At 40.1% G+C, this 43823-nt stretch carries 35 protein-coding genes and 2 riboswitches; of the genes, 32 read left to right on the top strand and 3 right to left on the bottom strand.

The features are described 5' to 3' along the window. Positions 1-471: 471 nt before the first annotated feature. Positions 472-1230, bottom strand: a complete 759-nt coding sequence (locus IJ535_RS09305) for a hypothetical protein (RefSeq protein ID WP_294301708.1) — start codon at positions 1228-1230, stop codon at positions 472-474. A gap of 231 nt (positions 1231-1461) precedes the next feature. Between IJ535_RS09305 and ispE the strand changes: the two genes are divergently transcribed. From ispE to IJ535_RS09290, 3 genes are read left to right on the top strand one after another with little or no spacing between them, the layout of a single operon-like run. After that, positions 1462-2337 (top strand): 4-(cytidine 5'-diphospho)-2-C-methyl-D-erythritol kinase, encoded by an 876-nt coding sequence (gene ispE / locus IJ535_RS09300; protein ID WP_294301705.1) that lies wholly within the window; start codon positions 1462-1464, stop codon positions 2335-2337. Between the two features lie 25 nt (positions 2338-2362). Next, a complete protein-coding gene (locus IJ535_RS09295; RefSeq protein WP_294301703.1) occupies positions 2363-3037 on the top strand; it encodes a GntR family transcriptional regulator in 675 nt (224 codons plus the stop codon). Between the two features lie 4 nt (positions 3038-3041). Further along, positions 3042-3449: a DUF1934 domain-containing protein gene (locus IJ535_RS09290; RefSeq protein WP_294301701.1), complete on the top strand. Its 408-nt coding sequence runs from the start codon at positions 3042-3044 to the stop codon at positions 3447-3449. Positions 3450-3569: 120 nt separating this feature from the next. On the opposite strand, the gene thiT is transcribed toward IJ535_RS09290, so the two are convergent. Then, entirely contained in the window at positions 3570-4136 is a 567-nt protein-coding gene (gene thiT, locus IJ535_RS09285; RefSeq protein WP_294301699.1) for an energy-coupled thiamine transporter ThiT, read from the bottom strand. A 27-nt stretch (positions 4137-4163) separates the two neighbouring features. Further along, positions 4164-4262, bottom strand: a riboswitch (TPP riboswitch). A 112-nt stretch (positions 4263-4374) separates the two neighbouring features. Between thiT and hflX the strand changes: the two genes are divergently transcribed. The 20 genes from hflX to IJ535_RS09185 all read left to right on the top strand — a co-directional run bounded on the left by hflX (position 4375) and on the right by IJ535_RS09185 (position 31248). Beyond that, the gene (hflX, locus tag IJ535_RS09280; protein WP_294301697.1) at positions 4375-5607 is read left to right on the top strand and encodes a GTPase HflX; all 1233 of its coding nucleotides are present in this window, start codon (positions 4375-4377) and stop codon (positions 5605-5607) included. A gap of 141 nt (positions 5608-5748) precedes the next feature. Next, positions 5749-7368: a Na/Pi cotransporter family protein gene (locus tag IJ535_RS09275; protein ID WP_294301695.1), complete on the top strand. Its 1620-nt coding sequence runs from the start codon at positions 5749-5751 to the stop codon at positions 7366-7368. A 109-nt stretch (positions 7369-7477) separates the two neighbouring features. Beyond that, on the top strand, positions 7478-7918 hold the full coding sequence (locus tag IJ535_RS09270; RefSeq protein WP_294301693.1) for a DUF4869 domain-containing protein: 441 nt from the start codon (positions 7478-7480) through the stop codon (positions 7916-7918). A gap of 5 nt (positions 7919-7923) precedes the next feature. Then, the gene (locus IJ535_RS09265; protein ID WP_294301691.1) at positions 7924-8655 is read left to right on the top strand and encodes a translation initiation factor 2; all 732 of its coding nucleotides are present in this window, start codon (positions 7924-7926) and stop codon (positions 8653-8655) included. Between the two features lie 216 nt (positions 8656-8871). Then, positions 8872-9001, top strand: a riboswitch (FMN riboswitch). Positions 9002-9113: 112 nt separating this feature from the next. Continuing rightward, the gene (locus IJ535_RS09260) at positions 9114-9743 is read left to right on the top strand and encodes an ECF transporter S component (protein WP_294301688.1); all 630 of its coding nucleotides are present in this window, start codon (positions 9114-9116) and stop codon (positions 9741-9743) included. 148 nt (positions 9744-9891) lie between these two features. After that, entirely contained in the window at positions 9892-10572 is a 681-nt protein-coding gene (locus tag IJ535_RS09255; RefSeq protein ID WP_294295132.1) for a GntR family transcriptional regulator, read from the top strand. Between the two features lie 138 nt (positions 10573-10710). After that, on the top strand, positions 10711-11667 hold the full coding sequence (locus IJ535_RS09250; protein WP_294301685.1) for an ABC transporter permease: 957 nt from the start codon (positions 10711-10713) through the stop codon (positions 11665-11667). Between the two features lie 10 nt (positions 11668-11677). Then, positions 11678-12646 (top strand): carbohydrate ABC transporter permease, encoded by a 969-nt coding sequence (locus IJ535_RS09245; RefSeq protein ID WP_294301683.1) that lies wholly within the window; start codon positions 11678-11680, stop codon positions 12644-12646. A 171-nt stretch (positions 12647-12817) separates the two neighbouring features. After that, entirely contained in the window at positions 12818-14488 is a 1671-nt protein-coding gene (locus tag IJ535_RS09240) for an extracellular solute-binding protein (RefSeq protein WP_294301682.1), read from the top strand. A 238-nt stretch (positions 14489-14726) separates the two neighbouring features. After that, on the top strand, positions 14727-15380 hold the full coding sequence (locus IJ535_RS09235) for a YesL family protein (protein ID WP_294301676.1): 654 nt from the start codon (positions 14727-14729) through the stop codon (positions 15378-15380). After that, the gene (locus IJ535_RS09230) at positions 15352-17493 is read left to right on the top strand and encodes a glycoside hydrolase family 3 C-terminal domain-containing protein (RefSeq protein WP_294301675.1); all 2142 of its coding nucleotides are present in this window, start codon (positions 15352-15354) and stop codon (positions 17491-17493) included. Before IJ535_RS09235 ends, IJ535_RS09230 begins: the two co-directional genes overlap by 29 nt. A gap of 46 nt (positions 17494-17539) precedes the next feature. Continuing rightward, a complete protein-coding gene (locus IJ535_RS09225) occupies positions 17540-19237 on the top strand; it encodes an SGNH/GDSL hydrolase family protein (protein ID WP_294301672.1) in 1698 nt (565 codons plus the stop codon). Positions 19238-19667: 430 nt separating this feature from the next. Next, on the top strand, positions 19668-21221 hold the full coding sequence (locus IJ535_RS09220; RefSeq protein ID WP_294301669.1) for a glycoside hydrolase family 43 protein: 1554 nt from the start codon (positions 19668-19670) through the stop codon (positions 21219-21221). 13 nt (positions 21222-21234) lie between these two features. Continuing rightward, on the top strand, positions 21235-22842 hold the full coding sequence (locus IJ535_RS09215) for a sensor histidine kinase (RefSeq protein ID WP_294301664.1): 1608 nt from the start codon (positions 21235-21237) through the stop codon (positions 22840-22842). Continuing rightward, entirely contained in the window at positions 22842-24428 is a 1587-nt protein-coding gene (locus IJ535_RS09210) for a response regulator transcription factor (protein WP_294301661.1), read from the top strand. Before IJ535_RS09215 ends, IJ535_RS09210 begins: the two co-directional genes overlap by 1 nt. 160 nt (positions 24429-24588) lie before the next feature. Then, positions 24589-26259: an extracellular solute-binding protein gene (locus IJ535_RS09205; protein WP_294301658.1), complete on the top strand. Its 1671-nt coding sequence runs from the start codon at positions 24589-24591 to the stop codon at positions 26257-26259. A gap of 73 nt (positions 26260-26332) precedes the next feature. After that, positions 26333-27250, top strand: a complete 918-nt coding sequence (locus tag IJ535_RS09200) for an ABC transporter permease subunit (protein WP_330619571.1) — start codon at positions 26333-26335, stop codon at positions 27248-27250. Between the two features lie 35 nt (positions 27251-27285). Next, entirely contained in the window at positions 27286-28224 is a 939-nt protein-coding gene (locus IJ535_RS09195) for a carbohydrate ABC transporter permease (RefSeq protein ID WP_294301712.1), read from the top strand. A gap of 192 nt (positions 28225-28416) precedes the next feature. Continuing rightward, the gene (locus IJ535_RS09190; RefSeq protein WP_294301653.1) at positions 28417-29535 is read left to right on the top strand and encodes a glycosyl hydrolase family 8; all 1119 of its coding nucleotides are present in this window, start codon (positions 28417-28419) and stop codon (positions 29533-29535) included. Between the two features lie 177 nt (positions 29536-29712). Further along, entirely contained in the window at positions 29713-31248 is a 1536-nt protein-coding gene (locus IJ535_RS09185) for a DHH family phosphoesterase (protein WP_294301651.1), read from the top strand. Here the strand turns inward: IJ535_RS09185 and IJ535_RS09180 are convergent, their stop codons facing one another. Next, a complete protein-coding gene (locus IJ535_RS09180) occupies positions 31249-31611 on the bottom strand; it encodes a hypothetical protein (protein WP_294301649.1) in 363 nt (120 codons plus the stop codon). 123 nt (positions 31612-31734) lie between these two features. On the opposite strand from IJ535_RS09180, the gene pepF reads away from it, so the two are divergent. The 9 genes from pepF (at position 31735) to IJ535_RS09135 (ending at position 43238) form a co-directional block, all read left to right on the top strand. Beyond that, a complete protein-coding gene (gene pepF, locus IJ535_RS09175) occupies positions 31735-33531 on the top strand; it encodes an oligoendopeptidase F (RefSeq protein ID WP_294301646.1) in 1797 nt (598 codons plus the stop codon). Positions 33532-33749: 218 nt separating this feature from the next. Then, entirely contained in the window at positions 33750-37262 is a 3513-nt protein-coding gene (locus IJ535_RS09170) for a DNA polymerase III subunit alpha (RefSeq protein WP_294301644.1), read from the top strand. A 157-nt stretch (positions 37263-37419) separates the two neighbouring features. Further along, positions 37420-38406: a 6-phosphofructokinase gene (pfkA, locus tag IJ535_RS09165; protein ID WP_294301641.1), complete on the top strand. Its 987-nt coding sequence runs from the start codon at positions 37420-37422 to the stop codon at positions 38404-38406. Next, a complete protein-coding gene (locus IJ535_RS09160; protein WP_294301635.1) occupies positions 38390-39196 on the top strand; it encodes a TrmH family RNA methyltransferase in 807 nt (268 codons plus the stop codon). The genes pfkA and IJ535_RS09160 overlap by 17 nt, the downstream gene beginning before the upstream one ends. A 143-nt stretch (positions 39197-39339) precedes the next feature. Further along, positions 39340-39810 (top strand): HAD family hydrolase, encoded by a 471-nt coding sequence (locus IJ535_RS09155; protein WP_294301632.1) that lies wholly within the window; start codon positions 39340-39342, stop codon positions 39808-39810. Positions 39811-39837: 27 nt separating this feature from the next. Continuing rightward, on the top strand, positions 39838-40101 hold the full coding sequence (locus IJ535_RS09150) for a hypothetical protein (RefSeq protein WP_294290001.1): 264 nt from the start codon (positions 39838-39840) through the stop codon (positions 40099-40101). Positions 40102-40129: 28 nt separating this feature from the next. Beyond that, positions 40130-41494 carry an MATE family efflux transporter gene (locus IJ535_RS09145; protein WP_294301629.1) on the top strand — a complete coding sequence of 455 codons (1365 nt, stop codon included), beginning with the start codon at positions 40130-40132 and terminating at the stop codon, positions 41492-41494. A gap of 147 nt (positions 41495-41641) precedes the next feature. After that, positions 41642-42322, top strand: coding sequence for a GTP pyrophosphokinase (locus tag IJ535_RS09140; protein WP_294290019.1), 681 nt, complete (start codon positions 41642-41644; stop codon positions 42320-42322). Between the two features lie 58 nt (positions 42323-42380). Then, positions 42381-43238: an undecaprenyl-diphosphate phosphatase gene (locus IJ535_RS09135; RefSeq protein ID WP_330619568.1), complete on the top strand. Its 858-nt coding sequence runs from the start codon at positions 42381-42383 to the stop codon at positions 43236-43238. The last annotated feature ends 585 nt before the right edge of the window (positions 43239-43823 follow it).

Below are 43823 nucleotides of genomic sequence, written 5' to 3'. Positions count from 1 at the left end.
TGCAGGAGTACTACGATAACCTCAATAAAATACAAAAGGAGCTCATAAAAATGAGAGTGGCCTGAGGAATACAATATTAACTGAAAGATGAATTTACACACAAATATGGACTTGACTGTGGATTACTACCTGAGAGCAAAAATTTGAAATAGATAGTAGAGAAAAAGACATGAACTACTACCTGAGAGAAAAAATCGAGGATAGGTAGTAGAGAAAAAGATATGAACTACTACCTAAGAGCAAAAATAGAGTATAGGTAGTAGAGAAAAAGATATGAACTACTACCTGAGAGAAAAAATCGAGGATAGGTAGTAGAGAAAAAGATATGAACTACTACCTGAGAGCAAAAATAGAACATAGATAGTAATAAAATGAAAAATGCCTACTATCTCAGAAGTAAAAAATGTACTAGATAGTAATAAAGCGGCTAGTCAGGATAATCTGGCTAGCCGCTAATTATTATATAGAGTTTTAGGTTTCAATTCTTGTAGAAGAACTTACTGTTGATATATTTTCCATGTATGTTAGATTAGTTCCGGCTGGGATACTGAAACCAACACCTGCATTAGTGCCAGCAGAGCTATTGTTGTTCTCAGGTTTGTAGGTTCCGTTCTTCCACTGACTAAATTTATCTTCTACAGCCTCATAGGTCTTCTTTGAAATGTCAGGTAAATCCTTACCCCAGGTGCCTGTGGCCTGTTCGTATCCTTTTTTGAAGGCGTCTAAAAGCATATCAGCCTTTGATGTATCACCACCAGAAAGAGCAATTGCAAAATCTACAATTCTATCAGATGTTTTGTTAACGCCCCAATAACCATCCTCAGAAATATCTTCCTTAGCCTTTGCAATAGTTTCTGGATCTGCCTCAAATTTGCCTTCAGCTAGGAACTTCCACATATCGTCCTGAGTTGCTATAGCAAATGTGCTTCCCTGCCCGCTAATTGTTTTCATAACAATATCAAGAAGATTGTTCATCATCTTCTCCTGGTCAGCCTTCAGCTGCTGGATTAAAGCAGTGCGGTCGCTCTTTTTGTAATTGTCTGTAGTAAGGGCTTTGTCATCTGATGATTTTTCGTAAACAGCTGCCTCATCAGAAAACTTTGATGCATTGATTTCTTGTTTAGAAGCGTTAAGTTCTAACGATTCTGTAACCGAACCATCGGCATTAGTTGTCTTGGTGTAGGTCGCAGCTATATTAGAAGATACGCTAGAGAGTGTGCTTAATTCCATAGTTTAACCTCCTTGTTAACGTGGCTTAATACAACAAACCAGACGGAAATCCTTTTCCTATTCTTTTTATCGGATGCTTATTGATAAATATTTACAATTAGATTGTATTTATTTTAATACAAAATCCTTGCCAATATGTGTGTTCTTTGTTAAAATTTATAAAGATTGAATACAAAGAACAAGCTTGTACAATGTGCAAGCCTGTACAATTTATTTTGGAGCAATTGTTTTATGGATAGTATTTCGCTTAAAGCCCTTGCTAAGATTAATATAGGGCTTGATGTTACAGGTATCAGGGATGATGGATATCATGAAGTAAGAATGATTATGCAGACAGTCAATCTGTTTGATAAGCTTACTATTAAGAAATCTTCAGATGATAAGATTACCATGTCTACCAATCTTAAGTTTCTTCCAGTAGATGGTGATAACCTTTGTATTAAGGCAGCCAGGCTGTTGATAGAAGAGTTTGGCATCAAGGAAGGTGTGCATATCGATTTGGAAAAGCACATTCCAGTGGCAGCTGGTATGGCAGGCGGTTCCACAGATGCAGCAGCAGTTTTATTTGGTGTTAACAAGCTTTTTAATCTAAAGTTAAGTCAAAAGGATTTAATGGAAAGAGGAGTTAAGATAGGTGCAGATGTTCCATATTGCATTATGCGAGGAACTGCACTTGCAGAGGGAATCGGAGAGGTGCTATCACCACTTCCACCTATGATTAAATGCCCGGTACTTATAGCAAAGCCAGGCATTGCTGTTTCTACTAAGCAGGTGTATACAGCACTTGATTCATGCTTTGATTCAGTTAAGCATCCTGATATAGATGCTCTTATATCTGATATCAAGGCAGGTGATTTAAAGGCACTTTGCGGACACATGGGAAATGTCCTTGAGGATGTAACTATTCCACTTCATCCTGTTATTGCTGATATTAAGGCTAACATGATGGAAAATGGCGCAGTGGGGGCTATGATGAGTGGTAGCGGGCCAACAGTATTTGGCTTTTTTGATGACAATAAAAAGGCAAGGGCAGCAAAGGATGCTCTTACTAAATCAGGCATGGTAAAGCAGCTTTACCTTACCACTATTTATAACAATAAGAATTAATTACGAGAAGGAGATAAATACTAAAATGACAGAAAACCTTACACTACAAATGGATGATTATTTACCACTTCGCGACGTGGTGTTTAACACCCTTCGTGAGGCTATCTTAAAGGGGGAACTTAAGCCAGGAGAGAGATTAATGGAAATGCACCTGGCAACAAAGCTTGGGGTAAGCCGTACACCTATTAGAGAGGCAATCAGAATGCTTGAGCATGAGGGGCTTGCAGTTACTATTCCACGTAAGGGCGCCCAGGTTGCCAAGATGACTGAAAAGGACTTGCAGGATGTACTAGAGGTGCGAGATGCACTTGATGCATTGGCTGTTGTATGTGCCTGCAAGCGCATGACAGATACACAGTTTGTGGAGTTAAAAGAAGCTATGAAGGCTTTTGAGGAAGCTACAAGTACAGATGACGTTAGAAGAATCGTTGAGACAGACGAAGCCTTCCATGATGTTATCTATGCAGCAGCTGCCAATCCAAAGCTTGAGAATATTATTAATTCTGCCAGAGAGCAGATGTATCGTTATCGCTACGAATACGTTAAGAATCCTACAGTTTATGCACAGCTTATTTCTGAGCATAAGCAGATTATTGATGGTTTCGACAAAAGAGACGTAGATTACCTAAAGGAAATAATGCACATCCATTTAGCAAATCAGATAAATGCTGTGCGAGAAGTAATTAGAGAGCAAAAGTAATATAATGACAGGAATTAAATGTGAAATAAAGGTTGTCTCTAGACAAAAGATGGGAAGTGAAACAGAAACTACCACAGAGGTATATGCAGGAACCTATCTTGATAGAGGCAACAAGAAATATATATCATACAAGCGCCATACAGAAGATGGAGACATTGATTGTCTCCTAAGCTATGGGGCGGGCAAGATGACCTTAAGCCAGCAGGGAGGATTAAAGTCCAAGCTTGAATTCATCCCTGGTAAGAAAACTGACAACCTGTATCAGACCCCTATGGGCAATATGACAGTGCCAGTCTACACCAGAGGTCTATCCATCCATGATAAAAAGGATACCATTGAAATCATGCTAGACTACGACATCGCCACAAGGGATGCCATCCGCACCCTAATGGAAATTACTGTAACAATCTAAAAAAGCCTTCTCCCTTGATAGGGGTGCTAGGCTCCAGTGGAGCCTGTTTAGCACCGACCGAGCCGGGAGGCGAGACAAGGTGCCACCGTAGATGACGGATGAGGGCAACCCCAATATTATTTATTCATTAGCCATATCTTTAAGCTTATTCATAACCTGCTTCACAGGTGGAAGTAGTAATATCACAATAGTTATAGCAGCTTCAGCGAAGATATAAATTGCATTGTAAGCAAGTGAGTATGCAAATGGATTCCAACCATCCCAAGCCCATTCGCCAAAGAAAATCCAACCAGAAATAACAGCAAATACATAACGACCTAAAACAGCTACAATGTAGCCCTTGATAAGACCATGCTTAGCATTCTTGAAAAATCCTGATAAGCCAAGTGCACCAAAAGCAAGGATGTAATCTACAATTACCTGAGCTGGGAAAAGGATATATGGATCAACGATAAGATTTAATAATCCATAAGCAACACCTGTGATGATACCTACAACTGGTCCAAACCAAAATCCTGGCAGGCAGGCTACAAGCATAGAAAGTAATGTAATTGAGCCACCTGTTGGGAACTTAAATACCTTGATGTTTGAAAGCACAAATGCAAGTGCCATAGACATTGCGCAAAATGCAAGCTTCTTGGCAGAAAAGCTTACCTTTGCATCTGAGTTTGAAATGTGATTAATCATAAAAAAATCTCCCTTCATACATAAGCTAGGAGATCAAAAAAGCTTCCTTACGCTGGTATTATCCAGTTCAAGTGATAAGGGTCGGTGTTATTCCACCTCTCAGCAAATGCGCCCCTAGCATCATTATTTATTTCTTATTTAAAATACCACTATAAAAAGCCCTCGTCAATATGTTATATTGTAGATGAATGTTGCATTTACTGCAAAGCATTTGAATAGTTAATATAAAGGAATATATATGGTAAATACAGATAAGATTATAGAAAAAGTAATTCTTGTATCAGTGAACGAAGGAGACGAGGCAGAAGCCAAGGATTCCCTTAAGGAGCTGGCAGATTTGTGCAAGACTGCCGGGGCAGAGGTAGTAGGTGAGGTGATGCAGAACTTAGAGCGTCGCAATCCTGGCACCTATGTAGGCACTGGCAAGGTAGATGAAATAGCAGATTTAATCTGGGAGAAGGAAGCAACAGGAATCGTATGTGATGACGAGCTTACCCCTGCTCAGATGCGTAATCTGGCAGATGCACTGGATACTAAAGTTATGGATAGAACACTTATTATCCTGGATATTTTTGCAGCAAGAGCAGGCACAGCGGAAGGTAAGATTCAGGTAGAGCTTGCTCAGCTTAGATATGAGATGACACGCCTTACTGGCTTTGGTAAGAACATGTCCCGTGTGGGTGGTACTGCAGCAGGTGGCGGTGGAGCCATTGGAACCCGTGGTCCTGGTGAAAAGAAGCTTGAGATGGATAAGCGTCTGATTGCAGGCCGCATTTCCCAGCTCAAAAAGGAATTAAACGATGTGGTAAATCATCGTGAGCTTACCCGTAGCCGCAGACAGAAGAATGGCGTGCCGGTAGCAGCTATTGTTGGCTACACCAATGCAGGTAAATCATCACTCCTTAATAAGCTTACAGATGCAGATATCCTGGAGTGGGATGCGCTATTTGCTACACTTGACCCTACCACCAGAGAGCTATTATTAGATAACGACCAAAAGATTCTTCTTACCGATACAGTAGGTTTTATCAGAAAGCTTCCTCATCATCTTGTTGACGCATTCAAGAGTACATTAGAGGAAGCAAAATATGCGGATTACATCATCCATGTGGTGGATGTAAGCAATCCACAGATGGATAGACAGATGGAAATTGTGTATGAAACCTTAGATAAGCTGGGCGTCAGTGGAAAACCTATCCTTACTATATTTAACAAGGTGGATAAGGTGGCAGATGAGCTGGACTATCACGATTTACGGGCTGATTACACAGTTCATACATCTATCAAAACAGGCAAAGGCTTAGATAAGGTTCGGGAAATCCTTGCTACTATGATGCGTGGCAACAAGGAATATATCGAAAAGCTAGTGCCATACACAGAAGCAGGAAGTATTGCAAAAATAAGAGAAAACGGAGAGCTTATTTCAGAAGAATACCGGGAAGATGGTATTTTTATAAAGGCATATATTTAGTTTTACCAAAAGTTTATCGTGATTATACAAAATACTTAGACAATGAGCGTTTAACATGGTATGATATCTAAGGACTAAAAGAGAAGGATTTAGGTTTTTACTTTTCGCGAAGGAAAAGTACGGTAGTAAAAGGAGAATGAAATGACAATTGCACAAATTCTATCGCTACTAGGTGGAGTGGGACTATTTCTATTTGGAATGTCAATCATGTCCACAGGTCTTAAGAATAGTTGCGGTGACAATCTACAGGTTATCTTAGAGAAGGCTACTACTAACAAGGCAGTAGCTGTATTCGTTGGACTTCTTATGACAGTCCTTGTTCAGAGCTCTTCAGCCACAGATGTTATGGTTATCGGTTTTGTAAACTCAGGCATGATGACATTAGCACAGGCTATCGGAGTTATCTTAGGTGCCAATATCGGTACTACTATCACAGCACAGATTACAGCTTTTAATATTGCTACATTCACACCATTTATTTTGTTTATTGGTGCTGTTATGTATCTTTTTATGAAAAAGGATATAGTGAAGCATTTGGGCTCATTCTTTATGGGCTTTGGTATGCTGTTCCAGGGTATCACTATTATGAAGGCAGCTATTGCACCACTTGCTCAGTCAGTGGTATTTAAGAATTTCTTGGCAGGCCTTACTAATCCATTTGTTGCACTTATCTTTGGTATTGCATTTACAGCATTATTACAGAGTTCATCATCATCAACAGTTATCTTCCAGGCGTTCGTTGCTCAGGGAATCTTAGATTATAATGTAGCAGTTTATTTGGTAATTGGTGCAGCCATAGGTTCTGTTACACCAAATCTTTTGGCTTCACTTACAGCTAACAGAAATGGTAAGCGCTCAGCTATACTTAACCTTTTGTTCAATGTTATCAGAGCAGCAGTTATTGTGGTGGTAATTAATATCACACCGCTTCTGTCATGGATTCAGTCTACATCAACTGATCCAGCCAGACAGATAGCTAACACACATACAATATTTGCTATTATTGCAGTGCTTATCATATTCCCATTTACAGATTATATTATCAAGCTTACATATATGTTTATTCCAGAACTTCCTGATGAGACAAGGGCAGCCGAGGACAGACAGCTTGTATTCATGACACAGGTTAACAATGTGCCACCTAACATGGCTATTCATCAGGCACAGCTTGAGGCAGCCAGAATGGGCGCCATTGCAGCAGAAAACTTTGAAAAGGCTATTGATTGCTTCTTTGATTACTCCCCAGAAAAGGTGGAGGATGTGGAGCAGCGTGAGGAGACAGTTAACATCCTCAATCATTCCATCCAGGATGCTATGGTTAAGCTACAGGCTCTTAACCTTACACCAGCAATGCTTAGACGTATATCTGCAATCACTATTGCTGTTACAGATATGGAGCGTATCTCAGACCATGCGGAAAACATCATTGAATACGCTACCCGTATGAAGAACAAAAAGACAAAGCTTTCAAAGAAGGCTGCCAAAGAGCTTAAGGAAATGGCGGACAATTCCATGGAAGAGGTTGAGCTTGCAATTGATATCTTTACTTCTGAGAATTATGAAAACCTGGATGTTATCGAAAAGCTTGAAAAGAAGGTAGATAAGCAGGAGAAGCAGCTTATCAATCATCACGTAGAGCGTCTTATGGAAAACAAATGCGAACCAATCGCAGGCGTTATCTTCTCAGATATGGTTACTGACTTAGAACGATGCGCCGACCACGCAATCAACATAGCGTATGCACTTAAGGAACACGCATAAATATAACTTACGAAACTCCGATGAAAGTCGGAGTTTTTTCTATATACATTGCTATATAGCGTATAAGAATGCTATACTTTAAGGTAATTAAAGGATTGAAGGGTGAAAGATGCTAAACATATATTTTGGAAACATGGATGAAGCAATATACAATCCACCTGTTTATTTTAAAAATAGTTATACTGATGAATGGATTTTGAATGCCAGGTCTAAGGAGATGATTAAGGACGTAGATAAATCCAATGTAATTGATGCCAGGGTAATTGATAGTCCTGTTTTGGGAGGAATTAGCCCTAGAGAATTATCGGGTGGAGTGAAGACTTTAATCGCAATAGATCAAACACCAGATAGGGTTTTCAATGCATCAGCTTGTGGCGATAATTGTGCTAAATGGTTGCTTCAAATGGGAAAAGAAAAAGATGTCACTGTAAACCTTAGGCATATAATGGATTTCGGTGATGGTATCTTTGAAATAAATATTTTAAACGAGAATCTTATAGTGCATTCAATGGCTGAACTGGTTCCAGTTGCAGGAAAGTACGTGAGGTAACTGCGATGAAGGGAACTTATAGGATTATTGTAAAGAATGCAACTGTTCGTTATGATTTTGAGATTAGAAGGAATATCACTGTTTTACAGGGAGATAGCGCTACTGGAAAGACTACTCTTTTGGAATTGATTAATGATTATTATGAGTTAGGATCAGATAGTGGTATTGAATTAACTTGTGATGTTGAGTGTGCTGTAGTAGGCGGACGAGATTGGAAAACATCTCTCATAGGAGTTGAGAATAGGATTATCTTTATTGATGAGGGAAATTCATTTGTGTTATCAGATGAGTTTGCTAGTTTGGTAAAGAATTCGACAAATTATTATGTTATTGTCTCTAGAGAAGGTTTGCCAAATCTTCCATACAGTGTAGAAGAAATATATGGAATTAGAACTTCAGGTAAATATGGATCAATAAAACAAGTATACAATGAGTTCTATCACATATATGGTGATTATGATGTGAGAAAATCGAAATCTCCGGCAACAATAGTTTGTGAGGATTCTAATTCAGGATATGAATTTTGGCATAATGTTTGTCCTAACAAGGAAGTGATTAGTGCCAATGGTAAATCTAAAATATTTGATATTGTTAGTGATATAGAAGATAGTTGTCTTATCATTGCTGATGGTGCGGCCTTTGGTACAGAGATTGGAAGATTGTCAAAATTATTACAGCATAAGAAAAATATAGTGAAAACTATTTTAGTTGGGAGAGATTTTTTACAGGTATATTAGTAGAGGCCACAAAAGGAACCCACAAAGCATATTCTAAAGCACATTTAAATTCTTATTATTTGAATAATATAGTACAAAATAGTGTAAAAGAAAAAATTATTGGCATCGAACTTTAGGAACAAATAGTGGGTTTGCAATTTTTTGAATGTACTATATGCTTTAAATATTCTGCTTGCATTAATAATATAAGTGTAGTATATTATACTCAATTAAATAGGAAATCTTCAGGGCAAGGTGCGAAAGCGAAGGCTTTCAATTCCTGACCGGCGGTATAGTCCGCGAGCCTTAGGGCCGAACCAGTGAGATTCTGGTACCGACAGTATAGTCTGGATGGAAGAAGATAAGCGCAATTTGTTTATTGATTTTTGAGCCCTGAGTTAATCTCAGGGCTTTTTGATTGCGTACAATCTAATGAAGATTCCTAACAAATAATATTTTATTTTTAGGAGGAAGAATTAATGGATTCAACACAGATGACAAACGGGAGAGCAGTAATGAAATCAAGGGTAAATGTAAGAAAGATGACAGTGACAGCAATGCTATCAGCTATCGCTTTTGTGCTTATGTTTTTAGACACAGCAGTGCCAATCATGCCATCATTTATCAAGCTTGATTTATCAGAGCTTCCAGCACTTGTGGCAACATTTGCACTTGGTCCAGTGTGTGGAGTAATAGTTTGTCTTATCAAGAATTTGCTACACCTTTTAATTACAACTACAGGTGGCGTAGGTGAGCTATCAAACTTTATTCTTGGAGCTGCTTTTGTTCTACCAGCAGGATTAATCTATCAGCACAAGAAGACAAAGAAGAATGCAATTATCGGAGCTATTGTTGGAGCACTTGCTATGGCAATTATTAGTTTCCCATCAAACTTATTTATCGTATATCCGGTATATTATAACTTCATGCCAAAGGATGTAATTATTGCAGCATACCAGGCATTAGTGCCATTTGCAAACATTGATTCAATAGCAAAATGCCTGCTACTTTTTAACGTACCATTTACTTTTGTAAAGGGATTAATTTCTGCAATTATTACAATACTAATTTATCAGCCACTGAGACCGCTTCTTAAGGGCAATAATTAAAAATTAATTTAAGGTAAGAGTAGTAAAAATCAGGTCTAAATAAGGCCTGATTTTTTTTGTAGGGAAAATTAATCTCTTGACTTGTATACAAGTTTGTATTAAATGTATTAAATAGGCATCAAGCGAATATAAAATCAGGAGATGATTCATGAGACCGATTGAAAGATATAATTCTGAAACAGCAAGAGAATACGCTATGCGGGCGATTACTGAAAATATTATATCCATAGATTTGGAACCAGGGCAGCTTATTAGTGAAAATGAAATTGCTAGCTTCCTAGGGGTTAGCCGTACACCAGTCAGGGAATCTATTCAGGAATTGAATAAGGCTGCGTTGATAGCAATATATCCACAGAGGGGAAGCTACGTATCACTTATAGATTCTAAGTATGTGGAGGAAGCAGTGTTCCTTCGCAAGGTTTTAGATATAGCCGTTATAGAAGAGGCATGCGACCTGGCAACACCTGAGGATATTGCTGCACTGGAGGAAAATGTAGCTTTACAGGAATTTTATTTAAAAAGCAATAATACAAAAAAGATTTTCGAGCTGGATAATGAGTTTCACAGGATGATTTACGTGGCAGCCAAGAAGGAGACCATCCACAATATGCGCCGCACCATTATGATTCATTTTGATAGAGTGCGAACATTATCAATGCTTGCGGTGAAGGATACAAAGATTGTGGCAGACCATGGAATCATGCTTAATGCTATCAAGGACAAGGATAAAACTAAGGCTAAAGAGATAGTTGAAAAGCATTTAGACCGATATAGAGTGGATCAGGAGGAGCTTTTAAAGACATATCCGCAATATTTCGAAACTAATTAGCAAGAATTAATAGGCAAAACAATAAATATGTGTAAAACAACCAAAATGCAAATGGCATTTTGGTTGTTTTTTTATAATGGACAAAAGCCATCTGGAAAACTAATATACTTGTATACTAGTTCGAAGGAGAGGATATGTATGAAAGTATTAGCAACAAAAAATGCTGCAGTATCTACAACCAGTTTTAACTGGAAAGCATATATCAAAAGATATTGGCAGCTGTACGCGCTACTTTTGTTACCGATGCTGTATTTGCTGATTTTCAAGTACATCCCAATGAAGTATGTACTGATAGCATTCAAAAAATACAGTATTGTGCAAAAGGTTGGAGAAATGCCATGGGCTGATAATCATGGCTTTCAGTATTTTATTCAGGCATTCCACAATAAGGATTTCTTGAATGCATTACGTAACACAGTATGTTTGAATTTGCTTGATTTAGTTATCGGATTTCCGATACCAATCATATTTGCATTAATTCTAAACGAGCTGAACATCAAGTGGTTTAAGAAGACAGTTCAGACAATTGCTTACATGCCACACTTCCTTTCATGGGTTATCATTTATGGTTTGGCAATACAGCTTTTTGCGCCAGGTAATGGTCTTGTAAACATGGTTATTACAAACCTAGGTGGAGATGCAGTTCCATTCCTAAACGACCCTGGCAAATGGGTAGGCACTTATATATTCCTTGGAATATGGCAAAGCTTTGGTTGGAACTCAATTATTTACTTAGCTGCAATCGCTGGCATTTCACCTGAATTGTATGAGGCAGCATCAGTAGATGGTGCTGGACGATTCAGAAAGATGTGGCACATTACATTGCCAGGAATTAAGAGCACAATCGTAGTACTTCTTATCATGGCACTTGGAAATATCTTAGGTTCAGCATTTGATAGACCATTCGCTTTACAGAACAACTTAGTAATGCAGAATGCCGAGGTTATTTCAACCTTCGTTTACAAAAACGGTATTAAGGGCTTGCAGTTCTCACTTACAACTGCAGTTGGCTTATTCCAATCAGTAGTTGGTGTATTCTTCTTACTCTTCGCAAACTGGCTTTCAAGAAAGCTAGGCGAAAGAGGAATATGGTAGGAGGTGCGACATGGCAAACGAGATGGCTTTAAAGAAAGGAAAATTTGGTTTGAAAAGTTTTGCACTTTCTAGAAAAAAAGAAAAAGATGACGAGATGGAAACAAGCCGTATGGTTAAATCTGATGGCACAAAGGTAGGAGATATCGTATTCGTAGTCATTTGTGTACTCATTAGTTTAATCTGCCTGGTTCCAATGATTAACCTTTTAGCACGTTCTCTTTCTGGAACAGATTTCCTTGTAAGAAGAGAGGTTTATTTACTTCCAAAGGGACTAAATATTGACGCTTACTCAACAGTTTTAGGGGACCCTAAATATGTAAAGTCATTCTTTTGGACAGTATTTTTAACAGTGATTTGCACATTCATTTCCTTAACAATGACAGTGCTTTGTGCATATCCACTTATATTTAACAAGCTTAAGGGAAGATCTTTTTTCAATATCGTAATTACGATAACAATGTTCTTCAATGCAGGAACAATTCCTAACTACTTACTTATGAAGGAATTAAATCTTCTTGATAATCCACTGGTACTTATCATCCCAGGATGTATGAGTGTTTACAATATGATTATCATGCGAAGCTTCTTCTATGGAATTCCAGATTCCCTAAGAGAATCGGCAGAGATTGATGGCGCATCATTCTTCCGTATCCTTTGGTCTATCTACCTACCGCTGTCAAAACCAGTAATAGCAACACTTGCCCTCTTTTATGCGGTAGGTAGATGGAACGGTTACTCAGATGCGTTGATGTATATGAAGAATAAGGATTTCTATCCTCTTCAGCTTTTACTTTATAACATTTTGAACAATATGAATTCAGTAGAGGTTGCCACACAGGAAGGATTCTCAACACCTGGTTTATCAGAATCCTTAAAGGCTGCAATCGTAATGTTCTCTACGATTCCAATCCTCTGCATCTATCCATTCTTACAGAAGTACTTCATCCATGGAGTAACCTTGGGTGCTGTGAAAGAATAGAAATGAGTTTTTATCAAAAAAACTCATTTCGTAAATGGCATCAATTTTGAATGAATTTATTCATTTAAAATTGGTGTTTGCTGAAAGCAAATTTAAATGCAGCTTACCTTGGCTGCATTTAAACCCTATTAAGGGGAATATACAAAATAAATTATACTTGGGAGGTATATGATGAAAAAAAGATTAGTAGCATTAGTGCTTGCCGGTGCAATGGCACTAGGAATGGTGGGCTGCGGTGGCTCTAGCGAAAAGTCAGCAGACACATCAAAAGAAAGCAGCGAATCTGCAGGCGCATCTGAGCTTGTTGATGGAAAGTTTTCTGAGACAAAGCACATCACTGTTGAGGTTTATGACAGAGGAAACGATGGCGGTACAGACCCTACAGACAACATGTACACAGAGTACATCAAAAAGGGTATGCTTGAGGATCACAACGTAGAGGTTGAGTTTGTTGCAGTTCCACGTTGGACAGAAACAGAAGAAATCAACAACCTTCTTGCTTCAGGCGGAGCGCCAGATATCTGCCTTACATACTCATACCCAACAATTCAGACATACGCTAACATGGGCGGTGTTACAGATTTAAAGCCACTTATGGATCAGTATGGTTCAGAGCTTACAAACCTTAACGATTGGCTTGGTGATACAAACATCTACTGGGATTTAGATGATGAGAAGGGTACACTTTGGGCAATCGAAGGAAAGCGTGCTAACAATAGACGTATCAACACATTCATGAGAAAAGATTGGCTTGATAAGCTTGGTCTTGAAGAGCCAAAGACAAAGGAAGAGTTTTACGAAGATATTTGTGCATTCCGTGATAACGCTAAGGAGCTTCTTGGCAAGGATGCAGACAAGATGGTTCCATTCTCAGTTTCATTTGATGTAGGTTGGAGAGCAGCTCTTCTTATTGAGTCAGAGATGGATCCAGATATCACAGATAAGGAATTCTACATCAACGGATTTGATGATAGAAAGCTTACACAGAACGGAACAAAGGAAGCTATGAAGACACTTAATAAGTGGTACAACGAAGGCTTACTTTGGAACGATTTCGCACTTTACACAGCTGGTGATTCAACAGAGGATGATATGATGAAGGCTGGTTATGTTGGTGCATTCCAGCACAACTGGGATTATCCTTTCCGTGGTGGAGATGATTCAATCCAGGCTAACCTTAAGAGAATCGTTGGCGATGATGCTAAGTATGTAGCAGTTGATTGCTTCGAAAACTCAAAGGGCGAGACACTTAAGTATGTAGATTCAACAGCAGGCGATAGAAAAATCTTCTTCCCTACAACAAATGATGAGCCACTTGCATCACTTCTTTACCTTGACTGGATTTCAGCTCCAGAGCACATCAAGTACTTACAGATTGGTGATGAAGGTGTAACACACAACGTACTTGACGATGGCGCTATCGAGTGCATCGCTGCAACAGGCGACCCAATCATGAACTCAGGTAACAACATCGATTACACAATTACATGTAACGGTCTTTCACTTGGTGATGATGATCTTACACTTCTTTCTATGGCACACAGCTACCCATCATGTGATCCAGCTGATGTACAGCAGGCACTTGATTATGCTGCAACAAACAACAAGATTGCAAAGAACGTAAAGGTTCCAGAAGTTGTTGCAGAAAATGGTATGGGTGAGGCACTTTCATCTAAGAGAGATGTTGTATTTGATACAGCACTTGCAGCAAAGCCAGCTGATTTCGACAAGGTTTGGGATCAGGGTATCTCAGATTACCTTTCAGCAGGTGGACAGGCAATCATGGATGAGAGAACAGAAAAGTTTGAAGCTAAGTATGGTTCTTCCACATCAGTGGAATAGAATAGAGTTTTTATCAAAAAACTCTATTCGTAAATGGCAGTAATTTTGAATGAATTTATTCATTTAAAATTGCTGTCTGCGAAGCAGATTAAAATGCAGCTTACCTTGGCTGCATTTTAACCTCAAAAGTAGAGTTTTAATTTTCTCCCACTAACATCTAAAATTTGTCAGTAGATGTTAGTGGGAATTTTTTTTAGAATTATAACATTCCAAGATTGTATTCGGAGGTAATGTTGTAATGGAAATTTTCAACCCAGATAGTGAAGTAATGGAGTTTTTAGGCAAGGTGGCAGATTACATAGTAATAAATCTGCTGTGTCTTCTTTGTTCAATCCCTATTTTTACCATAGGTGCGGCATTTACAGCTAAATATTATGTATCAATGAAGATAGTAAGAGGCGAGGAGCCGAGTGCAGTGAAGGCTTATTTTAAATCCTTTAGGGAGAATTTTAAGCAGATTACAGGTGTGTGGCAATTGTTTCTTATCGTATATGCGATATTAGCTTTTGACTGGTACAATGTACTTTATGGAATGGCTATGGGAATGCCATTTATCTTAAAGGCAGCCCTTGGGGTACTTACATTTCTGGCGTGGTCCATTACCTATTGCATGTTCCCATTTATGGCGCGATATGATGTTAAGTCCAAGGAATTAGTAAAAGCCTCTGCAGTAATGGCGATGCTTAATTTCCCTAGGATGGTACTTATTTTTATTGTAACATTCCTTCCATATATAATATGCGCCTGGTACATTCAGTGGGGGTTATTAATCTGGATTCTTGCAACGACAGTATCACTTTACTATATCAGTAAAGAATTTAATAAACAGTTAGAAATGATTACTAAAAAAGGAGAAGAAGTTAATGAATCAGGAAACACTCAAGCAAGCTAAGGAGCTTGTTTCAAAGATGACAATTGAGGAAAAATGCTCTCAAATGTTACATCACGCCGAGGCTATTGACAGACTGGGCATTCCAAAATATTGCTGGTGGAACGAGGCTCTTCACGGCGTTGCCAGAGCTGGAGATTCCACAATGTTCCCACAGGCAATTGGCCTTGGTGCTACATTTGATGAGGATTTAGTTAGACGTGCGGCAGATGTTACATCTACAGAAGGCCGTGCAAAATATAATGAATTTACAAAGCATGGTGACAGAGATATCTACAAGGGACTTACATATTGGGCACCTAACGTAAATATCTTCCGTGATCCTAGATGGGGACGTGGCCATGAGACATACGGCGAAGACCCATATCTTACAGGTCAGCTTGGTATGGCTTTTGTAGAAGGCTTGCAGGGTGATGACCTTGATCATCCAAAGGCAGCGGCCTGTGCAAAGCATTTTGCAGTTCACTCTGGTCCAGAGGCAGACAGACATCATTTTGATGCTAGGGTAAATGACCAGGATTTGTATGATACATATCTGTATGCTTTCAAGCGTCTTGTAAAGGATGCAAAGGTAGAGGCTGTCATGGGCGCTTACAACAGAGTAAACGGCGAGCCAGCCTGCGGAAGCAAGAGATTATTAAAGGATATTTTACGTGGTGACTGGGGCTTTGAAGGCCATGTAGTTTCAGATTGCTGGGCAATCAGAGATTTCCACGAAAATCACAAGGTAACAGGCTGTGAAGTGGAATCAGCAGCTTTGGCTGTTAATAACGGCTGCGATTTGAACTGTGGATGTGTATACGAGAAGCTTCTTTACGCTTACAAGGCAGGCCTTGTTACAGAAGAAACTATTGATGAATCAGTAGTAAGACTTATGGAAATCAGACTTCGTCTTGGCACACTTGAGGGTCAGACAACAAAGTATGATGAAATCCCATACGAGGTAGTAGAGTGCAAGGAACACGTTGACTTAGCCCTTGCAGCAGCAAGAAAGAGCCTTGTGCTTCTTAAGAATGATGGAATCCTTCCACTTAAGAAGGGCGAGCATAAGACTATTGGTGTTATTGGACCAAACGCTAACTCACGTGCAGCATTAGTTGGAAACTACGAGGGAATGTCTTCAGAATACATCACAGTTCTTGAAGGAATTCAAAGATATGTTGGGGATGATGTTAGAATCTTCCATTCTGACGGAACTCCACTTTGGAAGGACAGAACCCACGTACTTTCAGAGGCAAGAGATACATTTGCTGAGGCCATGGCAGTTGCAGAGCATTCTGATTTAGTAGTTATGTGCCTGGGTCTTGATGCAACAATCGAAGGCGAGGAAGGGGATGCTGGAAACGAATTCGGTAGTGGAGATAAGAAGGGATTAAAGCTTCCAGGCTTGCAGCAGGAGCTTTTAGAGAAGATTACAGCAATCGGAAAGCCAGTTGTACTTTTAATTCTTGCAGGTTCAGCACTTGATTTGTCTTGGGCACAGGATAACGTAAATGCCATAATGCATTGCTGGTATCCAGGAGCCAGAGGCGGAAAGGCTATCGCTCAGGTATTATTTGGCGAAGAAAGCCCAAGCGGTAAATTACCACTTACTTTCTATGCATCAGATAAGGATTTACCTGCCTTTGAAGATTATTCAATGGATAATAGAACCTACAGATATTTCAGGGGCACACCACTTTATCCATTTGGATACGGTTTAAGCTACTCAAAGGTAAAATACGAAAATGCAACAGTAGACAAGGCTAAGGGCAACATCGGCGATACATTTAAGCTTACTTGTGATATCACAAACGCTGGTGATATGAGCCAGATTGAAACTGTGCAGGTATATGTAAAAGATGTTGAGGCAAGCATAAGAGTACCAATTCGTTCTCTTAGAAAGATTAAGAAGGTAGAGCTTGCAGCAGGCGAGACAAAGAAGGTTGAAATAGAGCTTTCAGCCCGAGATTTTGCAATCATCGATGAAAAGGGAAGATGCATTGTGGAGCCAGGTACCTTTACAGTATCAATCGGCGGTGCACAGCCAGACGCAAGAACTGAGGAACTCACAGGCAACAAAATCGCCCTCTTTAATATAGAACTAGAAGGAAACGTAACTGAAGTAGAATACTAAAAGCCTTCCCCCTAAAATGGAGAAGCCTTTTAAGGAGGATAATGTAATGGAAATAGTTAAAGCGCCTACGGATCCAGAAAAGGATAGGCCATATTTTTACGTAATAAAAGACAAAGAAATCTTCACAGCAGAAGATGAAAACGGCAAAGGTGTTTCATACCTTTACCAAAGCGACGGACGTTTAATCAGCAGCGCATCCTTCACAGGAAACGTAACTGATGAGGCTACACTTAAGCTTATGGAAACAGTGGAAGGCTTTAGAAAGCTTGTACATTCCGTAGGTGTTTCAATTGAGATGGAAGACAAGGATAAGACAGCAGAATTTGTTTTCCAGATGTATGGAAAGAAGGATTTGTACGGCGGTGGAGCCAACCTAAAGGCTACCGTAAATACGAATTCTAAAGAAGAAAGAATCTACATGAGTGATATAGACTGGACAGATGATGACGATGTGCCAGGCCAGATTAGAATTCATACAGATGCCCCAGAGGAGAAGGCATATCTTTCTGTAAGATTCTTTTTAAATGATGGATATACAGCACCACCTCAGCTTGAGGAAAAGCCAGTAGATACAAATTCCAAAGAATACAAGGAAATGATTGACCGCTCCTTAGTAAACCTTGGAAACACAAAGCGCATCCTTGATGTGGTTGAAAAGGCAAAAAGAGGAGAGGATGTAAACATCTGCTATATCGGTGGCTCTATTACACAGGGCGCAGGTGCTACACCAATCAACACAGAATGCTATGCTTATAAGTCATTCCTAGGCTTCAAGAAGCTTATGGGTGATGGCGACAACATCCACTATCTTAAGGCAGGCGTAGGTGGTACACCTTCAGAGCTTGGCATGTGTCGCTTTGAAAGAGATGTACTGTGCTATGGCAAGGTGATGCCAGACATTCTTGTAGTAGAATTTGCCGTAAACGACGAAGGTGACGAGACAAAGGGTGACTGCTACGAAAGCTTAGTAAGACGTGCTCTTAGCCTACCAAGCAATCCAGCGGTACTTCTTATGTTCTCTGTATTTGCAGACGATTATAACCTACAGGATAGATTATCACCTGTTGGATTTAGATATGACCTTGGCATGGCCAGCGTAAAGGATGCAGTAACTCCACAGTTCTATGACAGAGATAACCGTATCCTTACAAAGCATCAGTACTTTTACGATATGTTCCATCCTACAAATCTGGGACACACAATCATGGCAGACTGCCTAATCAACATTATGAAGGAAGCTATCCAAAAGGGTGCCGATGCATCATACGACCCAAGGCTATCCGATGCACCAGCCATTGGAAACACCTTCGACAATGTATTCCTTCTCGACAAGAAGGACAACACTGATGCAGCTACAATCGATGCTAGCGGTTTCACAGAAACAGACACAGTCCTTCAGTCAGTAGAAATGAACATGGACCTTCATCTTACACCAGAGTTCCCATACAACTGGATGTACGATGGCAGCAAGTCCCACAACAACGTATTTGCCATGGACATAGACTGCAAGGCCCTTGTAGTCATCATGAAGGATTCCGGCGAAGTAGACGCAGCCACCGCCAAAGCCTACGTAGACGGCCAATTCATCCGTGACCTTGACCCATACGTAAACCGCTGGTGCCACTGCAACCCACTCATCCTCATCGATGAGCAAACCACCGGCACCCACCACGTAGAAATCCACGTGGACCAGGACACCACCCGCAACAAATTCACTATCCTAGGATTTGGGGTAGTTAAATAGTTACGCTAGCAGCCCCGAGTGTTCCGTGCTCCCGCAAGCCATCTCCCATTGCGGTCAAGGGAACCTCCCTAAAGGGTCCCTCCTTAACCACATGGCATGTCCTCAAAGGCATCCTTGCTTTGCAAGGAACTTTGAGGGCCACCGATGTAAGCTCCGCTTACTAGACCAACATTTTCCTTCATTACATTCGGAAAATGATGGTCATATCTTGCTCGCGCTTGCCAAGGTTGAGTACTGCTAGCTGGTTCTTAAATGAGCCTGTTAATGGAAATAAAAGTTGGTGAGCGCGAGTAGGGAGGCACCATACCGAGCAAGGGTGGGTGCCCACGCCGGCGGCCTCCCTTGCGAAAGTATGGCGAGTGCCCTACGGGAGCATGAGCATCTTGGAGCATTAACAGGCGGACTAACGATTATTAGAAAGAGGTAGATTATGACAACAGCACACAACCCTATTTTGAAGGGATTTTATCCGGACCCAAGTGTATGCAGAGTAGGCGACGATTTTTATATTGTTTGCTCTAGCTTTGTGTATGCACCGGGGGTTCCAATTTTTCATAGTAAGGATTTGGCTCATTGGGAGCAGATTGGTCATGTGCTTCATGACGAGGAGCAGCTTCCAGTAAGTGGGGAGATTTCAAGAGGAATTTTCGCTCCTACAATTAGAGAGCACAATGGCACATTCTATATGATTACAACAAATGTGAGCCATGGCGGTAACTTCATCGTTACTGCAAAGGATCCAGCAGGCCCATGGTCTAAGCCATATTATCTTGGGGAGGATGCACCTGGCATCGACCCATCACTTTTCTTTGATGATGATGGTAAGTGCTATTATGTTGGCACACGTCCTAATCCAGAGGGAGTAAGATATAACGGAGACTGGGAGATTTGGGTACAGGAATTAGATTTAAATACAATGAAGCTTACAGGTGAGTCTATGGCTATCTGGAAGGGCGCAGTTAAGGATGTTATCTGGCCAGAAGGTCCACATCTTTACAAGAAGGATGGCTATTATTATCTTCTTCATGCTGAGGGAGGTACAGGTCCAGAGCATGCTATTTCAGTGGCTCGTTCAAAGGAGCTTTTTAAGTGGTTCGAGGGCTGCCCTAGAAACCCAATTTTCTCACATAGAAATCTGGGTAAGGATTATCCTATCATCTATGCTGGACATGGTGATTTGGTAGATGATAAGAACGGTAACTACTATATCGTTATGCTTGCATCACGTCCTTGTCAGAAGCACTGCAGTATCGGCCGTGAGACATTCCTTGCAAAGGTTGAATGGGAAGATGGATGGCCAGTAATCAATCCTGGTATTGGCAAGCTTACAGATGATGTTGAGGTTCCATTTGAGGAGCATCCATTCCCACAGGAAAATGATTGGAGTGATACATTACATTTCTATTCAGACAAGCTTGATGACAGATTAGTTGGAATCGAGAAGCGAAATGAGGAGATTTATTCTCTTACAGAGCGACCAGGCTTTATGAGACTTCATACTAGAAAAGAGCGTATAGAAGATACATGCTATCCATCATATTTGGGCTTGCGTCAAAAGGATTATTCATTTAAGGTTAATACTAGGGTTGAATTTAATCCTGCTAATGAAAATGAATGCGGTGGTTTGGTATTGTTCCAGAATCACGCTAATCATTTGGTAGCAGAGATTGTAAAGAAGAATGGAGCCCTTGCACTTCAGGTTAGAACAGTAATTAAGGGAGAGGAAAAGGTTATTGCTTCAACATTATTACACAACCCATCAGCAGAAATTGAAATAAAAGCAAAAAATCAGTCAGCTAGTGTATGGCTAATCCGCGGCAATAATTATATACTAGTAAAGGATGATGTGGATTTGATTCCATATACAACTGAAGAGGCAGGCGGATTTGTTGGCTGTACAGTGGGAATGTACACTTCATCTAACGGCGAAGAGAGCAACAACAATTGTGACTTCTCTTGGCTTAGTGTTACAGAATTAGAGTAAAGGTATTGGGGAAATGTTTAAGCTTTTTTCTAAAATTAAAGGAAGATTCAATCCAACAGTAAGTAGAAGAAGACTTATAGCTTTGTATATTATTTTTGTTGTGATTCCAATTATCCTTTCGGATAGTTTGATTTTGACATCTATTTATAATACCGAGCAAACTGTTCGTAGACATCATTTAGAAAACGAAGCTAACGCAATTCACTATACATTTTTTAATCAGGTTGACCAGGCTGCTAAATTGGGTAGTGCCATTTACAGCAGCCTGTATGTCGATCGGTTTATACATGACAATTACGAATCAGGGTTAGATTATTACAATTCATATAGACAATTCTTTGATGATACTCTGTTGCATTTGGTTACAAGCCAGTCAGGAATGGATTTTAAGATTTATACCGATAATGACACAATAATAAATGGTGCAGAGTTTCAAAATATCGATAAGGCTAAGGGAACAGATTGGTATAACTACGTAATGAATTCAGGCTTAAAAAAAGGCTTGTATTTTGATACAAAAATAGGACCCAATAAATCTATTTTAAGAACTATATATTTATTCCAGAGATTAAATTACTATGAATATAATTCACCAAATGTTATGTTAATAGAGATTGATTACGCTCAGTTCGTGGAGGAGCTAGAGAATCTAAACTATGAGTTTAGGGCGTACATTTGCGATGATGACTATATACTTATGTCTAATGGCAAATACAGTAATGTTGCTAAAGATTACACATCCGTAGATAATCTTCATGATATATCTTACACTCAGAATTTTGAGGCTTACGGTAAGGAGCTTCAACTAAAGATTGTGGGTGCGCCAACCAGTTTTTGGTATATATTTAAAAACAGATGGGGCCAATTACTTTTCATGCTTCTTGTGAATATTGCATTGCCACTTTTTGTAAGTGATTTGATGCATACTACATATAAGAACAAATTAAGAGAGCAGGAAACAGTGGTTGCCAAAAAGAACGCGGAGCTTCTAGCACTTCATAGCCAGATTAATCCACATTTCCTTTTTAATTCGCTAGAAAGCATAAGAATGCATTCTCTTCTAAAAAAGGAAAATGAAACTGCTCAGATGGTGGAATGCCTGGCAAAGCTTCAACGTCAGTACACTGAATGGCAGCAGGATAACATTTATATAGAGACTGAGCTTGAGTTTGTAGAGGCCTATTTGAAACTGCAAAAATATCGATTTGGTGATAGACTATCTTTTGAGATAGATGTAGATGATGATTGTAGAAAATTGTTGATACCTAAGCTTACTTTAGTAACTTTTGTGGAAAACGCAGTTGTACACGGAATAGAAAGTAAGACTACACCGGGGTGGATTTTTGTTAGAATATCAAGGGACGATTCTACAGTTACCATAGAAATAGAAGATACTGGCAATGGCATTCCAGAGGATGCAGCAACAGAATTATTATGGAAAATGCGAAGCGCCAATATCGAAATGCTTAAGGAAAAAGGCAGAGTTGGTGTGGTTAATGCGTGCCTAAGACTTAAAATGATTACTGACAATTCAGTAACATTTGACTTAGATTCCGAAAGGGGTACAGGTACTTTGGTACAAATCTGTATTCCTGCAGATAAATTAGAAGGTGTGATTTAATGTTAAAAGTATTACTAGTTGATGATGAGCCATTTATTTTACAGGGGTTAAAGCTATTGCTTGATTGGGAGGCAGAAGGATATGAAATCCATACTGCTACCAATGGAAAGGAAGCTTTAGATTTTATTAATTACAGTCCGGTGGATTTGGTTATTGCTGATATTAGAATGCCAGTGATGACAGGGCTGGAGCTCTTAAAAGAGCTTAGAGAAACAAAGCATAGTGATGTTTATTTTGTAATCCTCAGCGGTTTTGCAGAATTTAATTATGCACAGGAAGCCCTTAGATATAATTGTACAGATTATATTTTGAAGCCGGTAGAAAAGGATCAGTTATTAAGTATTCTTAGAAAAGTATCCGAACTTAATACAGAAAAGGAATCCAGGGATAAGGACAGAGCTAAAAAAGAAAGGGCTTATCTTGATAGAAATTTAATGGCTCTTTTGAGTGGCAAGTTTGATAAGGGCAACATAGAATATCTCTCAGATAAAATCAATATTGATGAAGAAATGTGCTACTTGGAGGTGCAGCTTGATGAGGAAACATTATCTGAGGACTATTCCGATGATGAAAAGAAGGAACAGCTAAAGAAACTATATGCAGCAGCTACCGAGTTCCTAAAAAGCGATGCTGATTTGTGCGTCATGGATGTGTCAGATAGTGAAAAAGTATATGACTTGGGATTTATCTATACAGAGTCGATGGGACATCGCATGCAGATGACCATGAAGGAATATATAGAAGATTTTCTAGATTACATTATCGTAAATACGAATTTATCTGCAACAGTGCTTGTGGGTAAGACCGTGTCTGGAATTAAGAATATATCTAAATCCTATGGAACAGCCAATATGCTTCGTTCCCTTCAGGGCTTCAGAGAAAAGAAAAAGCTCTACTATTACGAAGAGGAATACAAGGTGACTGATTCAGGAATCCTTATTTGTAAAAAGCAATTAGATGCTCTTATCGATGCAATAGAAAAGGGTGAGCATGTGGAAATCCGAGAGAAGGTAGATGACTTCTACAGTGAAATGAAAAATACTGGTGTTACAGAATCCACCATGAATCTTAACATTAACTACCTGCTGTTCCAGCTGATACATCTTGCCAGTGAGCTTGATAGCGAGGTTAACCAGGAGGAAATCCTTCGTATGATTTCCGAGAGCACATCGGAAGAGGGAATCAGACGAGGCGGCAAAACTCACCTTTGTAGAATGGCATACGCTTATGGGGAGTACTTGGCACAGCTTCGTAAAAACGTATCCAAGGGTGTCTTAGGTGATATAGAAGAGGAGATTAAGAAAAACTTTGCAAGCAATCTTACCCTTAAAGATTTGGCAGAAAAATATTTTATTAATTCTGCATACTTAGGACAGCTATTTCGCAAGAAGTATGGTTGCTCCTTCAAGGACTATCTTAATGAGAAGCGTATTGAGGAAGCATCACGTTTACTTCGTAAAAGCGATATGAAAATATATGAGGTTGCAGAGGCTGTAGGCTACAAGGATGTGGACTATTTCGTCAACAAGTTTATTGAAGCCAATGGCTGTACGCCAACTAAATATAAGAAAAACATGGGGGTCTAGCCGAATGGCTAGACCTTTAATTTTTACCCGGGGAAAAGTTTAAATTTTCTCCCCCTTTAATCTATACTTTTTTGGGTGTTTAGTTCACAAATTTGTCATACAATACCATTATCAAAGAGGACACAAAGTCCTGTGACAATAAAAGGAGGGTTTATAATTTATGAAGAAGAAAATGGTAAGTGCCTTACTTCTTACTTCAATGCTTGCTGGCATGTTCTCAGGCTGTGGAAAAACACAAGCTGGCGGCGGAGCAGTTAATGAGGATGGTATCAAAGAATTTACAGCATTCTTTGCAGTACCTGGTTCAGAAATCAACGATGACAATGAGATTCAGCAAATCATCGCTGAGAAGACTGGATGTAAGGTAAAGGAGACATGGCTTACAGGTCAGACAGCTGAAGAGGCAATTGGTACTCTTATCGCTGGTGGCGAGTATCCAGATTTCGTTGAGGCTGGTAATGGTTCAGTTCAGATGTACGAAGCAGGCGCTCTTGTAGCACTTGACGACTATATTGACAAGTATCCAAATATCAAAGAATTCTTTACAGAGCAGGAATGGGATCAGCTTCGTCAGAGCGACGGACATATCTACTGGATTCCACAGTTCTCTAACATCTATGGTGAAGAAAGAGTTTGTACACACAACGACGAAGCTTTCTGGATTCAGACAAGAGTTCTTAAGTGGGCTAACTATCCAAAGATTGAAACAATGGATGAGTACTTCGACTTAATCGAAGCATACAATGAAGCAAATCCTACAATGGAAGATGGTACAGAGAATATCCCTTACACAATCCTTTGCGAGGATTGGAGATACTTCTGTCTTGAGAATGCGCCAGAGTTCCTTGATGGATATCCAAATGATGGTTCTGTTATCGTAGATCCAGAGAAGAAGGAAATCATCGATTATAACACAACACCAACGGCTAAGAAGTACTTCCAGAAGCTTAACGAGGAGTACAAGAAGGGTATTGTTGATCCTGAGTCATTCACACAGACTTATGATGAGTATATTGCTAAGCTTTCATCTGGTCGTGTTCTCGGTATGATTGACCAGTGGTGGGATTTCGCATACACAGCAGAAGATGCTATCAAGACAGCTGGTCTTGAAGACGAAGGCTGCAAGTATGTTCCACTTCCAATCACAATTGAGAAGGGCATGAAGAACCAGTGGCACAACTCAGGCGGAGTTCTTAATGTATCTTCAGGTCTTGCAATCACAACATCATGTAAGGATGTTGAGGGTGCACTTCAGTTTGTAAATGATCTTCTTGATCAGGATGTTCACAACCTCAGAATGTGGGGCGTTGAAGGTGTTGATTACAACGTAGATGAGAATGGTATGTTCTATCGCACAGAAGAGCAGAGAGCTCGTTCAGCTGATACAGCTTACAAGGCATCACACGCTTGCGGTTATTCATACTTCCCACAGTGGGATGGAACAAGCCGTGATGGTAAGAACGCTATGAAGCCAGCTGGTCAGGAAGCTGAGTTCTATGATGGACTTGCTGATACAGTTAAGGAGTGCTTCGATGCTTATGGAGCTAAGACATATGTAGAGATGCTTGGTACATCTCCAGCACCAGGTCCATGGTATCCAATGTATACATATTCAAGCACAATGACAACATCTACACCAGGTGGTACAGCTTGGACAATGATGGGTGAAATCAAGCACCAGTATCTTCCAAAGGTAGTTATGGCTGATGACTTTGAGAAGGGCTGGGATGAGTACATGAAGGAATACAGTAAGTGTAAGCCGGAAGACTTCATCGCAGAAATGCAGACAGAGCTTGAAAGAAGAATCACAGAAGCAGCTAAATATGAGTAATCTTTAATAATTAGAAGTGCCATTTGAGAGCCCTCTAATGGCACTTCTTTTATATTTAAATCGGGAGGAAATCATGAACAAAAAAGCAATTACAATGGCTGATATTAAACATCAGAAGGTACTTTTAATCTGGTCAGGATTAATTGTAATCTATGGTGTAATATTCCATTATTTACCCCTAGCAGGATGGCTGATGGCCTTCCAAAACTACAAACCAGTTACAGGTTTATTACATTCACAGTTTATCGGACTTGAAAAATTCCAAAGACTATTTTCAGATGTTACATTCTTACGTGTAATTAGAAACACACTTGCAATGGGTGTTATTAACCTTGCAGCAACATTTATCATGGCAATCGTATTTGCCATTTTACTAAACGAAGTTACTACTCAGGGTGGTAAGAAGGTAGTACAGACAATTTCATATTTACCACACTTTCTTTCATGGATTATCGTTACAGGAATCTTGCACGATGCACTTTCTGGAACAGGTATTATTAACGAAGTATTGGTTCACTTTAATCTTATCAATCAACCAATCAACTTCTTTGCACACGAGAAATACTTCTGGCCAATTGTTGCTTTTGCAAACGTATGGAAAGAAACAGGCTGGAATGCAATTATATATTTGGCAGCTATTACATCTATCGACCCTTCATTATATGAAGCAGCAGCTATCGATGGTGCAGGTAGATGGGCAAAAATCAAAAACGTAACACTTCCAGGCATTAAGCCGACAATTATGATTTTACTTCTTATGAATGTAGGTAATGTTCTTAATGCAGGTTTCGAAATTCAGTACTTACTTGGAAATGGTCTAGTACAGAACGTATCACAGACAATTGATATCTACGTACTTAAGTGGGGTATCAGTCAGGGTGACTACTCAATCGGTACAGCAGCTGGTATCTTCAAGAGCTTAGTATCAATTATTCTCATTGTAATATTTAACAATATTGCTAAGAGACATGGTGAAGAAAGATTATTCTAAGGAGGAAAGTAATGGATTCAGTAGGTATGAAAACTATGAGCGCTGTTAAAACTAAATCAATCACTTTAGAAAAAACAAACACAAGAAGAAAACACAAGAAAATTTCTGGTCCAGATTTGGCCTTTAGAATTTGCAATGGAATCTTCATGCTTTTATTCGTAATAATTACTTTATACCCAGTGTTAAATACACTTGCTATCTCACTTAATGATGGTACAGATGCACTTCGTGGTGGAATTCACTTAGTACCACGTGTATTTACCTGGAAGAACTACCAGACAGTACTTGAGAAGGACAACCTTATCGCTGGTGCTATCGTAACAGTTGCAAGAACAGTCATTGGTACATTACTTGCTCTTGTAACAAATGCAATTCTTGCATTTATCGTTAGCCGTAAGAACTTTATGTTTGCTAAGCCATTGTCACTGTTTTGGGTAATTACAATGTATGTTAATGGTGGATTAATTCCAACCTTTCTTCTGTTTAAATCCCTCGGGCTTACAAATAGCTTTGCTGTTTATGTAGTACCTGGAATGTTATCTGCCTTTAACATGTTAGTTATAAGAACCTATATGAGAGGTATTCCTGACAGTTTGGAAGAGTCTGCGCAGCTTGATGGTGCTGGCTATACTACAATCTTCCTAAAAATCATTTCTCCATTATGCAAGCCAGTTTATGCAACTGTTGCACTCTTCGTGGCTGTAGGACAGTGGAACTCATGGTTCGATGCAATGCTTTATAACAGAATGCGTAGCGATTTAACAACATTACAGTACGAGCTTATGAAGCTCCTTTCATCAGTTACAAACCAGAGCGCATCAGCTGAGTCAATGAAGAACTCTACAGGAACAGTAACCCCTACTTCTGTAAGAGCCGCAGCTACAATTATTACAATGCTTCCTATCATTTGTATCTACCCATTCCTTCAGCGTTACTTCGTAACCGGACTTACGTTAGGTGGAGTAAAGGAATAATATATACATTATAAAATTTAAGTGAGCATAATCTTGCTTAGAAGCAATAAAGCCCTTAGGTGAGCATAATCTAGTTAACAAGCTATTAATTTTTCGAACGAGACATAAGTCGAGTGAGGAATATTAATGCTTGTGAACGTAAGATTATGCGGACTAACTTCAGCAAGATTATGCGGGCTTTGGAGACTATATATGCGTAATGTTTTTTTAGAGATTGGAAAATCTCAGGCTGAGATAGATGCTCGCGTAGAAGAGACATTTAACGAGATTTTTTACGGAGCCAATAACTTTTATGGTACTACGGCTGACGGTACCATGGGATTTCTTATAGACACGGGTAACAACGACACCCGTACTGAGGGAATTTCTTATGGCATGATGATGTGTGTCCAGCTAGACAAGAAAAAAGAATTCGACCAGCTTTGGAACTGGGCAATGACAAAGATGTATCTGGATGAGGGAGAAAATAAAGGATACTTCGCTTGGTCAGTGGCAACTGACGGAAATAAAAATGCTTTTGGACCAGCTCCTGACGGAGAGGAATTTTTTGCAATGTCACTTATTTTTGCCAGCCACAGATGGGGCGATGGTGAAGGTATTTATGACTATAGCCATCAGGCAAAAGAGTTGCTTAGGACATGCATCCATCATGAAGAACTTTATGGTGGACACAACATGTGGACAGATGACGGGCTAATCAAGTTCGTTCCAGGACTGGATTTTACAGATCCATCTTACCATCTGCCACATTTCTATGATTTGTTTGCAGAAAACTGCTATGAAGAGGATAGGTTATTCTGGAAAACAGCAGCTAAGGCTAGTAGAGAATATCTAAAGAAGGCTTGCCATCCCGTTACAGGTCTTTCAGCAGAATATAGCTACTATGATGGAAAGCCATATCCTGACCATGAGCATTTTGGTGGACGTCACGATTGGTTCTATAGTGACGCATATCGCACCATTGCAAACATAGGATTAGCTTATGAGTGGGAATCAAAGGATTCCGATTTTGATAGATTTTGCAGGGAAACTGCAAATAATTTACAACGCTTCTTCTTCACTCTTCCCTCTGATAAAAACAGAGGTATATATGAAATCGACGGCACTATATTAGAGGGCACAGCCCTTCATCCAATTGGCTTGACTGCCACCATCGCCCAGGCGAGCTTGGCAGCGGATGGAGAGTACGCCCTTGCTGCTGTCGAAGAATTTTGGAACACCCCTCTTAGAACAGGAGAGCGCAGATATTACGACAACTGTCTGTATATGTTTGCCATGCTTGCTCTAAGCGGTAAGTACAAAAAATATTAATAAAGATTTCTTTTGCCACCGGATATAGCCGGTGGCTTTTTTAATGCAAAAAGATTAGTTGGTCAGATTGCCCACCTTTGTTATGACACTGTTAAAAACATAAGTCAATTCGCTAATAGAATATAATTTTATAAATTGTTATAATATATAACGAATTAGATATTTCGGAGGATTAATATGAGACTCTCCCAATTATTAGAGTTTGACAATATTATAGTGCAATGTCACAACAATCCAGATGCAGATGCACTTGCATCTGGTTTTGCTGTTTTAAAATATTTACGGGATAATGGCAAGAATGTCAGGTTTGTTTATGGCGGTAATTTTGAGATAGCCAAGAGCAATCTAAAGCTTATGATTGCCGACCTTGGTATAGATGTTGATTATGTTAAGACACAGGATGAATTGGCTAAGCTGCTTGGTCTTAAGGAAGGGGAATTCCCAGACCTTCTTATTACAGTGGACGGCCAATATTTAGAAGGCAATATCCAAAAATTTACTGCAAAGAATATTGCTATTATCGACCATCATCAGGTGGAAGGTCCTCTTCCTAAGCTTTCCGAGGTAAGGAGCTATCAGGCTAGCTGTGCCACAGTAGTGTGGGATTTGCTAAAGCTTGAAGGGATAGATGTTAATGCTGATATTAAGCTTTCTACGGCCCTTTATTATGGTCTTCTTACCGATAGTAATAATTTCTCAGAGTTACATCATCCTATAGACATGGATATGCGAGATGAGCTTAAGTTTAGCTCATCCATCATCACTAAGTTCAAGAACTCCAACATCTCCCAGGAGGAGCTTCGCATTGCAGGAATAGCACTGCTTGGCTCAGAATATTACAGGGACAATCATTACGCAATAGTTAAGACTGATCCATGTGACCCTAATGTGCTGGGTATCATTTCAGATATGCTTCTAGAGGTTGAGGATGTTGAGTGCTGCCTGGTTTATTCTATCCATGAGGGTAGCATTAAGATTTCTGTTAGAAGCTGTGTCAAGGAAGTTAAGGCAGACGAGCTGGCTCAGTTTATCTGCGAAGGTGTAGGAAATGGTGGCGGCCATACCGTCAAGGCCGGTGGTTCCATCCAAAGAAGGCTGCTTGAGATACAGGAGCTTGATTACACACCACCATCTATTCAGCAGTTCTTCAGAAGTAGAATGCAGGATTACTTCTATAATAATGAGATTATTTATGCTACTGAGTACGAGATGGATTTGTCTGGCATGAAGCGCTATGCAAGAAAATCTTTAAAGGCAGGCTACATTGTTGCTACAGATGTATTGCCTGTTGGAGCTAAGGCGGTTATTCGTACCATTCAAGGAGATGTTAAGGTAGAGGTAGAGGAAGATACTATCATCGTAATAGGAATACGAGGAGAAGTTTCTGCTATCTCAAAATCCCAGTTCGATAAGTATTTTGAAAAAGATTCATCTGAGTATATTTATCCTGGAGAATATATTCCTACAATCCGAAGTGATGAAGATGGCAGGATACTAGAGCTCATACCATACGCCCACAGCTGTCTCACTGCAGGCGATAGTATGATGTTTGCTAAGGAATTAAACAATAGAACCAAGGTATTTACAAAGCATGATACTGAGAAGTACCTACTTGGTAAGCCTGGCGATTATATAGGTGTGTTGGAAGATAACACATCAGAGATATTCATCTTCGAACGTGAAATCTTCCATAAGATTTTTGATTTAATCTAGTTAGAAAGAAACAATGGAAAAACCATCCTTCAGGCCAGGGACTTGCAAATAAGATTTAACATCAAGTACCCTTTTTGTGAGTTTGTGGCCTGTCTGGGTAAATCCATCAGATTCCACTTCGTTAAATGTAATATCATTGCCATCTTCAATACCACGTCTATCAGTAACATGATACTTAACAACGCCGCTTGCGATGCGGGCAAATTCTGCTTTTGAGACAAGAACACTCACTTCCACATTGCCACCGGCAGCGCCAGTTTTAAGGGTATTTGTATCAGCAAAAAACTGACGACCAAGCTCATCTGCCTTACTTCCGTTCATAGCCTCATTTAAACCTTTGATAAGATCTTCTCTTCCTGCCATGGCAACCTCCTAAATAATAAAAATTTACCAACTAGTATTAATAGAATACAATGTATCTTTGAAGAATCTGTGATAAAATATTGAAAGATTGTACTAAGAGAATAAATTATTGGAGGAAGAATAATGGCAAAGGAATTAATGTCTAGAGACCAGGTAAAGGTTGAAGATACCTGGAATGTTAATGACGTATATGAAACAGAGGAATTATGGGAAGCTGATGTAAAGCTTGTTAACGATAAGCTTGAAGAACTAACAAAGTTTGCAGGCAAGGTTTGCGAAAGCGCAAATACTCTTCTTAAGGTTTTAGAGGAGACAGCTTTCGTAGAAGAGAAGGTTGAGAAGGCATATTTTTATTCAGCAAGACTTTTTGATGAAGATCAGGGCAATTCTAAGCATAGAAGCATGAACCAGAAAATGGTTTCATTGTATGCAAAAATGGAATCAGATTTGTCATTTATCACACCAGAAATATTAGCCTGCGACAGCGCAAAGCTAGAGCAGTTCTACAATGAAGAAGCCGGACTTGAGCTTTATAAAAAGGAGATTAAGGAAATCGTTAGATTAAAGGCTCACACATTATCAGCAGAGCTTGAAAAGGTTGTTGCCATGACAGCAGAAATGTCAAACACACCTGGAGAAGTATATGAAGCATTCACAAACATCGACCTTACATTCCCTAATGTGAAGGACGAAAACGGTGAAGAGTCAGCTCTTACAAACGGTAATTTCGTTCCATTTTTGATGTCAGCTGACAGAAACGTTAGAGAGAACGTTTTCAAGGCTTACTATGGCACAATGAAAGGTTATTTAAATACATTTGCTGCAGCTTACAGTGGCGAAGTTAAGCAGCGTATGTTCTATTCTCGCGTTAGAAATTACGAATCAAATCGTAAGGCAGCTGTTGATGCAAACAACGTATCACCAGAGGTTTACGATAACTTAGTTAAGACTGTAAACGCTAACTTGGATAAGCTTCACGCTTATGTATCTCTTCGTAAGAAGTGCTTAGGCGTAGATGAGCTTCATATGTACGATATCTACACACCTATGATTGCAGATGTTGCAAAGAAGGTAACCTACAAGGAGGCTCAGGAGACAATCTGCAAGGCTCTTTCAGTGTTAGGTGATGACTATGTTGCACTTCTTAAGGAAGGCTTCGCAAACAGATGGATTGATGTATATGAGAACAAGGGCAAGCGGGGTGGAGCTTATTCTGACACAGCATACGGTGTTCACCCATACATGCTTTTAAACTATCACGATACCTTCGATGATATGTTTACAACAGCTCACGAAATGGGCCACAGCATGCACAGCCATTATTCAAATGAAGCACAGCCATTTATCTACTCACACTACAAGATTTTCGTTGCTGAGGTTGCATCTACATGTAACGAAATCCTCTTATTAGAGTACTTACTTAAGAACTGCACTGACAAAAAAGAGAGAGCTTATCTTCTTAATCACTATCTTGATAGCTTCAAGGGTACAGTATACCGTCAGACACAGTTTGCAGAATTTGAAAAAATCACAAACGAAATGGTAGAAAAGGGCGAGAGCCTTAACGCTGAAAATCTTTCGTCCCTATATAAGGACATAAACGCACGTTATTATGGACCAGATATGATTTCAGACGATGAAATTGCATACGAGTGGGCACGTATTCCTCACTTCTATTACAATTTCTACGTTTATCAGTATGCAACCAGCTTCTGTGCAGCAGTAGCCATTGCAGACATGATACTTACTGAGGGTGAGCCAGCAGTTGCCCGTTACAAGAAGTTTCTTTCATCAGGCTGTACCGATGCCCCAGTTGAGCTTCTTAAGATTGCCGGAGTTGACCTAACCACCCCAGCCCCAATCGAAGCCGCCCTTCGCAAGATGGGCACCATCGTCGACGAACTTTCGACTCTTGTTTAATTTCGTAAATCGTCGATGATAAAGTAGTAAATTTAGATGAGCAAGATGAAAACAAGTTATACCTAACCTTGGCAAGCGCGAGCAGGGAGGCACCATGCCTGACCATGGGTGGGGGCCCACGCCGGCGGGCTCCCATGGTTAGGTATGGAGGGTGCCCTGCGGGAGCATGTAAACCTTCAAATAACTTGTTTGCAGCTTGCGGACTATAGAGGTATTTAATGAGTTTTGTACATTTACACACACATACAGAGTATTCGCTGCTGGATGGCTCTAATAAGATAAAGTCTTATGTTAAGAAGTGCCTAGATCTTGGCATGACCGCAGCCGCCATCACAGACCACGGCAACATGTATGGCGTAACCAAATTTTATGATGAGTGCATGGCCCAGGGCCTTAAGCCTATTATTGGCTGTGAGGTCTATGTGGCTCCAGGCTCCAGATTTGATAGAGAAATGGTAAAGGGTGAGGATAGATACTATCACCTTATTTTGCTTGCAGAAAATGACTTGGGCTACCATAATCTTATGAAGATTGTATCTGTAGGTTATGTGGAGGGCTTTTATTATAAGCCACGTGTAGATTTCGAAACTATCGAGAAATACCACGAGGGTATTATCTGCCTTTCTGCCTGCCTGGCAGGAGAGGTAGCCAGAGCTTTAAATCGTGGGGATTATGAAGAGGCTAAGAGGGTTGCCATTCAGTATAGGGATTGCTTTGGTGCTAATAACTATTTCCTTGAGATGCAGGATCATGGTATTGCAGAACAGCAAAATGTTAATCAGGGTTTGCTGCGTCTTTCCAAGGAGACTGGTATTCCTCTTGTGGCTACTAACGATTGCCACTATACCAATAAAGAGGATGCTTATAGCCATGATGTGCTTCTTTGTATTCAGACAGCAGCAAGGCTTGACGACGTAGATAGAATGCGCTTTGAAACAGAGGAGTTCTACGTTAAGTCTGAGGAGGAGATGCTAGAGCTGTTCCCTTATGCCAAGGAGGCAGTTTATCGTACTCAGGAGATAGCAGATAGATGTAATGTTGAGATTCAGTATCACATTGCAGGCTTGCCTCCTTTTGCTGTGCCAGAGGGCTATAATGCCTGGACATATCTTAATAAGATTTGCTTTGATGGTCTTAAGGAACGCTATAAAGAAAAGGCTAAGGATTACGAGGAACGTCTGACTTATGAGCTTAACACCATTAAGGAAATGGGGTATGTGGAATACTTCCTTATTGTGTGGGATTTCATTAATTATGCCAGAACCCATGGTATTCCTGTAGGCCCAGGGCGTGGTTCTGCGGCAGGTTCCCTTATCAGCTACACCACAGGTATCACCGATATCGATCCTATGGAATACAAGCTGGTTTTCGAGCGTTTCCTTAATCCTGAGCGTGTATCCATGCCTGATATTGATACGGATTTTGACCCGGAAGGCCGTGAAGAGGTAATCGATTATGTCCGTAAAAAGTACGGTGATGACTGCGTAACACAGATTGTTACCTTCGGTACACTTAAGCCTAAGAGCGTGGTGCAGGATGTTGGAAGAGTAATGGGGCTGCCAATTCCTTTTACCAATAGCATCAAGAAGCTTATTCCAGATGCTATTCCTGAGAAAAAGGTTACAATCGAAACAGCATTAGCCTATAGCCCTGAGCTTAAGGCAATTTACGAAAGTGACGACCAGGTTCGCCAGCTCCTTGATATATGCAAAAGCTTGGAAGGACTGCCACGTAACACTGGCGTGCATGCAGCAGGTGTTGTTATTTCTGGCAAGCCTACTGTAGAGTACATGCCGCTTGCACTTGGTAAGGGGGATGTTATCATCACCCAGTACGAAAAGGAAGTAATCGAGGATATCGGACTTCTTAAGATGGACTTCCTTGGGCTTCGAAACCTTACTGTTATCAGTGACACTATCAAGCAGGTGGAGAAAAACTATAATATCAAGCTTGATATGCATGAGATAGATTATAACGACCCGGCTGTAATGGAGCTTTTTGCTGATGGCAAGACAGAGGGTGTATTCCAGTTTGAATCCTCTGGAATGAAGGGACTTTTAAAGCAACTTAATCCTACTCACATCGGGGACCTTGTACTTGCTAATGCAGTTTACAGACCAGGTCCTATGGATTTCATTCCTGACATCATCGAATGTAAGAATACTGGCAAGCAGTCTCCATTTATCGAGAAGTTCCCACTTCTTAAGGATGTGCTTTCTGATACTTACGGCTTTCCTGTTTATCAGGAGCAGGTTATGCAGATTATGACTACCTGTGCCGGATTTACCATGGGTCGTGCCGATAATGTAAGACGATTCATGAGTAAGAAGAAAAGGGATAAGCTTGCAGCAGAACGTCCTGCCTTCGTGCAGGGATGTTTTGAGACAAACGGAATCAGTGAAGCAGATGCAGGCTGGCTTTTCGACCAGCTTATGCCTTTCGCAGAGTACGGATTTAATAAATCTCACGCTGTTGCATATTCTTACGTGGCAGTGCAGACAGCATACCTTAAGAAATATTACCCACTAGAGTACATGGCATCTCTGATGACATCAGTGCTTAACAGCAGTACAAAGATTGCAGAATATATAGCAGAATGTAGGGAGGCTGGAATCAAGCTCCTTCCACCTGATGTTAATTATGGAGAGGCTGATTTCTCTGTTGATAATGGCAGCATCCGCTATGGTCTTTCTGCTATCAAGTCAGTGGGTGGCAGCACTGTCCTTTCTATAATAGAGGAAAGAGAGAAAAACGGTCTTTACCGTGATCTTGAGGATTTCATTACCCGCGTTAGCAAATACGATGCCAACAAGCGTACAGTAGAAAACCTGATTAAGGCAGGTGCTTTAGATACATTAGATGGCAACCGCAGACAAAAGATTCTTATCTACCAGCAGATAATGGATTCTGTCAGCCATAACAAAAAGAACACTATGGAAGGCCAGATGTCCCTGTTTGATTTTGCCACTGACGAGCAAAAGGAAGAGCTTAAGGTTCAGCTTCCACAGGCAGACGAATTCCCTAAGGAGCTTATGCTTGCCTTTGAAAAGGAGCTGATGGGAGTATACGTAAGTGGCCATCCTTTGGATGATTACATCCCAATCTTAGAGAAAAATGTTACAGCCCACGCCAGCGAATTTATGTCAGATGCTGATGGAGATGATGAGGGTGCACTTAGCGGCGAGGAATCATACGCCAGCATCAAGGATGGTGCAGAGGTTGTAGTGGGCGGAATCATTATGGATTCCACTGTAAAATACACAAAAAATGGCAAGGCAATGTCATTTATAAATATCGAAGATTTAACAGGTGCTTTGGAGGTTATCGTATTTCCAAACAGTTTTGAGAAATCCCGCGCTCTCATTACAGAGGGAAACAAGGTATTTATCAAGGGCCATGTTCAAAACGAAGATGAGCGTGGTGCTAAGCTTATTTGTGACGACATCAAATCCTTTGATGATTGCTCTAGAGAAATCTGGATTCAGTTTGCCAATAAAGATATTTATAGCGCCAGTGAAGGCCAGCTTCTTGATACAATCCGTGAAATGGACGGTAACGATAGTCTTGTTATTTACCTTACAGAAGAGAAGGCTGTTAAGCGCATGGGCGCAAATTGCAGCCTGGCCGCTTCTTTGGATAACCTTTCAACTCTCCGTGGATTATACGGTGAAGACAACGTAAAGGTTGTGGATAAAAAGATTGAATTCGAAAAAACACGCCGCAGGTATTAGTAGCTGCCCCTATTCCCAAATTCTATGAAGAATAGCAAAAAATTTGTGAGAATAGGGGTAGTTTTTTACATGTTATATATTGAAAACGTTGCCAAAAGAGGATAAAATAGGATGGAATTATTATGAAGAGGGATTCATTTTAGGAGGATTTATAAAAATGGCAGATAAGGTAAACACAATCGGTGTTCTTACCTCAGGTGGCGATGCCCCTGGTATGAATGCTGCAATTCGTGCGGTTGTTCGTCAGGCTATTGCAAGAGGAAAGAAAGTTAAAGGTATTAGAAGAGGATACGCTGGATTATTATCTGGCGAAATTATAGATATGAACGCTCACAGCGTTTCAGAAACTATTCAGCGCGGTGGTACTATTCTTCAGACAGCTCGTTGTTTAGAGATGCTTGATCCTGAATATCAGGAGAAGGCTGCTAAGAACGCTATCGCAGCTGGTATTGATGGCCTTGTAGTAATCGGTGGTGACGGTTCTTTCAAGGGTGCTCAGAAGATTTCTAAGTTCGGAATTAATACAATCGGTCTTCCAGGTACTATCGACCTTGATATCGCTTGTACAGAATACACTATTGGTTTCGATACAGCTGTTAACACAGCTATGGAAGCTATTGATAAGGTTCGTGATACATCTACATCACACGAGCGTTGCTCTATCATCGAGGTTATGGGTCGTGGAGCTGGTTACATCGCTCTTTGGTGCGGTATTGCTAACGGTGCTGAGGATGTTCTTCTTCCAGAAAGATATGATTATGATGAGCAGAAGCTTGTTAATCACATCATCGAAGGCCGTAAGAAGGGTAAGCAGCATCATATCATCATCAATGCTGAGGGTATTGGTCATTCAACATCTATGGCTAAGCGTATTGAGGCAGCCACAGGTATTGAGACACGTGCTACTATCCTTGGTCACATGCAGCGTGGTGGTTCACCTACATGTAAGGATCGTGTTTACGCATCTACAATGGGTGCTAAGGCAGTTGATCTTCTTTGCGAAGGTAAGACAAACCGCGTAGTTGGTTACAGACATGGTGAGTTTGTTGATTTCGATATTGACGAGGCACTTGCTATGAAGAAGGACGTTGACGAATATCAGTATCAGATTTGCAAATCTTTGAACAATGATTACAAGTACTAATAACAATCAGATCAAAAACATAATTGCACTTAACAAAAAAGCCAGAGAGCGTAAAGCTCAAAGGCTTTTTGTGGTTGAGGGAATCAGGGCTGTCCTGGAGGTTCCAGGAGAGCTTCTTTCTGCTGTCTATTATATTGAGGGTTTTGCAGCCTCAGTAGAGGGCAAAGAGTTCATTAACGATATTATCGAAAAGGCTCCTTCAGCTTCCATTGAAGAGGTTACAGCGAATGTCTTTAAATCCATGTGCGATACTGTAACACCACAGGGTGTGCTTGCAGTTGTTAGGATGCAGGACTTCACACTTCAGGATGTGCTTGGAATTGGCTCTAAGAAGCCAGCCCATGTGGTGATTTTAGAAACATTGCAGGACCCTGGCAATATGGGCACCATCATCCGTACGGCAGAGGGGGCAGGCGCTACAGGAATTATTATCAATTCCACTTCTGTAGATTTATACTCCCCTAAGGTAGTTCGCTCAACAATGGGCAGTATTTTTAGAGTGCCACATATTATAGTGCAAGACCTTGCTGCTACCATTAAGCAGCTTGAAGATGAATACGGGGTAGATGTATATGCAGCCCATCTTAAAGGCTATCGCTATTATGATGAGATGGATTTCACAGGGCCTACAGCCTTCATGATAGGTAACGAGGGCAATGGCTTATCTGACGAGATTTCAGAGCTTGCCACAAGCTACCTAAAGATTCCGATGGAGGGGCAGTTAGAATCTCTAAATGCATCAGTTGCAGCCAGCCTTCTAATGTACGAGACACATCGCCAGAGGAAATAGATTTAGGATAAATGTCAATGCAAATTGGCATTTATTTTTTATGCGAATGGATATATTATATTAGGTATTAAGGGACATAATGTATAAGGATAGTTAGGGTTATGATAGGAACTAGATTTCAGCGGAAAAATCAAGAGGAAAAAATGAGAGTCTCATTTGATTTAGATGAGGTTCTGTTTGTTTCGCCTGTGACCCACAAGACAGAGGCACCGCTGCGCTTTCCTTTTAATTTGATATACAAGGAAAGACTTAGACTGGGAACACCGGAACTTATAAACGAACTGCAACGTCTTGGCTATGAAGTATGGGTTTACACATCTTCATTTAGAACAGAAAGGTATATTAAAGGCTTGTTTAAGCACTACAAGGTTCATTTTGATGGCATAATAAATGCACAGCGCCATCTGAAGGAAGTGCAAAGGGATAATAAGATGATACTTCCCCAAAAACTGCCAAGCAGATATAGAATATCATTGCATATTGATGATGAAAATGTTGTATGTAATATGGGACCACAGTATGGTTTTAAAACATATCAGCTTGATGCAGAGGATGATGAATGGAAGGATAAAATAATTAAAAGGGTAGAGCATATTAAGAATTTACCTAGGTAAAGGTTATTATGCTTGGAGGATAATGTTATGCGTATATGGTTTAAATCATGGAAAGACAATCACATGCTGCATGATTTTATGGTGGAGGATGAGTCTGATGAAACTCGCACCCATAAGATATTTAATGCTGTAGACAAGGCATGTTATGAGTTTGATACAAGTAAGCCGGTATGGCTTGATTCAACTATTAGGGAATTCAAGCGTCATGGCAAGGCCAGATTTGGCAGCGACAATTTTGTGGATGATATCCCATTTGATTATTTAGAGATTCATGTTATAGAAGAAGATTAGTTTTCCATGTGTGGGATTAGAGGTGTTTATGAATAAAAAATCCGTTGATTTGTTAAATGGGTCAATTGTAAGGGGGATGATTCAGTTTTGCATCCCTCTTTTTATCGGTCAACTTTTGCAGCAGCTTTACAACATAGCTGATGCCTGGGTTGTGGGAAATTTTGCAGAGAGTAATGCTTTTGCTGCTATCAGTTCTGGCGGTGCGTTAAGCTTTTTTATTGTAGGATTCTTTGGCGGCATGGGCGCCGGCGGTGGAATCATCATCAGCCGATACTTTGGTGCAAAGGATGAGGAAAATGTTGTTAATTCAATTCATAGCAATGTTTTGTTTGCACTTATCTGTTCTGCAGTGGCTACAGTTATCGGTTTAATATTTGTTCCTGTTATGCTTCGAATAATAGATACCCCAGCAGAGGTACTGCCATATAGCTTACAGTATTTTAGGATTTATTTTGGCGGAATTTCTACCATCGTTTTGTACAATACATTTATGAATATAATGAGGTCAGTGGGAGATAGCTTCCATCCACTTATATATTTACTTGTTTCATCGGTGATTAATGTAGTGTTGGATTTATATTTTGTAGCATATTTGCACACAGGTGTAGTAGGCGCTGCAGCAGCTACAGTTATTTCCCAGGGATTATCAGCGCTATTATGCTTCATACGCTTACTTAGAATCACTGATTACACAGGAGTAAAGCTTTCGAAGATATTTATCTGGCATCCACATATCATTAGGCAAATCCTGGTACAGGGGCTTCCTATGGGGCTACAGAATTCAGTAATCTCTATTGGAAATATTGTGGTGCAGAAGAACATTAATGCATTTGGTCCACATGCCATGAATGGAATGGGGGCCTATGCCAAGATAGAAGGATTTGTATTCCTTCCAATCAACAGCATTTCCATGGCTGTGCCTACATTTATTAGTCAAAACCTTGGCGCTAGAAAGTACGATAGAGCAAAGCAGGGTGCTCGTTTTAGTTTAGTTGTTGGAGTTGTTCTTGCAGAGGTGATAGGCTTAGTATTCTATCTGTTTGCTGATCCGCTCCTTGGTATATTTATTAAGGATGCAGATGATATTTTGTATGGTCACATGCAGGTTGCAACAGTTGCATTTTTCTATTGCCTGCTTGCATACTCACACTGCGCCGCTGGTGTAATGCGAGGCGCTGGTAAATCAATTATTCCTATGGTTACCATGCTCACCTTCTGGTGCGGAGTGAGAATTGTCTACGTTACCATAGCAGTTCATTTTATACCTAAGTTTACTACCATCAGCTGGTGCTATCCTCTTACCTGGGCTTGCTCAACTATCGTATTTACGATATGGCTTCTTACCCAGGATTGGACCCACGCCTACGATACCCAGCACGTTTGGCATTCGTAGGGGCGGGAGATGGCTTTCGGGAGCATAAAAAAACTATACCGCCGCCTATCCTCGTAAATTTAACAAAGACTTAATAATTTTTAGCGTGATTTTATGGTATAATATAATTGAGTAAATAAGGGGAGCTGATTCACAGTGGATATTGGTATGTTTCCTGATGACGGAGTCAATTCATGGAACACTGTCATGCTTTTGTATGAATCAGCCATCAAAAAATTCCGTACTAAAGTTGAGATTTTGAATGATGAATTTCAGCAGGTGCATCAATATAATCCAATTGAATACATCAAAACAAGAGTTAAGACACCAGAGAGTATTGTAAAAAAGCTTAAGAAGAATGGATACGAAATCTCCATTCCTAATATGATAGAGCATTGTAATGATATTGCCGGTGTAAGAATAGTTTGTTCCTTCACATCTGATATTTATCAAATAGCAGAAATGATTGGAAGACAAACTGATGTAACAGTAGTTTCAATAAAGGACTATATCAAGAATCCTAAGCCATCTGGATACAAGAGCTATCACATGCTCGTTACTATTCCAATCTATCTTTCAGATAAGACTGTAGACACAAAGGTAGAAATACAGATTCGTACTATTGGAATGGATTTTTGGGCCAGCCTAGAGCACAAGATTTATTACAAGTTCGAGGGTAATGCTCCAGATTATATCAGCCGTGATTTGCGTGAATGTTCTGAGATTGTTTCCATGATGGATACCAAGATGCTTCAGCTTAACAACGCCATTATGCAGACTAAGCTTGAGGAGGAAGAAAAGCTTAAGGCTGAGCGCAGACACAAAAATAACTGGAAAGAAAATATCTAGTATACTATAATATGAACTGTCGTGTATTACGGCAGTTCATTTTTTATGGAGGATATTTATGTTAGAAATATTAAAAGCCATATTATTTGGCGTAGTTGAAGGAATCACAGAGTGGCTTCCAATCAGTAGTACAGGTCACATGATTCTTCTTGATGAAATAGTTAAGCTTAATGTTTCAGAGGAATTCTACAGCATGTTCCAGGTAGTAATTCAGCTTGGCGCAATCCTTGCAGTAGTTTTAATCTTCTGGAATAAGATTTGGCCATTCGGTAAGAAAAACAATCAGGCTCCACTTTCTAAGACAGGTGTTGGTGCATGGGTTAAGACAGATATTTTTGTTCTTTGGTTCCACATTCTTGTGTCTTGCGTGCCAGCTGCTGTTGTCGGGCTTCTTTGGGATGATTTATTCGAAGCGCTTTTTTATAATTACACTACAGTAGCAATTATGCTTATCATTTTTGGTGTAGCATTTATCGTAGTTGAGAATATGAAAGCAGGCCACAGCGCCAAGATTAATGCAGTGGCAGATATCACATACACAACAGCATTTTTGATTGGTATGTTCCAGCTTATCGCTGCTATTTTCCCTGGCACATCCCGCTCTGGAGCAACCATCGTCGGCGCCCTCTTAATTGGTGTGTCACGTACAGTTGCAGCAGAGTACACATTTTATCTTGCCATCCCTGTTATGTTTGGCGCCAGCCTTCTTAAGATTCTTAAGTTCGGCTTCAGCTTCACAGCCATGGAGGCAGCCATCCTTCTTGTAGGCATGGTAGTTGCATTTGTTGTATCTATGTTTGTAATCAAGTTCTTAATGGGCTATATCAAAAAGCACGATTTCAAGGTGTTTGGCTGGTATCGAATCGTCCTCGGTATCGTCGTCCTTGCCTGCGGTATCGTAGGGGTAATTGGCTAATATTTTTGTCTGGCATTTAAATATTGATAATTATTCTGTCACAGCAGATATGAAAAGATGGCTTTTCTATATCTGCTGTGACATTTTTTATTACCATTTCGCGCCTTCGCAGCTCTGCTGGGTGTTCTTCTGTCACAAGGTCAACGAAGAATATGGGTTTGTTGCCCCTCTTGTGACAGTGCAGATCTACAAAGTCCTAGTTTCTGTCACAAGGTCAACGAAGAATGTGGGTTTTCCGTCCCTCCTGTGACAGAAAATGCCTACAAAGCCCTATATTCTGTCACAAGCCCAACGAAAACACTGGGTTTGTGAAGTTTCCAGTGACATAATCTATATAAGTTTTAAGAGATTCTGTCACAGAGTCAACGAAAGCATAGGCTTCACAGAGAATCATGTGACAGAAAATCTATACAGATATTATTGTGAAATAAGGATAGGAGTCTTGTATATCGAATATGTATAAATAACAGCTGAAAAATTGTTATAAATAGCCAATTGAATTGATATATATATATATAAATATATAATGATTTTCGGGAGAGTATGCAATGACATCTTTTTTAAGGAGGATTGAAGGCATGCTTA

The sequence above is a fragment of the Pseudobutyrivibrio sp. genome (genome assembly GCF_017471675.1).
In the GTDB taxonomy this organism is placed as follows: domain Bacteria; phylum Bacillota; class Clostridia; order Lachnospirales; family Lachnospiraceae; genus Pseudobutyrivibrio.
Note: the sequence above shows the minus strand (reverse complement) of the source record. Positions and strands in the feature narration are given on the sequence as shown.

Bases quoted from the DNA above. Each gene is read 5' to 3' on its own strand.
- IJ535_RS09305 (WP_294301708.1), bottom strand. From the start codon at position 1,230: ATGGAATTAAGCACACTCTCTAGCGTATCTTCTAATATAGCTGCGACC.
- ispE (WP_294301705.1), top strand. From the start codon at position 1,462: ATGGATAGTATTTCGCTTAAAGCCCTTGCTAAGATTAATATAGGGCTT.
- IJ535_RS09295 (WP_294301703.1), top strand. From the start codon at position 2,363: ATGACAGAAAACCTTACACTACAAATGGATGATTATTTACCACTTCGC.
- IJ535_RS09290 (WP_294301701.1), top strand. From the start codon at position 3,042: ATGACAGGAATTAAATGTGAAATAAAGGTTGTCTCTAGACAAAAGATG.
- thiT (WP_294301699.1), bottom strand. From the start codon at position 4,136: ATGATTAATCACATTTCAAACTCAGATGCAAAGGTAAGCTTTTCTGCC.
- hflX (WP_294301697.1), top strand. From the start codon at position 4,375: ATGGTAAATACAGATAAGATTATAGAAAAAGTAATTCTTGTATCAGTG.
- IJ535_RS09275 (WP_294301695.1), top strand. From the start codon at position 5,749: ATGACAATTGCACAAATTCTATCGCTACTAGGTGGAGTGGGACTATTT.
- IJ535_RS09270 (WP_294301693.1), top strand. From the start codon at position 7,478: ATGCTAAACATATATTTTGGAAACATGGATGAAGCAATATACAATCCA.
- IJ535_RS09265 (WP_294301691.1), top strand. From the start codon at position 7,924: ATGAAGGGAACTTATAGGATTATTGTAAAGAATGCAACTGTTCGTTAT.
- IJ535_RS09260 (WP_294301688.1), top strand. From the start codon at position 9,114: ATGGATTCAACACAGATGACAAACGGGAGAGCAGTAATGAAATCAAGG.
- IJ535_RS09255 (WP_294295132.1), top strand. From the start codon at position 9,892: ATGAGACCGATTGAAAGATATAATTCTGAAACAGCAAGAGAATACGCT.
- IJ535_RS09250 (WP_294301685.1), top strand. From the start codon at position 10,711: ATGAAAGTATTAGCAACAAAAAATGCTGCAGTATCTACAACCAGTTTT.
- IJ535_RS09245 (WP_294301683.1), top strand. From the start codon at position 11,678: ATGGCAAACGAGATGGCTTTAAAGAAAGGAAAATTTGGTTTGAAAAGT.
- IJ535_RS09240 (WP_294301682.1), top strand. From the start codon at position 12,818: ATGAAAAAAAGATTAGTAGCATTAGTGCTTGCCGGTGCAATGGCACTA.
- IJ535_RS09235 (WP_294301676.1), top strand. From the start codon at position 14,727: ATGGAAATTTTCAACCCAGATAGTGAAGTAATGGAGTTTTTAGGCAAG.
- IJ535_RS09230 (WP_294301675.1), top strand. From the start codon at position 15,352: ATGAATCAGGAAACACTCAAGCAAGCTAAGGAGCTTGTTTCAAAGATG.
- IJ535_RS09225 (WP_294301672.1), top strand. From the start codon at position 17,540: ATGGAAATAGTTAAAGCGCCTACGGATCCAGAAAAGGATAGGCCATAT.
- IJ535_RS09220 (WP_294301669.1), top strand. From the start codon at position 19,668: ATGACAACAGCACACAACCCTATTTTGAAGGGATTTTATCCGGACCCA.
- IJ535_RS09215 (WP_294301664.1), top strand. From the start codon at position 21,235: ATGTTTAAGCTTTTTTCTAAAATTAAAGGAAGATTCAATCCAACAGTA.
- IJ535_RS09210 (WP_294301661.1), top strand. From the start codon at position 22,842: ATGTTAAAAGTATTACTAGTTGATGATGAGCCATTTATTTTACAGGGG.
- IJ535_RS09205 (WP_294301658.1), top strand. From the start codon at position 24,589: ATGAAGAAGAAAATGGTAAGTGCCTTACTTCTTACTTCAATGCTTGCT.
- IJ535_RS09200 (WP_330619571.1), top strand. From the start codon at position 26,333: ATGAACAAAAAAGCAATTACAATGGCTGATATTAAACATCAGAAGGTA.
- IJ535_RS09195 (WP_294301712.1), top strand. From the start codon at position 27,286: ATGAGCGCTGTTAAAACTAAATCAATCACTTTAGAAAAAACAAACACA.
- IJ535_RS09190 (WP_294301653.1), top strand. From the start codon at position 28,417: ATGCGTAATGTTTTTTTAGAGATTGGAAAATCTCAGGCTGAGATAGAT.
- IJ535_RS09185 (WP_294301651.1), top strand. From the start codon at position 29,713: ATGAGACTCTCCCAATTATTAGAGTTTGACAATATTATAGTGCAATGT.
- IJ535_RS09180 (WP_294301649.1), bottom strand. From the start codon at position 31,611: ATGGCAGGAAGAGAAGATCTTATCAAAGGTTTAAATGAGGCTATGAAC.
- pepF (WP_294301646.1), top strand. From the start codon at position 31,735: ATGGCAAAGGAATTAATGTCTAGAGACCAGGTAAAGGTTGAAGATACC.
- IJ535_RS09170 (WP_294301644.1), top strand. From the start codon at position 33,750: ATGAGTTTTGTACATTTACACACACATACAGAGTATTCGCTGCTGGAT.
- pfkA (WP_294301641.1), top strand. From the start codon at position 37,420: ATGGCAGATAAGGTAAACACAATCGGTGTTCTTACCTCAGGTGGCGAT.
- IJ535_RS09160 (WP_294301635.1), top strand. From the start codon at position 38,390: ATGATTACAAGTACTAATAACAATCAGATCAAAAACATAATTGCACTT.
- IJ535_RS09155 (WP_294301632.1), top strand. From the start codon at position 39,340: ATGAGAGTCTCATTTGATTTAGATGAGGTTCTGTTTGTTTCGCCTGTG.
- IJ535_RS09150 (WP_294290001.1), top strand. From the start codon at position 39,838: ATGCGTATATGGTTTAAATCATGGAAAGACAATCACATGCTGCATGAT.
- IJ535_RS09145 (WP_294301629.1), top strand. From the start codon at position 40,130: ATGAATAAAAAATCCGTTGATTTGTTAAATGGGTCAATTGTAAGGGGG.
- IJ535_RS09140 (WP_294290019.1), top strand. From the start codon at position 41,642: ATGTTTCCTGATGACGGAGTCAATTCATGGAACACTGTCATGCTTTTG.
- IJ535_RS09135 (WP_330619568.1), top strand. From the start codon at position 42,381: ATGTTAGAAATATTAAAAGCCATATTATTTGGCGTAGTTGAAGGAATC.